The organism is Stenotrophomonas sp. CC22-02 (assembly GCF_004365115.1).
Taxonomy (GTDB): Bacteria; Pseudomonadota; Gammaproteobacteria; order Xanthomonadales; family Xanthomonadaceae; genus Stenotrophomonas; species Stenotrophomonas forensis.
In genome coordinates this window covers 2,026,802-2,082,965 of the sequence record NZ_SOCO01000001.1, presented here as the reverse complement: position 1 = coordinate 2,082,965, position 56,164 = coordinate 2,026,802, and the positions used below count along the sequence as shown (strand labels likewise).

Sequence of the window (56,164 nt, the reverse complement as noted above, 5' to 3'; positions counted from 1 at the left end):
CGGGCCAGCAGCTGCAGGGCCTGCAGGCTGTCCAGGCGTGGCAGTACCGCGGTGACGTTCAATGCGGCGAGCGCCGGATCACACCCCAGGTAACCGCGATGGTGGCGGGCCAGCTCGTCGATGACGCGGATCAGGGGCACGTCCTGGACCTGCAGTCGGCCGTCGTGCCAGTCGCCACGCAGCGGATCGGCATCGACCGCCGACAGTCCGCCCAGTGGACCGATCCGTACCGCCTCGCCTGCGGGTACGTCCTGCGCCGCGCCGAACAGCGGCAGGCAGCGCACCACGCCTTCGAACACATCCAGGCGACTGCCCTGCAGCTCACGGCCGACCGCGAAGCGGGTGCCGATCGGCTGCAGGCGCACGCCCGGCACATGCACCGACAGCGGCAGATGGGCAAATGCGGGCAGATGCCCGGTCTGCAGCAGCAGTTCGCCGCGCAGCAGGTGCACGTCGCGGCGGCCGTTGCCGATGTCGATCGACACTTCACTGTCGGCGTTGAGCCACAGCCGGCTGCCATCGGCCAGGGTCCAGTGGCCTGTGTGCCCGGCGGCCGTGCGCTGCGTCTGCAGGCCGCGCTGCAGCTGCACGGCGTGCAGGCCGAGCAACGAGAAGGCGCCAAGGCCGAGCGCGCCGCCGAGGCCGCGCAGTGCCTGCCGGCGGCGACGGCCAGCGGCATCCAGCGCCTTCGCTGCCGCCGGGGCCGACAATGGCGCGAACGATTGCCAGACCGACTCGACCCGTTGCCACGCATCGGCATGGCCGGCATCAGCCTGCAGCCAGGCCCGCCAGTGCTGCTGGTCGGCGTCGCTCCATCCCTGCTGGCGCAGCGCGAACCATTCCGCAGCCTGCTCCAGCGCCGGGCTGGCAAGTGCGGCACTCATGCCGTGGCATCGCCGGACAAGCGCAGGCAATGCAGCATCGCCTGCGCCATGTACTTCTTGACCATGCGCTCCGATACGCCCAGCTGCTGGCCGATCTCCGCATAGCCGAGTCCGGACAGCCGTGCCAGAAGGAAGGCACGCCGTGGTCGTTCGGCCAGGCCGGACAGCATGTCGGCGATGGCATGCAGCAGCTGCAATGCCTGCGTCCGTTCTTCCGCAGACGGGTGCACCGGCTCCGGTTGCGCGGCCAGCGCGGCCAGATAGGCGCGCTCCAGGTCGGCGCGCTGCCAGTGGTTGACCAGCAGGGCGTGCGCGATGGTGCTGAGGTAGGCACGCGGCAGGCGCAGCTCGGACGGATCGACGCGACGGCTGAGCAGGCGCAGGAAGGTGTCCTGGGTCAGGTCGGCCGCGCAGTCTGCGTTGTGGGTGCGGCGGCGCAGCCAGCCCAGCAGCCAACCATGGTGTTCGCGGTAGAACCCCGCCAGCGCAGTGCTGGAGGCGGCGGGCACGGCCATCGGCATCGGTCATTAATGAGAATGATTCCCATTATAGAATGATCGTGCGTCACTCGACAAACCTTGTGCAGCCAGGGCGCGAGGAGGGTGGATTTGCGATGCGCCCCTGCGCTCGCCGACACTGCGGCTTTCCACAAGGAGTGTCCGCATGTTCAGCCACATCACTGTTGGAACGAACGACATGAAGGTCGCGCACCGCTTCTATGAGGCCCTGTTCACCGCCCTCGGTGCGCGCCCGGGGGTGTTCGACGACAAGGGTCGACTGGTGTACTTCAAGGATGGCCGGATGTTCATCGTCACCGCCCCCATCGATGGTGAGCCGGCGTGCCATGCCAACGGCGGCACCATCGGCTTCACCCTGGACAGTGCCGAGGCCGTGCGCGGCTGGCAGGACGCCGGCGTGGCCCATGGCGGCACCGCCATCGAAGACCCGGCCGGCATCCGCAACATGGCCGGACGCCAGTTGTTCCTGGCCTACCTGCGCGATCCGGACGGCAACAAGCTGTGCGCGGTGCATGTGATGTCGTGATGCAGGGCAGGCACGGCGGCGCGCGCGTGATAGCACGAAAGCGCGCGCGCAGGCCGTGACCCGCGGCCGCGACTTCATGCTCTGTCCACTGCGGTTCAGCCAGAATCGGTCGGCTAATCCTTTGATCTGCCGGAGAACGCCGCCCCATGGAAGTCCTGGAGCCGCAACAATCCCCGGTGCGCACCCTTCGGCCTGTGTTCGCCTTCGCGGCGATCGTTGTCGTGGCGTTCGCGCTGTTTGTCAGCCTGTTCCCGCTCGGTGCGGGCCGCCTTCTGGTCAAGGCACAGGACTGGGCCGCACTCAATGTCGGCTGGTACTACCTGCTGGCGATGACCCTGTACCTGGTGTTCGTGGTCGGCGTGGCGCTGTCCAAGTACGGTGGCATCAAGCTCGGTGCCGACCATGACGAGCCGGAGTTCAGCTATCTGTCCTGGGCCGGCATGCTGTTCGCCGCCGGCATCAGCATCACCCTGTTCTTCTTCTGCGTATCCGAACCGCTGACCCACTACCTGCAACCGCCGCAGGGCGACCCGGCGGCGGGCGAGGCCGGCGCGCGCCAGGCCATGCAGTTGCTGTTCCTGCACTGGGGCCTGCATGGCTGGGGCGTGTTCGCACTCGCTGCGATGGCGATGGCCTACTTCGCCTACCGCCACAACCTGCCGCTGGCGCTGCGTTCGGCGCTGTACCCGCTGATCGGCAAGCGCATCAATGGCCCGATCGGCTACACCGTGGACGCGCTGGGCATTGTCGCCACCGTGTTCGGCATCGGCGCCGACATGGGCTTCGGCGTGCTGCACCTCAACGCTGGCCTGTCGCACCTGTTCAACATCCCGCATTCCAACCTGGTGCAGATCATCCTGGTCGTCAGCATGATGGGCGCGGCGGTGGCCGTGGCCGTCTCAGGCGTGGAGAAGGGCGTGCGCTGGATGGCCAACATCAACATGCTGCTGGCGATCGCGCTGGTGCTGTTCATGCTGTGTGCCGGACCCACGCAGTACCTGCTCAGCACGTTGATGCAGAACCTGGGCGACTACCTGGGCAGCGTGGTTGGCAAGAGCTTCGACGTGTATGCCTATGGCGGCCGCCCGGAGTGGCTGGGCGGCTGGACGGTGTTCTACTGGGCCTGGTGGATCGGCTGGGCGCCGTTCGTCGGCCTGTTCATCGCCCGCATCTCGCGTGGCCGCACCATCCGCGAATTCGTGTTTGGCGTGCTGCTGATACCGCTCGGTTTCACCCTGGCGTGGCTGTCGATCTTCGGCAACAGCGCGCTGGACCAGGTGCTGCACCATGGCCAGCAGCAACTGGCGCAACTGGCGGTGGATGATCCACCCACCGTGCTGTACGCGCTGCTGGACGGCTACCCGTGGAGCAAGGCAGTGATCGCGGTGACGGTGTTCGTCAGTTTCATTTTCTTCGTGACATCGGCTGACTCCGGCGCGGTGGTGCTGTCCACGTTGTCCTCGCATGGCGGGGCACCGGAGGATGATGGCCCGCGTTGGCTGCGTGTGTTCTGGGGCACGGTCATCGCGGTGCTGACCGCCGGGTTGTTGCTGGCCGGCAGCATCGATGCGCTGAAATCGGCGGTGGTGCTGGCGTCGCTGCCGTTCTCGGCGGTGTTGTTGCTGATGATGTGGGGCCTGACCCGCGCCTTCAGTGACGAATCGCACCGCAAGCGCGCGCTGCAGTACCGTCCCTCGCCGCTGATCGGTGACGACCGCCACCACCAGGGCTGGCGCCAGCGCCTGAGCCAGGCCATGCACTTCCCGGTGCGCGACCAGGTCTACCGCTTCATGGACGACACGGTGAAGCCAGCGATGGAGGCGGTGGCCGAGCAGTTGCGCGGGCAGGGCTGGGATGTGGCCACGCGATTCGAGGCCGGCGACATGGAGTTGACGGTGAATCACGGCGAGCAGCAGGACTTCCTGTACCGGGTGATCCTGAGTGGCTACCTGACGCCGTCGTTCGCTGCGCAGCAGCTGCGCAACCAGCGCTACTACCGCGCCGAGGTGCATCTGTTCGAGGGCAGCCAGGACTACGACCTGGTCGGCTACAGCCGCAAGCAGATCATCAACGACATCATCAGCCAGTACGAACGGCACCTGCAGTTCCTGCACCTGAGCCGTTGATGCACGAACGCTGTGGTGGGTGCGGACCGTTGGTCCGCACACCCTTGTAGAGCCGCATCAGAACCGGTAGCGTGCCCCCAGCGAGACGAACTGCCCGCGCAGGTTGTACTGGCTGATGTCGAAGCCGTTGGAGCCACCGGCCGGATCGAACGGCGGGTCCCTGTCGGTCAGGTTCAGCACCGACAGTGACAGCGTGGTGTTGGCAATGCCTTCGTACGCCACGTACAGATCCAATTGGTGATACGGCTTGACGCGGTCGCGCAGGCCCGGATTGCTGGTCGCCGTCGCCACGCGCTGGTCGTAGCCGCTCACGTACTGCAGGCTCAACGTGCTGCTCCAGTCACCCACCGCCCAGTTCAGCGAGGTCGTGCCGCGGGTGCGCGGCAGTGCGCCGTGGCGGTTGTTGCCGGCACCGTCATACGGGGCCTGGCCGGCCACCAGCGGCTGCTTGAAGCTGAGCAGGTGGCTCCAGCTGCCGGCCACGGTGAAGTTGCCCCAGCCGTCGGTGCGGAAGGTGCGGGTGGCGTCCAGGTCCAGCCCCGAGGTGGTCAGCTCGCCCTGGTTGGCGTACTGGTTGGTGATGAACTGGATGCGGCCTTGTGCATCACGCTGCACGCGTCCCGGGAACAGCGTCGGGTTGTCGACGATGAACTGTGCGCTGTCCGGCTTGACCAGGTTGTCCTGCTCGATGCGGTACCAGTCCAGGCCGATGCTGGTGTCGCCATCCGGCGACCACACCGCACCCACGTTGAAGTTGCGCGAGCGCTCGGCCTTCAGGTCCGGGTTGCCGGTACGGATGTTGGTCACGCCACGACTGCCACCGGGCTGCAGCGGATCCAGCGGATCGATCACCGAGCCGTAGCTGACGGTCTGGCCCGGCGCGATCTCCGGCAGCGAAGGTGCACGGAAGCCGCGCGAGAACGAACCGCGCAGCAGCAGGCTGTCCAGCGGCTGCCAGCGCAGCGCCACCTTCGGCGAGAACGCCTTGCCGAAGTCATCGTAGTGGTCGCCACGGCCGGCCACCTGCAATTCCAGCGTGCGATGCAGTGGCACGCTCAGTTCGGCGTAGGCGGCGCTGACCTGGCGCTCGCCGTTGACCACGTTGATCGCCGGGCGCAGTTCGGTACCGGACAGCACCTGCGCACTGGTGCGCGCGTCCAGTGATTCCTTGCGGAACTCGGCGCCCCAGGCGAAGCCGACCGCGCCGGCCGGCAGCTCCCACAGCGTGGTCGAGGCCTTCACGTTCAACGCGTGCAGCTTGTACCAGCCGGGGCGCTTGGTCTGCAGGCGCAGGGCATCGAGCGCGCCCGGCGTGCTGGACGGATTGAGGAAGTTGTAGCTGCCATCGCGCAGGATCTGCTCGAACGCGTAGCGGTTGACGAAGTTGTCGACGTATTCGCGCTGCGCGCTCTGCGAGGTCAGCGCCGCCACCTCCCAGTCCCAGCGTTCGCCACTACCACGCACGCCGGCCAGTGCACGGTAGAACACCTGGGTGTTGTCCTTCAGGCGCGGGCCGAGGTCGAAGAAGGTGTACTCGAATGGCAACGGCGAGTTGCCCGGGTTGTTCGGGTGGCCGACCGGCAGCGCTGCCGGCACGTCGATCAGGGTACCGGTGGCCGGGTTGTAGGCGCGCAGGCCGGGGCCGACGGTGAGCGGCGCACTGAAGATCTGGTCGGCCTTGTTGTGGCTGTACAGCACGTCGGCGAACGCTTCGACGCTGTCATTGAAGCGGTAGGTGGCACTCAACGACGCCTGCAGGCGCTCGGCGCCGGGCTGCAGGGTCTTGAACGGTTGCGCGTTGAAGGCGCAGGCCTGGCCGGGCAGGGTGCTGCCGAAATCGCTGTACGGACGCAGCTGGCTGCCATCGGGGCAGTTGGCGAACGGATGCGGCGCGCGTGGGCTGGACAGCCAGTTGCCGCCGGCAGTGGACCAGCCGGCCAGGCGGCCACCGGGCTTGTCGCGGAAATCGCCGCTGCGGGTGTAGGCGCGCTGATCGGCGTCGAGGCGATCTCGCTTGAGCAGGTCCAGCCCGAACAGCACGTTCCAGCCCTGCTGTTCGAGGTCACCGAAGCCAGCCAGCAGGTTGGCCTTGCGTTCGTCGAGGCCGCCCTGGGTAGCGGTGCCGAAACCGCCGCCGACCTCCACGCCCTGGAAGTTCTTTCGCAGGATGATGTTGATGACGCCGGCGATGGCATCGGAGCCATACACCGCCGAGGCACCGTCCTTCAGCACTTCGATGCGTTCGACCGCGCTGATCGGCAGTGCGTTGAGGTCGACGAAGGTGTCCTGCGTGTTGAGCGCGAAACCGAAGTTGGAGACGCGGTAGCCGTTGACCAGCACCAGCGTGTTCTTCGGCGACAGGCCACGCAGGCCGATCGAGGCCGAGCCGGCGGCGAAGCTGCCGGTGTACTGCTCATCGAAGCTGTTGCCGGCATTGGCCGACAGGTTGCGCAGCACGTCGGTGAGGGTGGAGCGGCCGGTCTGCTCGATCTGTTCGCGGCTGACGATCTGCACCGGGTTGGGCCCGGCGGTATCGCTGCGCTTGATGTTGGAGCCGGTCACCAGCACGGCGCCGAGGGTGGTGCTGTCCTTGCCGGTGTCGGCAGTTTCAGCGGCGCCGGCAGTCCCGGCGGAAAGGCCCAGCGCGATGGCGCCGGCAAGCAGGTTCAGGGTGGTGCGGTACATAGAAGCGACAACGCCGAACGGGGGAGGAGCTTCCAGTACCGCATGCAGTTACCTGCGCCTTCCAATGACGAAAGCGCATTCAGTTATACATCACAGGTTCTTAACGAAATGACTCGGTGGGTGCGGACCGTTGGTCCGCACGCTGCTGTAGAGCCGATCCTGCGCTCGGCTCCGCACACTTACCGGAAAGCAGCCGAGCATGGCTCGGCTCTACAGAAGGCAATGGCAGCCCATCAAGGCCGCAGCAGCACCTTGCCGTTGCGACCCGAGCCGCCCGCGGCCTTCGCTGCCTGGGCAATGTCATCCAATGCGAAGACCCGCTCCACCGGCAGGGTCAGTTCGCCGCCGATGGCGCGCTTCAGCAGTTCGCCGACCAGCCGCCGCTTGTCCTCCACCGCCATCGCCTGGCTGACCTTGCTGCCCCAGAAGCCCTTCACCGTGGCCTCCTTGTAGATCAGGCCACCGGCGGGGATGTGCATCGGCTGGCCGCTCATTACGCCGAACGAGACCAGGGTGCCGTGGTGGCCAAGCAGGTCGACCAGGTCGCCGCTGGCGTCGCCGCCGATGGAATCGACCGCCGCCGCTGCCTGTGCTTCGCCCGTTGCTGCGCGCACGCGATCCTTCCAGCCGTCCACCGAAGTATCGAATACGTGATCGATGCCGAGTGCCTGCAGCTGCGCGACCGCGTCGGCGTTGCGCACCAGGTTGGCCACGTGCACGCCGCGCGCCCGCGCCAGCATCGCCAGCGACTTGCCGACGGCCCCGTTGGCGGTGTTCTGCACGATCCACTGGCCCGCTTCGACGTGCAGGAATTCCAGCAGCATCAGCGCGCTCAGCGGCATCGCGATCAGCTGTGCGGCCATCTCGTCGGCGATGGCGTCCGGCATCGGAATCACCATGCGTGCCGGTGCGATGAAGGCTTCGGCCCAGGTGCCGTGCACCGAGGCGGCGGCCACCCGCTGGCCGATCTGCAGGCCGTCGACGCCTTCGCCGAGGGCATCGATCACGCCCAGGGCTTCGCTGCCAGCGATGGCCGGCAGCGTCGGCTTGTAGCCGTACAGGCCACGCACGGTCAGCAGGTCGTGGTTGTGGATCGAGGCCAGCACGGTACGGATGCGCACCTCGCCGGGGCCGGGTTCGGGCAGGGCCACATCGGCAACGGCAAGGACGTCGGCCGGGTCGGCGAAGGAAGCGTACTGGGCAGCGCGCATGGGCGGTGTTCCGGGGAAAGTGGAGGTTGTATCGAACTGGGGACGCGGGCGCGGTCGACAAGGCGCCGCCGCTGCAACACGGCATCCTGCGACGGATCGTCGCGTCATGTCGTGATTACCTCATCTTGTGTTGACGGCTAGGAATATCCCCACTATGTTGTGGCCGTCACTCCCGGTCAGCCGCCGCCGCCGGACATGCAGCAAACGTCCCGCGGCCCGCCCCTGAAGGCTTGCCGTGTCGACGCGGCCGCCATCGCGCGGACACAGGTCGCCCCCACGGCCCGGATACCGGCCGCAGGCGCAGGCTCTTGCCGACGACCTGATGATCCCGTGCGTTGGCATCCCACCCCGATCGCCCCGTGCGCCGGTATCGCGTGCAGGGCTGCCACGGCATCGACGCCGCTGTGCGTGCGAGCCTGGAGACGCAGGACCATGACCGACAACACCTACCGCGCGGCCGATCTGGCCGGCGCCGGCGACGCTTTGCGCGCCGGTGGCGAGCGCGTGCCGACCTGGATCACCAAGGAGGCCGGCAACCGCCGCCTGCCGTTCGACGCCGAGCGCCTGCAGCGCAGCATCGATACGGTGCACGCGGAGTTTCCGCAGCTGGATGTAAGCGACTATCGCCGCGTGGTGCAGGCGATGGTCGAGCGCAAGCCGAGCCTCAGTGCCGATGATCTGGTCGACCTGCTGATCCGCGAGGCCGAATCGCGCGTGGATCTGGTCGCGCCGGAGTGGGAGCAGTTCGCCGCACGCATCTACCTGCGGCGCCTGTACAAGCGCGCCAGCCGCAACCGCTTCTATGACGTCAGCCTGAAGTACGGCTCCTACGTGGGCCTGCAGGAAAGCCTGGCCGACCGTGGCATCTACAGCAACGACATCCTGCGCTGCTATTCCAAGGAAGAGCTGCAGCAGGCCGGCGAGATGATCGAGCCGGAGCGCGACCGCCTGTTCGCCTACAACGGCCTGTACCTGCTGGCCACGCGCTACCTGGCCAGCGACCGCAGCCGCGAGGTCTATGAACTGCCGCAGGAGCGCTGGCTGACCATCGCGCTGTACCTGATGCAGGAAGAAAAGCCGCGGGAGCGGCGCATGCAGCTGGTCGGCGAGGCGTACTGGGCGTTGTCCAACCTGTACATGACCGTGGCCACGCCGACCCTGGCCAACGCCGGCAAGGTCGGTGGCCAGCTGTCCAGCTGCTTCATCGACACGGTGGATGACAGCCTGCAGGGCATCTATGACTCCAATACCGATATCGCGCGCGTGTCCAAGCACGGTGGTGGTGTGGGCGCCTATCTGGGCTACGTGCGCAGCAGCGGCGCACCGATCCGTGGCGTGCCCAATTCCTCCGGCGGCGTGGTGCCGTGGATCAAGCAGCTCAACAACACGGCCGTGTCGGTCGACCAGCTCGGCCAGCGCAAGGGCGCGGTGGCGGTGTACCTGGATATCTGGCACCGCGACATTGAAGCCTTCCTGGATCTTCGCCTGAACAATGGTGACCAGCGCCTGCGCGCGCACGATGTGTTCACCTCGGTGTGCGTGCCGGACCTGTTCATGGAAGCGGTCGAGCGCCGCGCCGACTGGTACCTGTTCGACCCGCACGAAGTGAAGAGCGCCAAGGGCTGGTACCTGCAGGACTTCTACGATGAGAAGCGCGGCTCAGGCAGCTTCCGCGACCGCTATGCCGAACTGGTGGCCGATGAGCGCATCAGCCGCCGCACGGTGAAGGCGATCGACCTGTTCAAGCGGATCATGCTCAGCCAGCTGGAGACCGGCAACCCGTTCCTGTTCTACCGGGACGAGGTCAACCGCAAGAACCCGAACAAGCACGCGGGCATGGTCTATTCCAGCAACCTGTGCACCGAGATCCTGCAGAACATGAGCCCGACGCGGATGATCCAGGAGATCGTCAGCGGCGACCAGATCGTCACCACCCGCCGCGCGGGTGACTTCGTGGTCTGCAACCTGTCCTCGATCAACCTCGGCCGTGCGATCAGTGCGCCGGATGACCTGCTGGCCACCGACGTGCTGGAGCGCCTGATCCCGATCCAGGTGCGCATGCTCGACAACGTGATCGACCTCAACGCGTTGCCGGTACCGCAGGCCACGATCACCAACCGCAAGTACCGCGCCATCGGCCTGGGCACCTTCGGCTGGCACCACCTGTTGGCGCAGCAGGCGATCCAGTGGGAATCGCCGGATGCCGAACAGCTCGCCGACCGCCTGTACGAGCGCATCAACTTCCTGACCATCCAGGCCAGCGCGCAGCTGGCCAAGGAGAAGGGCAGCTACCCGATGTTTGCCGGCAGCGACTGGCACAACGGCCGCTACTTCAGTGACCGTGGCTACAGTGGCGCGGCCTGGGACAGCCTGGCCCGCGAGGTCGCCACGCATGGCCTGCGCAACGGCTGGCTGCTGGCGGTGGCGCCGAACATGAGCACCGCGCAGATTGCCGGTTCCACCGCATCGATCGATCCGATCTACAGCGCGTTCTACTACGAGGAAAAGAAGGACTTCCGGCGGCCGGTGGCCGCTCCGGGCCTGTCGCTGGAGACCTGGTCGTACTACGAGAAGGGCGCCTACAAGGTCGACCAGTTCGCCAGCGTGCGCCAGAACGCGCGCCGCCAGCGCCACGTCGACCAGTCGATCAGTTTCAACCTGTACGTGCCCAGCACGATCCGCGCCAGCACGCTGCTGGAGCTGCACCTGAGCGCGTGGCGCGAAGGCTTGAAGACCACCTACTACGTGCGCTCCAACGACATCGACATCAGCGAATGCGAGTGGTGCTCCAGCTGATTGCTTCGACTCCTGTAGAGCCGAGCCTATGCTCGGCTCAGGCGCAAGGCAGCCGAGCGTGGGCTCGGCTCTACAACGGCAACGTAAGCAATACGAAGGCAGAAAACCATGGCAACCCCCCTCGACCGCATCAAGATCCTCGAACCGCGCCATCCCAACCGCAGCACCGGCATCATCAACGGACGCACCAGCGGCATCCTGAACTGGAACGACATTCCGTATCCGTCGTTCTATCGGGCCTACAAGGAACTGTCGACCAACTTCTGGATCCCCGACGAAGTCGACATGAAGGCCGACGCGCGCCAGTACGGCGAGCTGTCCGGGCGCGAGAAGAATGCCTACGACTCGATCATCGGCCTGCTCGCCACGCTGGATTCGCCGCAGACCCGCTTCATCTACAACGTGGCCGAGTACATCACCGATCCGGCCGCGCATGCCAACGCGGCGATCATCGGCCAGCAGGAGGTGATCCACAACGAGAGCTACAGCTATGTGCTGGCCTCGATCACCGACCTGCCGAACCAGAACCGCGTGTTCGAGCTGGCGCGCACCCATCCGACCATCATCAAGCGCAACGCGCCGATCATGGGCGCGTATGACGACTTCATGCGCGAGAAGACCGCCGAGACGCTGCTGAAGTCGCTGATCCAGTCCTCGATCCTGGAAGGCATCAACTTCTATTCCGGTTTCGCGTACTTCTACAACATGGTGCGGCAGAACCGCATGACCGGTACCGGCAAGATCATCAGCTTCATCAACCGCGACGAGCTGGCCCACACCAAGTTCATCAGTGAGTTGATCCGCGCCATCATCGGCGAGAACCCGGAGCTGCAGACCAACGAGCTGACCGCGTATGTGCACCAGGCGTTCGAGCATGCCATCGAGCTGGAGACCGAGTGGTCCTCGGAAGTGCTGGATGGCATCGACGGCATCGATGTGGAGGAGATGACGCGCTACGTGAAGTACCGGGCCAACAAGATGGCCGGCATGCTCGGCATCGAGCGCCTGTACAGCGACACCACCGACAACGTGATGCCGTGGATCAAGGCCTACGCCGACAACTTCACCGAGACCAAGACCGACTTCTTCGAGATGCGCAATGCAAGTTACAAGAAGACCAACGTCGACAACGGCTTCGACGACCTCTGAGCCCGGCGCGGCGCTGAGGATCCTGGTGGTGGTGGCCTCGCTGAGCGGCAACACCCGCGAGCTTGGCCGGCAGATTGCCGGGCGCTGCCGCGCTGCGGGCCACGCGGTGCACTGGCAGGAGGCGGATGACCTGCGCCAGGCGCCGCCCTTGGCGGCCGACGAGGCCGACCTGGTGCTGCTGGGCTGCTGGACCGACAACGCCGGCCGCACGCCTGCGGAAATGAAGGCGTGGGTGGCCGGCATCGCCGAGCGCGGCGAGCGGCCGCGCCAGCTGGCGGTGTTCGGAACCGGCGAGACACAGTGGGGGCAGGAGTACTACTGCGGCGCCGTGCACCGCTTGATCCGTTACTTCCGCAGCGACTACCCGCCGCTGGAGATCGAACAGATGCCGCATGGCGAGCGCCATGCCGCGGCCATCGAGGCCTGGACCGATGCGGTCCTGGCCCATTACTGGAGCAACATCGATGCAGATCATCGACGCCACCACGCCTGAGCAGTTCCAGCAGCTGCTGGCCGAACACCCGCGGGTGCTGGTGGATTTCCACAAGGACCAGTGCCCGGGATGCCGGATGCTGGAAATGTCGCTGCATCGGGTGGCGAACAGTGTGGCGGGGCAGGGCACGACCCTGTTGCGGGTGCAGCTGGAGGTGCTGGGCGAGGCGTTCTTCAGGGAACTGGGGCTGCGGCAGACGCCGACGTTGTCGCTGTTCCGTGACGGAGACGAGCGGCAGCGCCTGCCTGGATTCCAATCGCCGCAGCAGATCGAGGCGGCCATCGCGTTGTATCTGTAGGCCGCGATCCCGGCTTATGTAGAGTCGAGCCATGCTCGACTGCCTTTCGCGCGACGCGCGATGAGTCGAGCATGGCTCGACTCTACAACGGGCTATGCGCCGGCGAAGGTATCCACCAGCAGCTTCACGTTCAACACCACGATCACCAAGGCGATTACCCACGCGATGCTGCCCAGCCAGCGCGGTGCCACCAGTGCGCCCATGGTCATCTTGTCGGTCACGATCCGCACCAGCGGAATGATCGCGAACGGCAGCTGCATCGACAGCACCACCTGGCTCAGCACCAGCAGCTTTACCGCGCCCTGGTCGCCGAACAGCACGATCACCACAACCACCGGAATGATCGCAAGCGCCCGGGTGATCAAGCGCCGCAGCCACGGCGGCAGGCGCAGGTGCAGGAAGCCTTCCATCACGATCTGTCCGGCCAGCGTGGCGGTCACCGTGGAGTTCAGCCCCGAGGCCAGCAGGGCGATCGCAAACAGGGTGGCCGCCGCGCCCACGCCCAGCATCGGTGCCAGCAACTGGTGCGCCTGCTCGATGTCTTCCACATCAAAGCGGCCGTTGGCGTGGAACACCGCCGCGGCCAGGATGAGGATGCTGGCGTTGATGAACAACGCGAGGGTCAGCGCGAGGGTGCTGTCGGTGACCGCCCAGCGCAGCGCGCTGCGACGCCCTTCATCGGTACGCGGGTAGGCGCGGGTCTGCACGATGGACGAATGCAGGTACAGGTTGTGCGGCATCACCGTGGCGCCGATGATGCCGATGGCGATATACAGCGCATGCGGATCGGTCACCACCTGCGCACGCGGGATGAAGCCGCCGAGTACCGCCATCACCGGTGGCGCAGCCATTGCGATCTGCACCACGAAGCAGGCGAAGATCACCATCAGCAGCGCGATCACGAAGGCTTCCAGTGCGCGGAAGCCGCGGTTCATCAGCAGCAGCACCAGCAGCGTATCCAGCGCGGTGATCACCGCACCCCAGAGCAGCGGCAGGTCGAACAGCAGCTTCAGTGCGATCGCCGTGCCGATGACCTCGGCCAGGTCGCAGGCGATGATCGCCGCCTCGCACAGCGCCCACAGCGCCAGGTTCACCGGCTTCGGGTAGCGCGCGCGGCAGGCTTGGGCCAGGTCCATGCCGGTGGCGATGCCCAGCCGCGCCGACAGCGCCTGCAGGATCACCGCCATCAGGTTGGATATGAGGATGACCGACAGCAGCAGGTAGCCGAAGCGGGAACCGCCGGCCAGGTCGGTGGCCCAGTTGCCCGGGTCCATGTAGCCGACCGAGATCATGTAGCCCGGGCCGAGGAAGGCCAGCAGGCGGAACCACCAATGGCCCTTGTCAGGCACTGCCACCGACGCGTTGAGCGCGCCCAGGCTGGCCGGAGTGGAGGCCGAAGGGTCGCGGGGCGCCAAGGTGTTCATGGGTCCGAATATAGCTCCTGCTATAGTCATTAGCAATGTGAAACAATCGTCTTTATCGCGTTACTGGTCCAGAATTCAGGTTCAACACCGGAGTACACCGGAAGGACAGGCGCAGGCGTGGGCAAGACCGACGATTCGACATCGCTGAAGAGCACCCCCTTGATCGAGGCCGAGCGCCAGGTCGAGAGCTTCCGGCAAGTGCGCGAGGCGCACCGGATGGAGCTGGTGGAGGACTATGTCGAGCTGATCTCGGACCTGCTGGCCGACGGCGGCGAGGCCCGCCAGGTCGACATCGCCACCCGCCTGGGCGTGGCCCAGCCGACGGTGGCGAAGATGCTGCGGCGCCTGGCCCGCGACGGCTGGGTGGTGCAGCGGCCGTACCGTGGCGTGTTCCTGACCCCGGAAGGCGAGGCGCTGGCGCATGCCAGCCGCCAGCGCCATCAGACCGTGGAGCGTTTCCTGCTGGCGCTGGGCGTGGACGCGGATACCGCGCGCCGCGATGCCGAGGGCATCGAGCACCATGTCAGCGAACAGACGCTGGCGTTGTTCGAGGCGTTCGTGCGCAAGGCCGAGGGCGGGGCGCCGTAGTGGACGCGCCGGGCCATGCCCGGCGGGTGTCCGTGTGGTGGCGGAATCAGGTGTTCTGTAGAGCCGAGCCATGCTCGGCTGCCGTTGGCGCGGTGATGGAATCAGTCGAGCATGGCTCGACTCTACAAATGCATCCACGCAGGGCGTGGATCTACTTGCGGAATCTGCTTTTGTTCGCGCGACCCTACAATCCAGGCGGACATCGCGCCTGTTGCTGCGCGCACGCCTGCTTCGTCCATGCCTTCAACACCGGCTGCAGTCCTTCGTAGCGCCGGCCTTGCCAGCCATTGGCAAGCACATTGCCATCGGCGTCGATCAGCACAAGATTGGGCGGGCCCAGCCCCGCCAGGGCCTGCAGCGCGGGCATCCGCCTGGCGCGGCGCGGGTCGAGCACCGGCCACGGCATGTCCTGCGCGTGCATGTAGCGCCGCAACGCGGCCTCGCTTTCGTCCAGGCTGACGTACACCACTTCGGTATTGGCGCCGGCCTCGCGCAGGGCATTACGTACGCTGCGCAGGGTCGGCACGAAGGCGTGGCAGGGCGCGCACCAGTCGGCACCGAAGTACAGCGCAATCAGCTTCGGTGGCGGAGACCAGTGCGTGGGCTGCAGCGATCGCTGCTCGGGCCGCATCAACGAGGCCGAAACCTGCGCGTGCAGGTCGGTCGCCATCGCCGGCGCGGGGAGCAGCAGCGCGCCGGCCAGCAACAGTGTTCGCAGTGTGTCAGAACGCATAGCGCAGGTTGACGTACCACGAGCGCGCAAAGCGCGGCCCGTAGACGTAGTCGCTGTCGCGCAGTGCACCGGTTTCCAGGTCCTTCTGGCGCTGGTCGAACACATTCTTGACGCCTGCCGCCACCGACACTTCCTGCTGCGCCTGTGCGCCCAGATGCCGGTGCCAGCGCGCACCGAGATCGGTGACCAGGAATGCACGGGTGCGATGCAGTTCGCCCAGCCGGTTGTTCAGCACCGACATCGGGCCGGTATGGCGCAGCGCGACGAAGGTTTCCCACGGCTCGGCCGGCATCCAGCTGAGCTGGGCCAGCCCGGTCCAGCGCGGTGTCTTCAGGTAATCGCGGCTCTCGATGACGGTGTCGCCGCCCTCGCCGGTGTCGTCGAAGATGCGCTGCGGTTCGCGGAAGCGCGAGCGGTACCACGAGGCGCCGGCGGTCAGCCGCCACTGCGGCGAAGGTTGCCAGCCGAGATTGGTTTCCGCGCCCAGCACGTTGGAGCCGGAGGCGTTGTAACGCAGCTGGCTCAGCTGGCCGTCATCAGCGCGCTGGATCTCGCCCAGCGCGAAGGTGTCGCGGATGCGCGCATACGAGGCGGTGGCATCCCAGCTCCAGACCGGGTTGGCCGGGTCCGAACGCCAGTCGAAGCCGAACAGCGTGGTCAATGCGCGTTCTTCCTTCAGCCCGTCGGTGTTGCGCACGCGCACCTGTTCGCCGCCGAGGGTATCCACATGCACGTCCTCGACGAAGATTTCCGGTGCACGGAAACCGGTGGCGATGCCGGCGCGCCATTTCAGGTTCGGCGTGGCCTGCCAGGCCATCGCGATGCGCGGCGAGAACACCGCATTGTCCAGTTCGGAGCTCTTGTCCACGCGCGCGCCGAGTACAAGGTCGATGTTGTCACGCAGGCTCCACTCGTCCTGGATGAAGGCGCCCAGGTTGTGGAAGGTTGCATCCTCCAGTACGGCAAGGCGCTGCCCGGCGCCGTCGCGGTTGTCGTCACGCAGCGCCTCATGCTTGTACTGCACACCGAAGGCCAGCGCGTGCGCGCCCAGTCGCCAGTTCAACTGGCTGTCGATGTAGTGCAGCGGGTTGTGGGTGCGGCCGTACTGGCGCCACGAACGCGAGGCGGCACTGCCGGCCACGTTCGGGTCCAGCTGCGACGGGTCATAGCCCGGCGCCGATGGATCGGTGACCACGTCGCCGAGGCCGCCATAGAAGCTGTCGCGATCAATGTCGGCGAACGCATAGGCCAAACGGAAATCGACGTCGGCGTTGATTTCCTGGTCCCAGGAAATGCTGCCACGGCGATACTTCGTATCCAGCGATTCGGCGATGTTGGCCAGGTACTCGGGCTGGTCCAGGCGGTTGCCGCCGCGGCGGGTTTCATCAGTTACCTGCAGGTCCAGGCGCAGCCGCGTGCCCGGCGTGGGTGAGTACCAGGCCTGCAGCCCGCCGACCTTGAGGTTCTTGCGGGTGATCTCGGTATAGCCGTCGCCGTTGTAGTCGATGCCGCTGTTCCAGTTGCGCTGTGCAATCACCGACAGCCCGGCATCGGCGTCCTTGGCGACCAGGTCCAGGCGCACGTCGGCGTTCTTCTGCGGCGTGCCCTTCAATACGTCCACGCCGGCCTGCACGTGGCCGCCGCTGCGTGCCGGCAGCGGCGGGATCAGGTTGATCACCCCGGCCACCGCGCCCGGGCCGTACAGCGCCGAGCCACCGCCCTTGACCACTTCGATGCGGTCGACGAAGCCGGCCGGAATCTGTTCCAGCCCGTACACGCTGCCGAGTGTGGACAGCAGCGGAATGCCATCGAACAGCAGCTGGTTGTAGGCGCCGGGCAGGCCCAGCAGCTGTACTTCGCTGGTGTTGCAGTTCTGGCAGTTGCTCTCCACGCGCAGGCCGTTGATCAGTTCGGCGGCGCGCGAGAAGTCGGTGGCCGCACGCAGTGCGATGTCCTCTTTGCGCAGGACCTCGGTGCGGATCGGCACGTCCGACAGCAGGCGTTCGCTGCGGGTGGCGGTACTGACCTTGACCTGCACGCGGTCCAGTTCGGTCGGCTTCGGCGAGGCAGCCAGCGCAGGCAGCGGCAGGACCAGGGCGATGGCGGCGGCCAGAGGCAGCCGATGGAAGAGCGGGGCGGCAACGTGCATGAGGGTGTCGTCCTTGGGGGAGGAAAGGCGGCGAGGGCGACCTGGCTGGGGCATATGAAAGCAGTGGCTCATAGATATAGCAAGTGCTATATAACGAAGCCGCAGCAATTCTGGGCGCGCCAAGTGTCCGGGCAGATCATGCAAGTGTTATAACATTACATATCGAAGCCGCGACCCTGCCGGTGGTCATGTGCCGCGATGCACGCTTCGCGTTTTGTCAGCCGCGGCGGAAGGCGGCGGGGGTGCGGGCGCCGACGATGATCATGCGGATCATCGTGGAGATCTGCTCGACCAGTTCCGGGTCGTTCTCCGGAGGTTGGTCCATGGCCGACGCGCCCATCGCGAACACCAGGCGCGTGATTGCCATCGAGACCAGTTCCGGCTTGTGCAGGACCGCGCCATCGAGGGCGGCCAGGCGCACCAGGTCGTGCTGCAGCTCTTCCTCGAAATAGTGCAGCTCGCGTTCGACCGCGTGCTTGAAATCGTCCGAGCCGACCGCGCCTTCGCGCAGCAGCACGTGCAGCAGCTTGTCGTCGGCACGCAGCTGCTCCATGAAGGTCTCCACCGACACGCGTACCACGCTGGTGGCGCTGGAGGTGGCGCGCTGGCGGGCTTCGCCGATGATGGTGCGCAGCGAGCGGCCGGCCACGTCGATCAGGGCCACGGCCAGTTCGTCCATGTCGCGGAACTGCCGATAGAAGCTGTTCGGCGCGATGCCCGCCTCGCGGGCCACCTCACGCAGGCTCAGCGTGGACAGGCTGCGGTGCGGCCCGATCAGCTTCAGCGCGGCAGCCAGCAGATCCTCGCGGCTCACCGTTCGGCGGGTCGGGCTGTTGGCATCTTCGTTCGGCGTCAGGGCGGTGGCGGCGGCCATGGGTGTTCCGGTGGGTCAAGGCTGAATCATACCCAATCCGGTTCAATATACACATGTATACACAGGTGTATGTGCGCCCGTATAGTGCGCCCATGAGCGCTGTCGTCCGTCCTTCCCTGTTTTCCCCGCACCGCTGGGTGTCGCCGACGCTGTTCGATTTCTGGGCAGGTCAGCTGAATCCGTTGTGGACCCTGCGTGAGCCGATGGCCCGTCTGGTACGGCGTGAGCCGGCCGGCGAGGGCGCGGTAACCCTGGTGCTGCGCACCAACCGGCACTGGGCCGGCATGCGCGCCGGCCAGCACGTGACCCTGAGCGTGGAAATTGAAGGACGTGTGTGGCAGCGCAGCTACAGCCCCACCGTGTTGGGGCGGCGCGAACTGGCGATTACCGTCAAGGCGGTCGAGGGCGGCCGGGTCAGCCAGCATCTGGTCAACCACGCACGGCCGGGCGAGCTGTTCCGTGTCGATGCCGCGTTCGGCGAGTTCCATATGCCCGCCGCCGCGCCGGTGCTGCTGCTGGCTGCCGGCAGCGGCATCACGCCGATGCGCAGCCTGCTGCGCGAAGCCTGCCAGCGCCCATTGGCGGCGCCGGTCGACCTGTTCTACTGGGAGCGCACTGCCGCCCATGTGCAGTTCCGTGATGAACTGCAGGCGCTGGCGGCGGCGCAGCCGAATCTGCGCGTGCATCTGCTGGCCACCCGCGAAGGCGATACCCCGGCCGCGCGCATCGACAGCCACGACCTGCAGGTGCCCGGCGATGACACGCCGCTGGCACAGCGCCATGTGCTGGCCTGCGGCCCGGATGGGTTCGTCGCCGCCGCACGCGAACGCCTGGCGCATCAGGTGGCGGGCTTCCAGGCCGAGGCCTTCACCCCGCCGGCACCGTTGCTCGACGCCAGCAGCGAAGGCGAAGTGTCGTTGACACTCGCGCGCAGTGGTCGCCAGCTGAGCGTGCCGCGCGGCCGCTCGCTGCTGGAAAGCCTCGAAGCCCATGGCATCAAGCCCAAGCATGGCTGCCGCATGGGCATCTGCAACACCTGCACCTGTGATCGCGTCAGTGGCGCGACCCGCCACCTGCGCACCGGCGACCTGCAGACCGAATCGGCGCAGCCGGTGCGGATCTGCGTGAGCGCGCCGACCACCGACCTGACCCTGGATCTCTGAGGACGCCTGCCATGACCCGCGCTACCGACCGTGCCCTGAGTACTGCCGAGATGCATGCCTTCGGCGAGGAACTCGACGCGATCCGCGAACGTGTGATCGGCAGCCTGGGCGCTTCCGATACCCGCTATATCCGTCGGGTGGCTGCTGCGGTGCGCTGGTTCGGCGTGGGTGGCCGTGGCCTGCTGTTCCTGGCGGCCTTCTCGCCGCTGTTCTGGATGCCGCTGCTGTGGCCGGCCGCGATCACCGGCACGCTGCTGCTGGCGCTGTCGAAGATCCTGGAAAACATGGAGCTCGGCCACAACGTCATGCACGGCCAGTTCGACTGGACCGGCGACCCCAAGCTCAATGGCAACACCTACGAGTGGGACATCGTCGCCACCGCCGACAACTGGCGCAAGACCCACAATTTCCGCCATCACACCTACACCAACGTGCGTGGCATGGACGATGACATCGGCTATGGCCTGCTGCGCATCTTCCCGGAACAGCGCTGGAAGCCGTTCTACCTGCTGCAGCCGATCATCGCACCGATCTTCGCGCTGCTGTTCCAGTGGGGCGTGGCCGCGCAGGACCTGCGCCTGGGCCGCTGGCTGAAGGGCCGCATGAGCGCCCGTGCGATGTGGCTGCAGACCCGCCCGGTGGCGCGCAAGATGGCCCGCCAGGTGCTGAAGGACTACGTGTTCTTCCCGCTGCTGGCCGGCCCGTTCTTCCTCACCGTGATGCTGGGCAACATGGTGGCCAACGGCCTGCGCAACATCTGGACCTACGTGATCATCTTCTGCGGCCACTTCACCGCCGAATCGGAAACCTTCCCGAAGGAATGCCTGCGCAATGAATCGCGTGGCCACTGGTACCTGCGCCAGCTGCGTGGTTCGTCCAACATCAGCGGTGGTTTCCTGATCAACGTGCTGTCGGGCAACCTCAGCCACCAGATCGAGCATCACTTCTACCCGGACCTGCCGGCCAACCGCTATGCGGCCATCGCCAAGGAAGTGAAGGACATCTGCCGCCGCTACGGCCAGCACTACAACAACGGCTCGCTGCCGCGCCAGTTCGGCCAGGTGGTCTGGCGCATCCTGCGCCACGCGTTCCCGAGCAAGCCGCGCCGCCTGCCGATGGCGGACATCATGTCCGCACCGGCATCGGCCAACGCGGGCTGATCCACTCAGCCCGCCTTCGCCAGGGCCGCCTGTTCGCGGTCCAGGCGACGCAGGAACACCTGCATTTCCTTGCGCGCCTGCTGGTCGCCCTTGCTGCCGGCCACGCTCAGCCCGCGCTGCCACGCTTCGCGCGCCGCCTGTGGCTGGCCGCTGGCCAGCCAGGCCTTGCCCAGCAGTTTCCACGCTGCCGAATACTGCGGATCGAGCACCACGCAGCGGCCCAGATGGGTCGCCGCGCGCACCGGGTTGCCGGCATCCAGCCAGCCCTTGCCCAGGCCGAAGCGCAGCAGCGCGCCGTCCTTGCCGCTGGCCAGCATGCATTCCAGGGCCTCGATGTTCATCAGCGCACCTCCTGCAGCAGTTCCTGCGGTCCCGGCTGGAAACGGCCGCGATGGAACAGCAGGGGCGCGCCCCCGTTCTCGTGGACATCGATGATGCGGCCGGCCAGCAGCAGGTGATCACCCACCGGCCATTGCGCGTGGCGGGTACAGGTGAGGTGGGCCACCGCACCGGCAATGCGCGGCGGGGCGTCTTCGTCATCCTCCAGCAGTGACAGGCCGTCGAAACGGTCGCGCACCTGTGGATCGGCGAAGCGCCGTGCCAATGCTTCCTGGTCGGATGCCAGCACGCTGATCGCAAAGCGGGTGGCGCGCTGGAAGGTGGACAGGCTCTGCGCATGCAGCGCCAGGTTCCACAGCACCAGCGGTGGCTGCAGCGATACCGGCACGAACGAGTTGATGGTCAGGCCGACCGGCTTGCCCTGCGCGTCGCGCGCGCAGACGATGGCCACGCCCGTCGGGAAATGGCCGAGCAGCCGCCGCAGTGCACGCGGCGGCATCCCGACCGACGGCACCGGGGCCGGGGCGGGGAACACCCCCGCCCACGGCCCGGCGTACGGCAGTGTCTCGCCGCTCATGAGGCCCGGGCCTGGCGGTAGCGCCGGCCGACCTCGGCCCAGTTGATGATGTTGAAGAACGCACCGATGTAGTCGGGGCGGCGGTTCTGGTAGTGCAGGTAGTAGGCGTGCTCCCAGACATCCAGCGCCAGGATCGGCGTGTTGCCGGACAGGCCGACCGCTGCGCCCATCAGCGGGCTGTCCTGGTTGGCGCTGCTTTCAACCTGCAGACGACCGTCGCGATCAGTGGTCAGCCACGCCCAGCCGCTGCCGAAGCGGGTCTGCGCGGCCTTGCTGAAGGCCTCCTTGAACGCATCGAAGCCGCCGAGATCGCGATCGATCACCGCGGCGAGTTCGTCATCAGGGGTGCCGCCGCTGGCGCTGAGCACGGTCCAGAACAGGCTGTGGTTGGCGTGGCCACCGCCATTGTTGCGGACCGCGCCGCGCTGCGCTTCGGGCACCGCATCAAGGTTGGCGATCAGCGCCTCGACCGGTTGCGCAGCGACGCCGGCCTGCTCGAGGGCGGCATTGAGGTTGTTGACATAGGTCTGGTGGTGCTTGCCGTGGTGGATCTCCATCGTGCGCGCATCGAAGTGCGGCTCGAGGGCGGCATAGGCGTAGGGGAGCGGGGGAAGCGAGTACGACATCGAAACGATCTCCGTGGGGAAGGCCAGGAAGCTGGCCATGGGGAGATCGTTATCGCACCTAAACATTGGTTGAGGTCAAGCGCGGCGTGGAGGCGTGGTAGTGCCGGCCGCTGGCCGGCAATCAGGCAACATCGGGATGCCGGCCAGCGGCCGGCACTACCGCAATCAGCTCAGCCAGTCCCTGCAAGCGCTGTCGACCTGCTCGCCACACGCCTGCTGCATCCGCTGCTGCAACCGCGCCAGGGTCTCTGCGCCCTGGTGCTTGCCACTCCACGCCTTCAGCTGCCCGGCCAGGCGCTCGAAACGCTGGCGCGTGCGCTGGTGGTAGCCGGACGGCCGTGCGTCCAGTTCGACGATCAGCGAGGTGGTGGCCTGCTCGATGCGCGGTGCATCGTCCGGCGCCAGCTTCAGCAAGCCTTCCACGTACAGCACGCCCCATTGCACGCGGGTGGCCGGGCCCTGCGCACCGTCGTAGGCACGCTTCAGCCACTCCAGCGCACCGGCGGTGTCGCCGCGCTGCTCGGCCAGCTCGGCCAACTCGGGCATGTAGTAGTACGGCTGCTCGCTGCGCTTCAGTTCCGCCAGCAACAGCGCCTCCGCACCTGCGTCGTCACCCACCTCGCGCAGGGCGTACACCGCGCTGCTGATCGTGGCCTGGCGCGCATGGGCATCGGTGGCGGCAGCATCGGCCGCCGCCACGCGTTGCTTGACCCGCGCCACCAGCGCCACCGGCAGCGCGCCTTTCGGTTGCTGCTGGCGGGCCAGCGACACCTCTGTCAGGGCCCGCGACAGCGCGTCGTCGGCGCGGTCGCCGCGATCTGCGTCGGCGCGCTCCAGCGCGACCAGCAGCTGCTGGCCCAGCGTAGTGCGGGTGGCCGGGCCGGCACTGGCCTGCTTGACCAGCGTGGCGCCGGCATAGCCCAGCAGCTCGCGGTTGCGGCGTACCTCGGCCGGTTGTGCCAATACCGCCTGCAGCAGTTCGCGTACTTCGGTGGGTGAAGCGCTCGGTTTCTCCGCGGTGGCCAGCGCCAGCAGCGCGAAACGACGTTGCAGGGCCGCTTCCGGCGCCGTCTTGGACAGCTGCCGGAGCACGTCTTCGCCCCTGCGTTCGCCGGCCAGGCGGTTGGCATCCACTTCCCAGCCGTAGTCGCCCAGCACCTGCCAATCCTCGGCGGCCAGCCTGTCCGGCGTCGCCAGCGCGGTGGCCAGTGTGGCAGCGACCGCGCTGCGACGGCCAGCGGCGACGGTCAGTGCGCGGGTCAGTTCGGCCGCGTCGTTGCCACCGGCCACGCGGGTGATTTCGTTGCGCTGCGGGTCGAGCACGATCAGGGTCGGGTAGCCGCGCACGCCGAAGCGCTCGCCCCACGCCTGCGCCCCTTCCTCGTCGCCATCCAGGTAGACCGGCACGAACGTGCGGGTCAGCGCGATGAAGGCCGGGTCCTTGAACAGGCCGGCCTTGAGCTGGTTGCAGGGCGGGCACCAGACCGCGCCCCAGTACAGCAGCACCGGCTTACCGCTGTCGGCGGCCTCGGCGAACGCATCGTCGACGTCGCCCTGGCGCCAGGCGATGGCGGTGGCCGGCGCCGGGGCTTCGGCAGAGTTGGCGGTGGACACCGGGGCCGGGGTGCAGGCGCTCAGCGCCGAAGCCAGCAGCAACACGGAAAGCGCGACGCGCATCGGCAGCATCTCGAAGGGCAGGGTGACAGGCCATTGTAGGAAGGGCCGGGGAACGTGCTGATTCAGTTTGCTTATGACGGGCATGCTGCAGGGCATGACGCCCGTCGGGCCTTGCCGGTCGATGCCGGGAGGATGCCTTCAGGCCGCTGCCCGCACCATCTGCTGATACACCAACCCATTGAACTCGCCGACGTCACCGTCCAGCACGAAGCCATAGCGCAGGTAGGTCGGCACTGCATTGAGCGAGGCGCGCACGGTCAGCATCGGCCCGCGCACCTGCGGCAGCACCGCTTCGAACAAGGCATGGCCGATGCCCTGGCCCTGGCAGGCAGGATCGACGAACAGCATCGCCAGGTGCCGTCCCTCCTTCAGTTCGACCACGCCGACCACGCGTGCGTCCTGCTCGGCGACCAGGATGAGGTTGTCGCCCTGCAGGCGTGCGCCGAACGCATCGGCGGCCGCAACGCTACCGAAGGTGGCGATGCCGGTCGCGCTGAGCGACGGCGCCACGGCCTCGTTGAACGCGGCCAGGCACACCCCGCTGATCGCAGGCAGGTCATCGGCATGGGCGGGGCGGATCTTCGGCATGCAGCGTTCTTCCCGTGGTGTGTGGCGCGTCAGCGTCGCCGGGTACCTGCACGCTAAGCTGGCGGCATGAGTGAATTCAATCCCGCCTACGCTTCGTTGTTTCCGCAGCAAGGGCTGAGCCTGGGCCTGATGACGCCCGTTGCGGCGCACGGGCTGGCCGATCCGCACGCGGCGCGGCGCATCGCGCGGCTGGCCGACGATCTGGGCTTCGCCGCACTGTGGACGCGCGACGTGCCGCTGATGGTGCCGCAGGGGCCGGATGCCACGGCCAGCGCGTTGGACGATCCGTTCCTGTGGCTGGGCATGCTGGCTGCCGCGACCGAGCGCATCGCGGTCGGCAGTGCGGCCATCGTGCTGCCGCTGCGGCAACCGCTGCAGGTGGCGAAGTCGGCATTGAGCCTGGACCGAATCAGCGATGGACGTTTCGTGCTGGGGCTGGGATCGGGTGATCGCCCGGAGGAGTTCGCCGCGTTCGGTGAGGACCTGGAGGGCAGGGCAGCGACCTTCCGTGAGCGCTGGTCGCTGCTGCGCGCGGCGCTGTCACCTGATGCCGATGAGCGTGCCGCGGTGCTGCGGGCGACCGGCGGCTTCGATGTGCTGCCGGCGCCGGCGACGCGCATCCCGATGCTGGTGGTGGGCACGGCGCGGCAGAGCCTGCAGTGGATCGCGCGCGAGGCCGAAGGCTGGGCCACCTATCACCGCGAGGAGGCTGCATAGGAAGGGCGCATCGGCTTGTGGCAGCAGGCGCTCGTGCAACGCGGCGGGGCAGGCAAGCCGTTCGTGCAGTCGATGCTGCTGGACCTGCAGGCAGACCCGCAGGCACCGCCCGAGCCGCTGCCGCTGGGCCTGAAGGTCGGCCGCGGCGGTCTGCGCGACTACCTGCTGCGCGTGCATGCGCAGGGCGTGGCGCACGTGATGTTCAACCTGGTCGATAACGGGCGGCCGATGGATGAAGTGCTGCGCGAGATCGGCGAGCACATCCTGCCAGTGGTATCCGCGCGCCGACTGTAGCGTCGAGCCATGCTCGACTGCTTCTGCTGGATACGCCGAATCAACGGCAGTCGAGCATGGCTCGACTCTACAGGGAGCGTGCATCTGCGTATCATTCGCATTTGATTTTCCGATGCCGGAGCCCCGCGTGACCCAACATTCCCCCATGCACCCCACCGGACGCCTGTTCGCAGTGGTCGCCTTCATCGAGGCCGTGACCTGGGCCGGCCTGCTCATCGGCATGTGGATGAAGTACGGCCCGATGGCCAACGTGGCACTGGTGAAACTGTTCGGCCCGCTGCATGGCGTGGCGTTCCTGGTCTACGTGGCGGTCACCCTGTTCGCGGCCGTGCGCCTGCGCTGGCCGTGGTGGGCCAGTGCCCTGGCGCTGCTGGCGGCCATCCCACCGCTGGTGACGTTGCCACTGGAATGGTGGTTCAAGCGGCGTGGTTTGCTGGGCCTGCGCGCAATGCGCTGAATCCACTGTTGCATGCCCGTTCAAGAGAATGGGTATCAAATGCAAATACGAGCCGTTATCATTTGAGGATGGTGTCCGCCCCTGAACGGGATGGATGCCGGGCGGGGCGCACAGGCGTACCCGGCGATCCTTCTCTGTTACGGCTGGTGTTCCATGCACGCACGTCCCGTCGTCCCCGGCTTGCCGGCGCTGGTCCTGGCAGCCCTGATCGGCACCATGGCGATGATGTCCTTCGTCGCTGTGATCGGTCCGGTGGTCCGCATGCTCGGCCTGTCCGAGTGGCACGCTGGACTGTCGGTCACGGCGGCGGGCGTGTTGTGGATGCTGGCCGCGCGCCCATGGGGGCAGCTCAGCGACCGCATTGGCCGCAAGCGCGTGCTGATGCTGGCGATGAGTGCCTACACCGTGGTCTACATCGCGCTGGCGGTGTTCATCGACGTGGCCCTGCAGGCGGTGCCGCCGGTACTGGTGTCGGTGCTGGTGCTGGTGGGTGCGCGCGGCCTGATCGGGCTGTTCTATGCGGCCGTCCCGCCCACGGCCGCCGCGCTGATTGCTGACAAGGCCCCGGCCGGGCAGCGCGCCAGCTTCCTGGCCCGGCTCGGCAGTGCCAACGCATTGGGCATGGTGCTGGGTCCGGCGGCCGCGGGCTGGCTGGCCTACACGAATCTGTCGCTGGCGCTGTATGTGGCCGCCGTGCTGCCGCTGCTGGCGCTGGCATTGCTGGCCTGGCGGCTGCCGGCCACGCCAGCGGTGGCGGGAAGCGGCGCGCAGCGCCGCGCGCCGATGCGCAGGCTCGACCCGCGTCTGCGCCTGCCGCAGTTGGCGGCGTTCATCGCGATGGTGTCGGTCACTATTGCGCAGGTCACGGTCGGCTTCTTCGCGATCGATCGATTGGGTCTGGATGCTGCAGCGGGCGCGCGCATGGCCGGCATAGCGCTCACCGCGGTCGGCGTCGGTCTGATCCTGGCGCAGGCGTTGGTGATGAAGCTGGACGTGCACCCGCGGCGCTGGATCATCCTCGGTGCACTGATCTCCGGTATTGGTTTCGCCTCCGTGGCGGGCGTACAGCAGGCCTGGCAGTTGCCGGCGGCCTACGCACTGGCGGCGTTCGGCATGGGCTTCGTGTTTCCCTCGTTCCAGGCGCTGGCCGCCGATTCAGTGGAAGCGCACGAGCAGGGCGCCGCCGCCGGCACCGTGGCGGCCGCGCAGGGCCTGGGCATGGTGGCCGGGCCGATGCTCGGCACGCTGTTGTATCGCGGCGGGCCGAGCCTGCCTTACCTGCTGGTCGGCGCGCTGCTGCTGCTGCTGTGCGCGCTGGCCGCAGCGCACCGGATGAAGGAGACCCCATGAACGACTCCCTGATGCAGGGCGCGTGGCCAGAGGCTGCGCCGGCGCTGCTGGAGAACACCGACGACGCGTCGCTGTTCCTGCTGCAGCATGCTGGCCAGCACGTGCACGCACGTGGCTGCCGGGCGACGCTGCCGAATGGCGCGCTGGCCAGCCTGGCCGGGCGTGTTGCCGAGTTCTTCGCGCAGCAGCGCGGTGGGCCGGGCCTGCTGGTCGGGGCGGTGCCGTTCGAGCCACGTGCCGACGACGCGCTGTACCAGCCCGAGCGCCTGCTGCCGGCGTTGCCGCTGCAGCCACAGGCGGCACCCGCGCTGCAGGGCGCACTGCAGGCGGAGCCCGCAGCGCAGGACTATGCAGCTGCCGTTGCCGCTGCGGTGCAGGCGCTGCGCGCACCCGAGCAGGACCTGCACAAGGTGGTGCTGGCGCGCAGCCTGTTGGCGCGTACCCGCAACGCGCTGTCACCGGAAGTGCTGCTGGCACGCCTGGGCGCCGATCCTTCGGTGGCCACCTACGCGGTTCCGCTTCCGGTCGAACTGGGGCAGGCGCCCGCCTGGCTGGTCGGCGCAACGCCCGAGTTGCTGCTGCGCAAGCGTGGCGCGCAGCTGTTGTCGCATCCCTTGGCCGGATCGGCACGCCGCAGTGCCGATGCCGCCGAAGACGAGCGCGCCGCGCAGGCATTGCTGGCCTCGACCAAGGACCATGATGAGCACCGTCATGTGGTGGACGCGATCGTCGATGGCCTGTCGCCTTACTGCAGCCATATCGATGCGCAGCCGCGTCCGGCGCTGCATGCCACCGCCAGCATGTGGCACCTCGGCACGCGTATCCATGCCACCCTGAAGGACCCGCAGACTCCCGCAGCCGAGCTGCTCGCGCAACTGCATCCGACACCGGCGGTCTGTGGCACGCCGCGCCTGGCGGCGCTGCAGCGCATCCGCGAGCTGGAGCCGGTGCCGCGCGGCTTCTATGCGGGCGCGGTCGGCTGGCTGGACGCCCAGGGCGACGGCGACTGGTACGTGGCGATCCGCTGCGCGCGACTGCAGGGCACGCAGCTGCGACTGTACGCAGGTGCCGGCATCGTCGCCGAGTCGCAGCCCGAAGCCGAAGTGGCCGAGACCGCAGCGAAGTTTGCTGCCCTGTTGAATGCGCTGGGCGTCCACGACGCCGCGCCCGCGATCGAGCCTGCTGCATGAACACTTCCGACACTTCTTCCCGCATGCCACTCCAGCAGGTATGGCCGGACGATCTGGTGGCGCGCTATCGCGAGGCCGGTCACTGGCGTGGCGAAACCTTCCCGGCCTTCCTGCGCGAGCGCGCGGAATGCTATGCCGATGACATTGCCGTGGTCGCTGGCGACGTGCGCCTGAGCTATGCGCAGCTGTGGCACGAAGCCGGCCGCATCGGTGCCGGGCTGCTGGCACGGGGCCTGCAGCCGGGCGAGCGGGTGCTGGTGCAGCTGGGCAACACGGCCGGTTTCATCACCACGGTCTGTGGCCTGTTCCGCGCCGGCCTGGTGCCGGTGTATGCGTTGCCGGCGCATCGCATCACCGAGCTGGTGCACTTCGCCAACAAGGCCGAAGCCAGTGCCTACATCACCACCGATCTGCACGACGGCTTCGATCATCACGGGCTGGCGCGGGCATTGCAGGCCGACGTGCCGGCGATACGCACGGTGGTGATCGACGGCGATGCGCAGGAATTCATCGCGTTGGACGGGCTGCAGGGCGACCGCGCCCGGCTGCCGGCCGATCCGGACCCGCAGTCGGTGGCGTTCCTGCAGATCTCCGGTGGCAGCACCGGCCTGTCCAAGCTGATTCCGCGTACGCACGACGACTACATCTATTCGTTCCGTGCCAGCAACGCGATCTGCGGCATCGACCGCGACAGCGTGTACCTGGTCGCGCTGCCGGCCGCACACAACTTCCCGATGAGCTCGCCGGGGTTCTTCGGCGCGTTGTATGCCGGTGCCCGCGTGGTGCTCAGCCCCGGCCCCGGCCCGGATGCGGCGTTTCCGCTGATCGCCCGCGAACAGGTGACCTGCTGTGGCCTGGTGCCGCCGCTGGCGTTGCTGTGGGCGCAGGCGGCGGCGACCACCGCGCATGACCTGTCCAGCCTGCAGGTGCTGCAGGTGGGGGGCGCCAAGCTGGTGCCCGAGGCGGCGCGGCGGGTGATCGACGGCCTGGGCTGCACGCTGCAGCAGGTGTTCGGCATGGCCGAAGGCCTGGTCAATTACACCCGGTTGGATGATCCGGAAGACCTGATCGTCGCCTGCCAGGGGCGGCCGATCAGTGCGGACGACGAAGTGCGCGTGGTCGACGACCACGACCAGCCGGTGGCCGAAGGCGAAGTCGGGCACCTGCTGACCCGCGGCCCGTACACCATTCGCGGTTACCACAACGATGCGGTGGCCAATGCACGCTCGTTCACCGACGATGGCTTCTACCGCACCGGCGACCGCGTGCAGCAGCTGCCAGGGGGCTACCTGGTGGTGCAGGGGCGCGCAGGTGACCACATCAACCGGGCCGGCGAGAAAATCTCCGCCGAAGAGATCGAAGATCATCTGCTGGCCCACCCAGGCGTGTTCGACGCCGCCGTGGTCTCCATTCCCGACGACTATCTCGGTGAGCGCAGCTGCGCGTTCGTGATCCAGCAGGGTGAGCCGATCAAGGCGCCCGCGCTGAAAGCCTGGATGCGCACGCGCGGCCTGGCCGCGTTCAAGGTGCCGGACCAGGTCGTGTTCGTCGACAGTTTCGATACCACCGCGGTCGGCAAGATCAGCCGCCGCGAACTGCGTGCGCAGCTGCGCGCGCGTCATCTGCAACAGACAGGAGAAACGCGCTGATGGCGCTGCCCCGCATCACCCACTATCCCTTGCCGACCGCCGCCGAACTGCCGCAGGCGCGCGGACCGTGGCGCCCGCAGCGTGATCGCATCGCGCTGCTGGTACACGACATGCAGCGCTACTTCCTGGCCGCGTTCGATGCCGGCAACGCGCCGCTGCGGCCGGCCGTGGACAACATTGCGCGGCTGCTGGCACATTGCCGCGCCCATGGCATTCCGGTGTTCTACACCGCCCAGCACGGTGACCAGGACCGTCGTGATCGTGGCCTGCAGGCCGACCTGTGGGGGCCGGGCATGCGCCGCAGTGCCGACCATGAGCCGATCATCGAAGCCATCGCACCCCAGCCGGGCGAGCATGTGCTGGTGAAGCACCGCTACAGCGCCTTCCAGCGCAGCAATCTGGAAACGCTGATGCGGGTGCGCGGACGCGACCAGCTGCTGGTGACCGGTGTGTATGCGCATATCGGTTGCATGGCGACGGTGGTGGAAGCGTTCCAGCGCGATATCGAAGCCTTCATCGCCGCCGATGCCGTGGCGGACTTTTCGCGCGCCGACCACGATCAGGCGCTGCACTGGATCGCGCGCACCAGCGGTGTGCCGATGACGACCGACCAGCTGCTGGAGGCGCTGTAATGACTGCTGCGGGTGAGGTGCTGGACCTGGAACGCATGCGTGCCGATGTGGCGCGGGTGCTGGACTGTGCGCCGGCCGAGATCGGTGACGACGACAACCTGATCGACCTGGATCTGGATTCGATGCGCATGCTCGGCCTGGTGCTGGCCTGGGGCAACACCGGGTTGCCGCTGGAGTTCTCGCAGCTGGCCGAGCACACCACGCTGCGCCAGTGGTGGGGCGTGGTGCAGACGCTGCAGGCTGCGCAGCGCGCATGAACGCCGCTGCGTTGGCCACACCGCTGGCTTTGACCGAGGCCCAGGCCGGGCTGTGGTTCGCACAGCGGCTGGCACCGGACAATCCGTCGTTCAATACCGCCCATGCGGTGTGGATCGACGGCCAGCTGGATGTGCCCGCATTCGTGGCGGCGGCCAACCAGGCGGCGGTTGAATCCGAGGCCTTCGCGCTGCGCTTTGCCGAAGGCACCGACGGGCAGCCAGTGCAGTGGCATGACCCGGCGCATGTGCCGCTGCTGTCGGTGCGTGATCTGTCCGGCGAGGCCGACCCGGTGTCGGAGGCGCGTGCGCTGATGCAGGCCGACCGGCTCAGCGCGGTCGATCCGACCCGCGACCGGATCAGCCAGCAGGTGCTGTTCGACCTGGGCGGGCAGCGCTGGGCGTGGTACCTGCGTGTGCATCACCTGGCCGCCGATGGCTATGGGATGGCGCTGTTCAGCGACCGTGTCTGCGCGCTGTATTGCGGCCGCGCAGGTGAGCCCTTGCCGGGATTGGTTGGGGTGCTGGCCGACGACGCGGCCTATCGCGCAGATGCGCGCCGTGGACTGGCCGGGCAGTGGTGGCGCGAGCAGCTGCAGGGGGCGCCTGCGGGCGTGGGCCTGGCGGGTAGCGAGCCGGCCAGCGATGATGCGCTGCGCTGGGTGCAGCCGCTCGATGCCGCGTTCCGCGAGCAGCTGCTGCAGGCTTCGGCGCGCTGGCTGCAACCCTGGCCGGATGTGCTGGCCGCGTTGTCGGCCGAGTACCTGCGACGGATGAGCCCGGCCGACGAAGTGGTGGTGGGCGTGCCCTTCATGGGGCGGCTCGGCAACGCATCGGCGCGCGTTCCGGCCATGGTGATGAACGTGCTGCCGCTGCGTGTCGCGGCGGGCGAGGGCAGTGTCGAGGCGTTTACCCGGGCACTGGGCCGGCAACTCAGCCAGGGCCGCAAGCACGGCCGCTATCGTGGCGAGCAGTTACGCCGCGACCTGGGCCTGGTCGGCGCGCAGCAGCGTCTGCACGGCCCGCTGGTAAATGTGCAGCCGTTCTACGCGCCGCTGGCACTGCCCGGCGTGCAGGCGACGCTGGAGGTGCTGTGCACCGGGCCGGTGGACGACCTGACGCTGGGCTTCCGTGGCGATGGCCAGCGTGTTCTGGATCTGGAGATCGAGGCCAATCCCGCGCTGTACCGCCGCGAGGAAGTGCAGGCGCATGCCACGCGCCTGCTGCATTTCGTGTCGGCGGCGCTGGACGCTGACGACATTGCGACGGTGCCACTGGCCACGGGCGAGGAAGCCCAGCAGGTGGTGCACGGCTTCAATGCCACTGGACATGCGCTGCCGCAGACCACGCTGGTCGAACTGCTACAGCAGGGCATGGACCGCGATCCGCAGGCGACCGCGTTGGTCCTCGGTGATACCGGGCTGGACCACGCCACGCTGGAGGCGCGCAGCTTTGCGCTGGCCGCCCAGCTGCGCGCGATGGGCGTCGGCCCAGGCAGCGTGGTGGCAGTGGCGTTGCCACGCTCGCTGGAACTGGTGATTGCGCTGGTGGCGGTGCTGCGTGCGGGAGCCGCATACCTGCCGCTGGACCTGGCCCATCCTGACGAACGCCTGGCGCGCATCCTGGCCTCGGCGCAGCCGGCCTGCGTGCTGGCCGCGGCGGATGTGTCGGCGCGGATGCCCGGGGTGCCGGTGCTCGCGCCGGAACAGTGGACCGCGCTGAGCTTCGCCGCGCCATGGGCCGATCCGGCGCCCGACGATGCCGCCTATGTGATCTACACCTCCGGTTCCACCGGCGAGCCCAAGGGCGTGGTCATCGAGCACCGCGCCATCGTCAACCGCCTGCTGTGGATGCGCGAGCACTACGGCATCCATGCCGACGACCGCGTGCTGCAGAAGACCCCGGCCACCTTTGATGTCTCAGTCTGGGAGTTCTTCCTGCCGCTGCTGTGCGGAGCCAGGCTGGTGCTGGCCGGGCCGGACGCGCATCGTGATCCGACCGAGCTGGCGCGGCTGATCCGCGCGCATGGCATCACGACGGCGCATTTCGTGCCGTCGATGCTCGATGCCTTCCTTGCCGCACCGGCCTCCGAAGGCCTGCAGCTGCGTCGCGTGTTCACCAGCGGCGAGGCGCTGGACGCCTCACTGCGCGACCGCTTCCATGCGCGCGTGCGCGCCGAACTGCACAACCTGTATGGCCCAACCGAAGCGGCAGTAGACGTGAGCTACTGGCCTGCGTCGGCGCAGGACCGTTCACGACCGGTGCCGATCGGTTTCCCGGTCTGGAACACCCGCCTGTATGTGCTGGACGCGCGGATGCAGCCGCTGCCGGTTGGCGTGTCCGGTGATCTCTACCTCGGTGGCGTGCAGCTGGCCCGCGGCTACCTTGGCCGCGATGACCTGACCGCCGAGCGCTTCCTTGCTGATCCATTCCTCCTGGGCGAACGCATCTATCGCACCGGCGATGTGGCGCGCTGGCGCGACGATGGTGCGGTCGAGTACCTCGGCCGCAGCGACCACCAGGTGAAGCTGCGCGGCCTGCGCATCGAGCTGGGCGAGATCGAGGCGGTGCTGCGCGAGCTGCCGGGCATCGAGCGCGTGGAAGTGCTGCTGCGCCAGGACGGGCCCGGCGATGCCCGGCTGGTGGCCTACGTGCCGTCCGTTCTGGCAGACGCAACCGCACTGCGCAGCCATCTGGCCACGCGCGTGCCGGACTACATGGTGCCCTCGGCGTTCGTTGGCGTCGATCACTGGCCGGTGACCGCCAACGGCAAGCTGGACCGCAATGCGTTGCCGAAGCCGCCGCAGCAGGACGTGGGCGGGTTGGCGCCGCGCACGCCACTGGAGCAGGAACTGGCCGGCCTGTTCGCGCAGGCGCTGGGCCGCGAGGCGCCGGTGGCAGTGGATGCGGACTTCTTCAGCCTCGGCGGCGACTCGCTGTCGGCGGTGCACCTGCTGCTGGCCATCGAACAGCGCTGGCGCTGCGATCTTGGGCTGGGTGCCTTGTTCGCCCAGCCAACCGTGGCCGCTTTGGCGACGCGCATTGCTGAACCCCCGGCACTGGCCGACCATGCGCTGGGGCCGGTCATCGCCTTGGCCGCCACCGATGCCACCGGTCCTGCACCGTTGTTCGTGCTGCATCCGGCCGGTGGCATTGCATGGAACTATCGGGCCCTGGCCAGGGCGCTGCAGCCAGCACGTGCGGTGTACGGCCTGCAGTCTCCCGCGCTGGATGCACGCGAACCGATGCCGTCCAGCATCGAAGCGATGGCCAACGACTACGTGCGGCGCATCGTGACGCTGCAGCCGCAGGGGCCGGTGCACCTGCTGGGCTGGTCGGTGGGCGGCATCCTCGCCCAGGCGATGGCGGTGCGCCTGCATGAGATCGGCCGTGAGGTGGGTGAGCTGGTACTGCTGGATGCCTATCCCAGTGAGTGCTGGCGCGCCGAACCGGAGCCCGACCCGATTGCCGCGCTGCGCGCACTGCTGGCCATTGCCGGGCATGACCCGGAAGCACATCCGGAGCTGGACAGTCGCGAGCGCATTCTCGGCTTCCTCCGCCGTGGTGGCAGCGCGCTGGGCAGCCTGCCGGACGTGGTGCTGGACGGTGTGGTACGCGCGGTGACCGGTACCAATCGATTGATCCGCGAACACATCCACCGGCCGTTCGACGGCACCCTGGTGCATGTGCGCGCCGGTCGTGACCATCAGGCACGCCCGCAGCTGCAGTCGGCGCTGTGGCGGGCACACGCGCGCAAGGTGCAGGCGCTGGAACTGCCGTTCCTGCACGCCGAACTGACCGGCCGCGACGCGGTGGCGCGGCTGGCACCGTGGTTGTCGGCGCGGCTGCGCCACTGGGATGAGCAACAGGAGATTGCAGCATGCAGTTGACCGGCTTTGAAGGCCGCGTGGCGCTGGTGACCGGCGCCGCCGGTGGCATCGGCGAAGCGCTGGTGCGTCTGCTGGCCGAGGCCGGTTGCGCGGTGGTGGCCACCGATCGCGAGGCGCCCCGCGTGGATGACGCGCGCGTGCACGCGTTTTCGCTCGATGTGGCCGACAGTGTGGCGGTGGACGCACTGGTGGATCGGGTGGAAGCCAGTCTCGGGCCGATTTGCCTGGCCGCAAGCGTGGCCGGGGTGCTGCACGTGGGCGACGTCGCTGGGACCACCGATGCCGACTGGCGCCGGGTATTCTCGGTGAACGCCGATGGCGTGTTCCATGTCGGGCGTGCACTGGCACGGGTGATGTCGCCGCGCCGGCAGGGCGCGATTGTCACCGTCAGCTCGAATGCGGCCGGGGTGCCACGGCACGGCATGGCCGCCTATGCGGCGTCCAAGGCTGCCGCCACGATGTTCACCCGTTGCCTCGGGTTGGAGTTGGCGCCGCTCGGCATCCGCTGCAACATCGTTGCCCCCGGTTCAACACTGACCCCGATGCAGACCGGCATGTGGCAGGACGAGCTCGGTGCCGAGCGGGTGATCGCCGGCAGCCTGGAGACCTACAAGGCCGGTATTCCACTGCGCAAGCTGGCCACGCCCGAAGACATCGCCCATGCAGTGATGTTCCTGCTGTCCGAACAGGCCGGCCACGTGGCGATGAGCGACCTGTACGTGGACGGCGGCGCCACCCTGCGCGGGTGAGCCCTGGTGGCCGCTTGCCGGCAACCGAAGACCCCCGGTAGTGCCGGCCGCTGGCCGGCAACCTCATTCAATTTCAGACATCTCCCAACATCCGTCGAGGCGAGATCTGACGTTCAACACCCACTGATCGCTCCACCATGGCGTATGAGCAGCCATCGCCTCCGCCTGGGCCGTCGCTCGATCATCGGCCAGGTCTACGTTCTGACAACTACCACGCATCAGCGCTGCCGGCTCTTTGAAAGCGAAGCTGCAGCAGCATGTGTAATCGACCAGTTCCATTACATCGAACAGCGTGGACTTGTGCAGTCACTCGCATGGGTCGTCATGCCGGATCACGTCCACTGGATGTTCGAGCTGCGCGCAGCTCACCTCCCAGACATTGCACGCCGAATGAAGTCGTCGAGTGCGCTTGCGCTGAATCGCCTGGCGGGTCGTCGAAGTACGGTGTGGCAGCCTGGCTACTTCGATCATGCAGTGAGGGCTGAGGAGTCGCTCGCGCGGCAGGCTTTGTACATCCTGGGGAATCCGGTACGCGCTGGCCTTGCTGGGCAGGTCGGCGCGTATCCCTATACGTGGTCGGTCTGGTCGTGATGCCGGCCAGCGGCCGGCACTACCAGGATTTCGCACATGGCACCTGCTGTCAGGGTAGGGTCAGGCAATAGACCAGCACGCGGTTGTCGTTGTCGTAGGGGCTGTCACAGGCCTCGCCCTGCATGCGGCAGTGGCGGGCGATGAAGTCGTTGTCGTTGCCGATCAACAGCAGCACGTCGTTCGGGTGCTGCGGGTCCAGTGCCGGCAGTACGTCCATGGCCTCCCACTTCTCCGACAGCAGGCCGGCATGCGGGCCGCGCTTCGTGTCCAGGTCCAGGCCGGCGCGCGCAAGCTGCGGGCGGTCGAGCAGGTTCAGCAGCTCGTCGCTGCGCGCGGGCACGATGCCGGCCTTCAACACGGTGTCCGCCGCTTCGGCCAGTACCGAGGTGGTGCCGGTTTCGTAGGTGCTGCCGGCCAGGTTGCTGGCAGCGGACACATCCACCAGCAGCACCGACTTGTAGACGATGGGGTCGTCACCGTCCTTGCCGAGGCCATTGCCATCACGGGCCAGTAGCAGGAAGCGGTTGGCATCCAGTGCGCGCAGTTCGCTCTGCGCGGCGGTACGGTCCAGCTTGCCCTTGCCGTCGTGCGCGTACGCGGGCAAAGCCATCACGTAATGGCCGATCGGCTGCTGTGGCGTCGGTGAGGTCGTCACGTCATAGACCAGCACGCGGGTAGTGATGCGTCCGGCCGCATTGCCCTGCGCGCTGTCCTGCAGCGTCGCGCTCTGCAGCGCCACGAACAGGCGGCTGCCATCGGGTGACAGGCCCATGCCTTCCACGCCCTGGTTGTTGCGCCGACCGGTCTGTGGCGGCACCAATGAACCAAAGGCCGGCTTGCCCTCGCGCTGCGGGCGGATCGCGGGCGGCGCCACGATCACACCCTGCAACTGGCCCTGCGCATCGAAATAGTAGACATTGGCGGTGTACTCGTCGCCGATGTAGAAATGACCGTCGGCGCTGAACTGCAGCGATTCCGCATCCAGCGAGACCTTGCCCGCACCGGCGCCGCTGGCAGGCGAGGGCAGCACCACGTCGCGCTGGATGATGGTGTGGTCGCCCGGGTCGGCACCGGTGAAGGGTTGCCCGTTGAAGTCCTTCAGCACGACGCCCTTGTCGGGCACCATGCTCAGCGTGCCCAGCGCACCGGGCTTGCCCGGCGTGGTGTCGATGCGCAGCTGCATGCGCTCCACGCGGCCGGCGTAGTCGTAGAACAGGCCGGCCTCGGGGTCGTTGCGGCCACGGTCGGGCAGGGTCCACAGCACGCCTTGATAGCCGTTGGTGGTGCGCTTCCAGGTGCCGGGCTGCACCGCCAGCGACGAGAACGAGCCCAGCGTGTCGCCGAGGAAGTCCACCGTGCCCGCCGGCAGTCGCCCGGCGGCGACCAGGCCCTTGTCCACGTAGGTGCGGCCGCCCAGTTCAAGGGTGCGTGGCGGTGCGCCACTGGCCTCGTGCGGGGCGGAGTATCCGCTGGCGGAGAGGGTGGCCAGCAGCAGGGCGGTCGCGAGCATCGGTGGACTCCGGGCGGTCGATCAGAAGCGAAGGTCGATCGTACCGAACACCTGGCGTGGTGCCGAGGCATGGAACACGTACAGCTTGCCGGCCGGATCGCTGGGCGCGAACACGCTCGAATCCAGGTTGCTGGCGTAACGCTTGTTGGTCAGGTTGGTCACGTTGAACGACAGGCGCATGCCCTTGGCGAAACCGACCTGGCCGAAGTCATAGCCACCGGCCAGGTCGAACACGGTGAAGCCACCGAAGCCCTGGTCGTTGGTGTAGGTGTAGAAGCGCTCGCCGGTGTACTTGCCACGCAGGCTGGCAAACCAGCCGTTGTCACGCCAGGTGATCTCGGTGGCCAGCAGCTGCTTCGGCGTATCGGTCTGGATCTTGCCCTTGATCTGCTGCTCGACGCCGGCCTGCACGTAGTTGGAGGCATAGGTCGAGCGGTTCAGCGACGCCGAGGTGTACCAGCTGAAATGCGCGTTCGGGGTCCACAGCACGGTCAGCTCGGCGCCGCGACTGTCGACGCCGCCGACGTTGTAGAAGCGGTTGCCGCAGGTCGGGCCGACCGGCTGCCGCGAGTCACAAGGGTTGTACTGCAGCAGGCGGTTGTCGAAGCGCACATCGTAGGCAGCGATCGAGGCCTGCAGGGTGTCGGTGACGAAGCGGTAGCCGGCTTCCACTGAGCGCGACTCTTCCGGCTTCAGGTTGCCCTGTGCGTTCCAGGTCGCCTGGCTGACCGCCTGCGGACCGAGCTTGAAGCCACCCTGGAACATGGCGATGTTCTCGGCAAAGCTGGCGAAGACTTCGTGGTGCTCGGCCAGGCGGAAGTTGGCACCAACGCTGGGCAGGAAATTCTTGCTGGCCTTCAACGAACCGGTGGCGAACTGGTTATTGGAGGTCGGCGAGATCGGCGTCTTCGCGTCGCCCGGCAGTGCCTGTGCATCGGAGGTGGCGTGTGGGCTCTTGGCGCCGAACTCCAAGGTCAGGCGGTCATCAAGCAGGCGCCAGGTGTCCTTCAGGAAGAACTGATGGGTCTTCCAGCGGGTGCGCTGGGCGAACACGCCGACATCGGAGGGCAGGGTGTTCATGCCGCTCAGGTCACGCGGGCCATCCACGGCGGTCTGGTAGCGCTCGGCGCTGCTGGTGTTGCGCTCGTACCAGACGCCACCTTCGATGCGGTGCGCACCCAGCTCCCAATCGAACGACAGCGTGCCGCCATCGCGGTCGATGGTGTAGATGGTGTTGCGGAAGATGATCGGGATTTCCTGTGCGGTGCCCTTGTTCGACCAGGCGCCACTGTTCCAGTTGTGGCCTTCGCCGCGGTCATCATGGTGGTAGGCCAGCGCGCGCAGGCTGAAGCCATCGGCCAGGAAGAAGTCACCGGCCAGGTAGTACAGGTTGTCGTCACGCAGGATCTGCCCGGCGGTGAAGGCGCCATCGGCGTCCTTGTCCGGGCCGCTGCTGTCGCACTTCTTCGCATTGAAGCTGGCGGTGTTGCAGTAGGCCTTGGCCACCGCCTTGTTCCAGTCCGGCGCGTAGCCGCCCCAGTCCCAGCCCAGGCCGCGCGACATCTCGTCCTTGGACAGGTAGAAGTAGTCGGCCTGGGTGGTGCGCGAGGTATCGACGAAACCGGTGATCTGGCCGCGGCCAAAGTTCCACACGCCCTTGGCGTTGAACTGCTTGGTGGTGGATTTGTTGTACGCGGTCTGGTCGTTCCACAGATCGGAGACGGCATTCATGCCGGAAACGTAGCCGGAGAAACCGTTGTACTCGCCGCTGTCCACGCGCACGAAGGTGCGGCGGTTGGCGTCGCTGCCGAAGGTCTGCACCACGCGGCCGCCGAGTTCCTGCGCCGGGCGGTCGGAGGTATAGGAAATGGTGCCGCCGAGGTTGCTGGTGGACGGCGTACCGAGGCTGCCGATGCCCACCGCCAGCTCGGCGCCGGCCATGTTCTCGCTGATCAGTGCGCGGTTGATGGTCAGGCCGTTGTAGTTGTTGTAGGCGCCATCGCCCAACGGCACGCCATCGAGCGTGTAGCCGAGGCGGGTGGAGTTGAAGCCGCGCAGGCTCAGCGTCATCGACTGTTCGTTGGTGCCCAGCGCATCGGCCGACTGCGCGTTGACGCCCGGCAGTAGATTGAGCGTCTTCTGCAGGCTGGTTCCCGGCGGCAGGATGTCGAGGTTCTCGCGGGTGATGCGCTGCACCTGGCGCGCTTCACCGCTGCCGATCACCGAAACCGCATCGAGGTCGGTGGCGGACGTGCCGTGGGAGGTCGGGGCAGCATCCTGCGCCCAGGCCGCGGGAGCGAGCGCGATCGACAGCGCAGCGGCCAACAAAGTCTTCGTCATGTTACGGACACTCAGGCAGGCACGAGCCGCCGCGTCGGTGCGGAGCTCATGGAATTCAAAAGGGGAGACGGCCGATGCGACCGGCGGGCGCTGCAGGCGCCGTGGGTCAACGTGAAAATGGTGCGCTAGACAGATGACTGTCTGGTGACATGTTCAGGTGTTGTGAGGCGCTCTGCGGGGTGGGTAGTGCCGGCCGCTGGCCGGCAGCCACATGGACCCATCGGGCAATGTGCAGTTGCCGGCCAGCGGCCGGCACTACCAATCGGTGTTCAACGATGCTTGCGCGTGCGCTTCGGCTTCGCGGTATCGCCGCCGCTGGCGGTGCCGTCCTGCAGCGCCTGCAGCCACGACAACGTATCCACATAGTCGATGAAGTGGCGCAGGTAGCCGGGGCTGGTCGCCTGCATCGTGTCCAGCATGCGCTGCACCAGCACCGCCGAATTCAGCGGGCCGCCGTCGGCCGGGGCTTCGGTGCGCAGCGAGCGGCGCACCTGCAGTTCGCTGCGTAGTTCCGACCACTCGCGCTGCACCTGCTGCAGCATCGGCAGCTGCGGGTAGTGCGGCAGCGAGCGTGACCCCGCATCGAGGTCGCGCACCAGCGCACGCAGGCTGTCTTGTGCGGGTGGCTTACTTGGCATCCGGCGCCTTGGGCTTGGGAATCGGCGCGATTTCCACGCGACGATTGCGCGCGCGGCCGTCCTCGCTGGCATTGGAGCTGACCGGCTGCTCGCTGCCGAATGCGGCGGCGAACACGGCATCGGCGGGCACGCCGTCGGCGATCAGGGTGCGGGTCACGGTCAGCGAACGTTGCGCGGACAGCTCCCAGTTGTCGGCGAAACGACGGTTGCCTTCGCGCACCGGCGCGTCGTCGGTGAAGCCGCTGACCATCAGGATTTCTTCGCGGCTGCCCAGATAGGCGGCCAGCGGCGCAGCGAGGCTGCGCAGCAGCTCCTGGCCTTCTGGCTGCAACTGGTCCGAGTTCAGTGCGAACAGCACGCTGCCACTGATGCCGATGCGGCCATCGACCAGAGTCACGCGGCCGGCCGCCAACGGGCCGGCCAGCGCCTGTTCCAGCGTCTGCAGGCGCTTGGCTTCGGCCTGGCGCTGCTTCACTTCCTGGTCCAGCCGTTGCGACAGCTCCAACTGCACCGCCACCACGCCGACCAGGATCAGCACGAACGCGCCCAGCAGCACCGACATCAGGTCACCGAAGGCGGCCCAGATCGGGGCGTGCGAGCTGCCATCGACCTCCAGTTCGTCACTCATGCGCTGCCGGCCTTGCTGCGGCGCGCGGCCAGCTGCTGCAGTTCTTCCATCACCTGCTTCTGCGACAGCAGGCTGAGATCAACCACCTCGCGTGCCTGCGCCACGTAGTAGGCCAGCTGCTCGTCGCTGCGGGCCAGCGAGGCATCCAGCGCGCCGCCAATCTGCTCCAGGCGGCCGGACAGTTCGGTGGAAACGCTGCCGAACTGTGCGACCGCCTCGCCGAAGGTGCCGGCCAACTGGCCAACGTCACTGGCGCTGCCGCTGAGGGCTGCTGCAATGCCATCCAGCTTGCCGGTCTCCGCGGCGATATGGTCGGTGAAGCGGTTGCCGACGCGTTCCAGCAGCTCGGCCGAGCCGCCCACCAGTGCGTCCACCGCGGTGCGCTGTTCGTGCGAGGCGTGGTTGATCGCATCCAGCAGGGTCTGCACGGTGGCCAGCAGGCGGCCGCGCTCTTCCAGCATCGCGTTGTCGCGCACCAGGCTCTCGGAGAGCGTGCTGCGCAGCTCGTTGATGACATCTGCCGCGGCCTTGGGCGCGGCGGCGGCGGTCTGCAGCAGGGTGGAGACTTCCGCCAGCGTGGCGCTGGCCTGGGCACGGCCGTTTTCGCCGATCTGCTGCGCGGTTGCCGCCAGCGTGTCGCAGACCTGCTGCTGCTGCGCGGCCAGGTGTTCGCCGTTGGCCTGCAGGCGCTGGGCCAGATCGGTGGAAACGTGCTGCAGGGCATCGCTCCAGCGCTGCAGGCGCTGTTCGTCACCGGCCTGCAATTGCGCCTGCAGCGTGGCGTGCGCCTGCTGCAGTTCGGCACTGACCGCATCCCAGCGCGCTTGGCGCTGCTGCTCGCGGCTGTCCAGGCTGGCCTGCAGTTCGGCGTGCGCGCTGGCGGCGGCGGCCTGTGCAGACTGCCATTGCTGCGAACGCTGCTGTTCGTGATCCTGCAGGAGCGCCTGGCTGGCAGCATGACGCTGGTCCAGTGCCTGCAGCAGTGCTTCGGCGCGCGCATCCAGATGCTCGCTGGTGGCCAGCAACGCCTGCTGCTGGCGTTCGACCAGCGCGGTATTCAGTGCCTGCTGCTGTTCGGCGGCGGCGCGCCAGGCGTCGGCATTGCTGCTGGCATCGGCCTGCAGGCGCTCGCCGATGCGTGTCACCAGCGCTTCGGCGTGCGTGCCCTGGCCATCGCTGAACGCCTGCAGGTGCTGGCGCAGATCGCTCACCAGCGCCTGTTGTGCCTGGGTCTGCTCGCTCACCACCTTGGCCCAGCTGGCTTCGGTAGCGACGCGGCTGCGCTCGAAACCGTCGCTCAGGCCGGACAGCTGCTGCTGCACCGCCTGCTCGACACGGGCGTGCAGCGCCTGGCCATGCTGGGCCAGGCCGGCCAGGGTGGTCTCGGCCATCGGCTGCAGCGCGCCACCGATGGCGGCGGCGCTGGCTTCTGCACCTTCGCGCAGCGACTGTTGCAGCGACACGGCCAGGCGCTCCTGCAGGGCCTGGCTCTGGGTCAGGAACTCGGCCTGGCCGGCCAGCAGGCGCTCGCTGGCGGCGGCGCTGTGCTGTTCAAAGCTGCTGGTCATCGCCTGCAGGCGATCGACCAGTGCCGGCAGGGCGGCGGACTGCGCCTGCAACAGGCGCAGCGACTCGGCGCGCTGCCAGGCCTGCGAGTACGGGTGCAGGTCGCCGGCAATGGCGCGGTCCAGCTGCTGCACGGCCTGCAGGCGGTCGCGTCGCAGCAGGGCAGCCAGCAGGCCCAGCATCGCCGAGCTGGCCACGCCGGCGATCGAGGTGCCGAACGCCACCGCCAGGCCCTGCACCGGCGAAGCCAGCGAGCCACGGATGGCGGCCATGTCGGTCGCGCTCTGCAGCGCAAGGCCGGTGCCGCGCAGGGTATCCATCATGCCCAGCAGGGTGCCGAGCATGCCCAGCAGCACCAGCAGGCCGACCAGGTAAGGAGTGAGTACCGGCGCAGGCAGGGCGGTGCGCTCGCCTTCCACGCGCAGGCGCACGGCGTTGCGCAGGCCCACCGGCACGCGCTCCAGCCAGGGGGACAGGCTTTCCGTCGCGCTGGACAGGTCGTTCAGCGCAGTGCGCAGGCCGTTGCTGGCCTGGCGGTAGCGGTACAGCTCCACGCCACCGGCGAGGTAGCAGGCGGCGATGATCGCAGCCACCGCTGCCCCCAACGGATGCACCGAAACGTAGCCAATGCCGATCCAGCACACGGCCAGCAGGCCGACAAGGAAAACAACGACATGGAAAGCAGTTCTGGACATGGTATTCCGGTCAGTGGGAGCGCAGGGCGTCTTGCAGCCCGTCGATCGGGTGGAAGCGCAGCTGCAGCTCGGCGAGCAGCAGGGTGCGCATGTCATGGCGGAAGGCCGCGCGCCAGCCGGGCTGGCCGTGCACGCGTTCAAAACGGGCGCCGAGCACCCCTGGCGCGGTGGCCAGCAGGCTGTGCTCGCGCGGAGTGAGCGTCTGTTCCATCACCGCATCGACCTCGGCCAGCCGTGCCAGTGCCGGCGAAACCTGTACCAGCTGGTCGCGCAGGCGGCCGCGCAGGCGCCCGGTGGCGGTCTGGATGGCCTGCTGCAGCACCCGGTAACGCTGGCGCAGCGAGGCGAAGTTGGGCGCGGCGGCGGCTTCGGCCAGGTCGAGCAGGCGCTCGGCCTCGGCATCCTCGCTGATCGAGGCCAGCAGGCTGGCATGGGCCTGGGCGCAGTCGGCCAGCACATCCTCGACCGCTTCGGCGGCCTCGCCCGGCTCGGGCAGGCGCCCGCCAAGGGCTCCGGACAGGGCCACGGCACGGCTCCAGTCCACCCACTGGCCGAGCCGATCGGTCAGGGCGGGACTGCTGGCCGGCATCGCGCCGTCGCTGAGACGGGCGAGCAGGCGGAGGAATTCCGGTCCACCCAGGACCGGCTGCGCTGCGTTCGCCATCAAGGGGTGAGGGGCCAAAAACCGTTGATTTTACAACCAGATGACCCCGGCTGGATGAAGGCGGGGCCGGGGGAGGGGGCCCGCAGGCGCGACAAGGCTTAGAATGTCCGGCTGCACCCACCCGTTCGACCCTGGAGTTCCCCAATGACTGTTGCGCAGTTCTACCCGATCGGCACCCCCGGACAGCCCTGGGGCGACGCCGAACGCGCACAGTGGCGGGCCCGCCAGCAGCGCCAGCGCAGCTACCACGACGACGTGGTGGCCGCCCTCGAGCGCCTGGATGACAGCATCTTCGATGTGATCCAGTACGGCCAGCTGAACTACGCTCCGGACCACTATCCGCTGTTCGCCGTGGTCAACCACAACTGGAACCCGGCACTGCCGACCGCGCTGATCACCGGCGGCGTGCATGGCTACGAGACCAGCGGCGTGCATGGTGCCCTGCAGTTCCTGGAGCAGCAGGCCGAGCGTTACCTGGGCCGGCTGAACCTGATCGTGGCGCCGTGCGTCAGCCCGTGGGGCTACGAGCGCATCCAGCGCTGGAACCCGGATGCCATCGACCCGAACCGCAGCTTCCGTGACGGCGGCCAGATCGAGGAAGCCGCCGCGCTGATGCGCTGGGTGGCCGAGCGCAAGCCGAACCTGCTGGTGCACCTGGACCTGCACGAGACCACCGACAGCGACCTGCACGAGTTCGATCCGGCCCGCTGCGCCCGCGACGGCAAGCCGTTCGAGCGCGACACCATTCCGGACGGCTTCTACGTGATCGGCAACAGCGAAGATCCGCAGGCCGAATTCCAGAAGGCGCTGATCGCCGCGGTTGCGCCGGTCACCCACATTGCCCCGGCCGATGCCGAGGGCAATCTGGTCGGCCTGCCGTTGCAGTCGCCGGGCGTGGTCTGGGGTGAATCGCGTTCGATCGGCGCTTGCGCCGGCTTCACCGACGCGCGATTTGCCACCACCACCGAGGTCTACCCGGACAGCCCGCGCACCAACCCGCAGGAATGCAACGACGCGCAGGTGGCGGCGGTGTGTGCGGGCCTGGATTTCGCCCTCGCGGCGCAGTAACGCATCAGCACAGCGTAGCGCCGGGTCATGCCCGGCGGGTCAGGCGTGACCTAGCCCAGCAGGATCACGCCCCACACCGTGCCGACCATCAGCAGCGCAGTGGTCTGGGCAGCGCTGCCCATGTCCTTGGCGTTCTTGGACAGCGGGTGGTGGTCAAGCGAGATGCGGTCGACCACCGCTTCGATGGCCGAGTTGAGCAGCTCCACCAGCAGGCTGATGAAGCAGACGGCCAGCACCACGGCCCGTTCGATCGTGCTGATGTCCAGCACGAACGCTGCGACCATCAGCAGTGCGTGCAGCAGCAACAGCTGCCGGAAGGCCGCTTCGCCCCGGAAGGTGGCGATGAAGCCGTCGCGTGAATGGATCAGCGTGTGGAAGATGCGGCGAAGGCCGGTCTTGCCATGTGGATACTTGCCGCTGTTCGCGGGATGAGGTGGCTGCATGCCGGTCCTGCCATGAATTGACCTCGCGACAGGATGTGAAGACGGGCGTCGGGAAAGCGTCGGACACCCGTTAGCATTGCGCTCAACCGGCGTAGTACTGTGAAGGGCCGAGCCACCCTGCGACGCAGGAACTGCCGGGCGCGGCCGCCGGCGATTCACTCCACCGGGCTGCGTGAATCGCGGATCGAATAGATCACCGAGAAGATCTTCCAGCCCTGTTCGGTGCGGATCAGCTGCCACATCTCCTTGCCCCAGTTGGTCTTCACCCCATCGTCGTGGAAGCTGTAGTCAAACGACACCGAAGCCACATCGCCATCGGCCTCGATCTTCGTGTTGGAGAATTCTTCCTCCCTCGGTTTCGGCGACGCTACGGCACCATCGATCAGCGCGATGAAATTATTGGCGGGAATCTTCCGCGCCTTGATCGCATCGGGCTTGGCCTTGCGGATGTCCTGCAGGCGCACATCCTCCGAAACGTACTGCCAGCCGATGTCTTCTGCCTTGTCCGAAAAGAACAGGCCCATGTAGGTCGGCTTGTCCTTGTTGATCAGCGAGGTGCGGAACGATTCGACCACCTGTTCGATGGCCTTGATGTCGGCGGGCGCGTTCTGCACGGCGTAGGCCGGCAGGCAGGCGGAGAAGCAGAGGGCGAAGACGGCCGTTCTGGCGGTTGACACGTGAAGTTCCTTCCTGGGTGACAGAGATGAGCGCGGGAGTTGATCGGCGTATCCGGTTTCGAAAGCACGCTGCCTTTACGACGCCAGCATGAGGGGCGGCGTTGTGCAGGGTAGTGCTCTCCCGTGCTGCCGGGCCATGCCAGCCATCACCCTTCCGCCCCCATCTTGACGTTCCCAGCCACCAAGCGCAGGCTGGCCCGGCACGTTTCCTAACCAGAAGGAGACTTATGACCGCCACCGCTTCCCTGCACCCGGCGCCCGACACCCCGGGCCGTTCCCGCCTCTGGACTGTGTTCTGGCTGCAGGGCGTCATCCCCAGCAATATCCTGTGGGCGGTGGCCCTCTGGGCGCTGGCCAACCAGCGCACCCCGTTGCTGCTGGGAGTATTTGCCGTGCTGCTGCTCTATACCGGCTGGATCATTCCGGCGGTCTGGCGGGCGGCGCCCAGCGCACACAATCCCAACCTGGGCGTGGCCGCGCGCGGGCTGACCGTGGCCTGGGGCCTGAACACCGTGCTGGTGATCTTCTTCCTGACCCTGCAGTTGGTGGGTCAATAGAACTGAACAGGCTCGCCGCCCCGGTCGAAGGCGGCGAAGCGGCCGATCTGACCGTCATGGATGGCGTTGACCATCAGTTTCAGCGGGCGCGCGGCCTCATCACTGTTGGGGGCGAACCCGGCGCGGCCGTCCAGCGCGGCCACGAACACCAGGTCCCAGTCGATGCCGGTGGTGGTCGATTCAGCCGCCAGCGCCTGGAAGCTGGGCACTTCGGCGGGCAGCTTGTCCACGCACAGCACCGGCGACAGGGTGCCGCCCTCGCGGCGGTCATGCCGGTCGCGCTGGTCGTCGGTGGGCGACTCGGGCAGCTCGGCGCGCACGAATACAAACAGCAAGCGTTGCGGTTCAGCCTGCTGGCCTGCGGCGTGCAGCAGCTGCTGGAAATCGTTCATCATCATGAGGGTTGTCACACGCCCGCTGCACGGAAAGCCGCATGCTGCCACAACGCCTGCCGCGCGGGGCCGAAGACGATTGATTTAAGTCATGCCCATGGAACTGATGGCCGCGTACTCTGGCAATCGTTCCAGCAGACGAGGGTTTCCGGGCCGTTCCGGGCACAGGCAAGACGGTGGAGCAACAAGGTGGACCAGCCATGAGCCAACTCACCGACGGTTTCGGACGCAGCTTTCCGTACCTGCGCCTGTCGTTGACCGAAGCCTGCAACTTCCGTTGCAGCTACTGCCTGCCCGATGGCTACCAGGCCGATGGCCGCCCGCGCTTCCTGCAGGTGGATGAAATCGCGCGGCTGGTGCGCGCGTTCGCCGCGCTGGGCATGAGCAAGATCCGCCTGACCGGCGGCGAACCCAGCCTGCGCAAGGACCTGGATGAAATCATCGCCACCGTGGCGGCGGTGCCGGGTATCCGCAAGGTGGCCATCACCACCAACGGCACACTGCTGCCGCGGCGCCTGCCTGGCTGGCACCGGGCGGGGCTGACCGCGCTGAACGTAAGCATGGACAGCCTGCAGCGCGAGCGCTTCAAGGCCATTACCGGGCACGACCGCCTGCCGGAGATCGAGCAGGGCCTGGCCCTGGCGCAGGCACTGGGCCTGCCGGCGATCAAGCTCAATGCGGTGCTGCTGCGCGGCCTGAACGACGACGAGCTGCCGCAGTGGATGGACTACCTGCGCGACCGCCCCTTCAGCGTGCGCTTCATCGAATTGATGCGCACCGGCGACAACGAAGCCTATTTCCAGCGCCACCACCTGCGTGCCGACGTGGTGATCGAGCAGCTGCTGGCCGCTGGCTGGCACGAGCGCCCGCGGGCCGCCGATGCCGGTCCGGCGCGCGAGTTCGGCCACCCCGGCCATCGCGGCAGCATCGGCATCATCGCGCCGTATTCGCGTGACTTCTGCAAGGGCTGCAACCGCCTGCGGGTGACCGCCAAGGGCGACCTGCGGCTGTGCCTGTTCGGCGAGTTCGGCGTGCCGCTGCGGCCGCTGCTGCAGAGCGACGATGACCATGACGCGCTGCTGGCGCGCATCACCACCCAGCTTGGCCTTAAAGCGGCCGGGCATGGCCTGCACCAGGGCCAGACCGGGCTGACCCCGCACCTGGCCTCCATCGGAGGATGAGCAACACGATGAGTGGGGAATTGAATGCGGCCTTCCATATGGCCGATGTCCGCGACAAGCGCATCACCCGCCGCCGTGCGGTGGCGGTGGGCGAACTGCATGCCGGCCCGGTGGCCTATCCGCTGATTGTCGAGCGCCGCCTGCCCAAGGGCGATGCGCTGGTGATGGCCGAGATTGCCGGCCTGCAGGGCGCCAAGATGGCCTCGATGCTGATGCCGCTGTGCCACCCGCTGCCGCTGGAGCTGGTGCAGGTGTTCTGCGCGCCGGTACCGGAACGGCAGGCGATCCGCGTGTGGTGCGAGTGCGCCAGCGAGGCGCGCACCGGCGTGGAGATGGAGGCGCTGGCCGGCGTCAACGCGGCGCTGCTGACCCTGTACGACCTGAGCAAGCCGGTGGAACCGGCGCTGCGCATCGAAGGCATCCGCCTGCTGTTCAAGGAAGGCGGCAAGCGCGGTGTGTGGCTGCACCCCGATGGCATGGACGAGGCCGAGCGCGCGCGCTTCAAGCCGCGTGCGCCGAAGGGTCTGGAGGGCGCGACCTGCGCGGTGATCACGCTGAGCGACCGTGCCAGCGAGGGCACCTATGAAGATATCTCTGGCCCGACCCTGGTGACCGGCGTGAAAAAGCTGGGCGGTGAGGTTGTGGCGGCCGAGGTGCTGCCCGATGGCATCGAGCCGTTGGCCGGCCGGCTGCAGGTGCTGGCCGCCGACGGTGTGCGCCTGTGCCTGTGCACCGGTGGTACCGGCCTGGGCCCGAGTGACCTGACCCCGGAGGCGCTGCGTTCCTTGAACGCGCGGCCGGTGCACGGCCTGGCGCAGATGGTGCGGGCGCTGAGCGCGCAGCACACGCCGATGGCGTGGCTGAGCCGCGCCGAGGTGGTGCAGCTGGGCGGCATGCTGGTGTTCGCGCTGCCGGGCAGCCCGAAGGCATCAGCGCAGTGCCTCGATATTCTGGCGCCGGTGCTGGGCCACGCCTTGGCGATGATCGACGGCGGTGGCCACTGATGATTGCCTATAGCGAAGCTCTGCAGCACCTGCTGGATGCGGCCACGCCGCTGCCGGCCGAGCGCCTGCCGCTGCATGAGGCCGGCGGGCGCACCCTGGCCAGCGATATCCACAGCGCGCAGTCGTTGCCGCCGTTCGACAACTCGGCGATGGATGGCTTTGCGCTGCGTGCCAACGGTGCTGCGTTCGATAGCGGTACCGAATTCGCGGTGCAGGGCTGGCAGGCCGCCGGCGATGCCGGTGCCGAGGGCGGCGAGGGCGCCTGGGAAATCATGACCGGCGCGCGCATGCCGTCTGGACTGGATACCGTGGTGCCGGTCGAGAATGTGGAGATCCTCGCCAGCGAGGACGGCCGCCCGACCCGCATCGCCCTCAAGGCGCCAGTGAAGCCGGGCCAGCACGTGCGCCTGCGCGGGCAGGACGTGAGCGACGGCGAGCGTGTGCTGCAGGCCGGGCAGGTGCTGGATATCAACGCCCGCACCCTGCTGCACGCCATCGGCGTGGGCGAAGTGGCGGTGATGGCACGACCGAAGGCCGCTGTGATCGCCACCGGCAAGGAGCTGGTGACCGAGGCCGTGCAGACGCTGGAATCGGGCCAGATCCGTGACAGCAACCGGCCGTACCTGGTGGGTCGCCTGCAGGCGGCCGGCGCCGAGGTGGTCTGGCAGGGCACGGTGGGCGATGACGTGGCCGCGTTCAACGCGGTGCTGGACCAAGCGCTTGCTGCAGGTGCGCAGCTGCTGATCAGTACCGGCGCGGTGTCGGCCGGCCGCTACGATTTCGTTCCCGATGCGCTGCGTGGCCGCGGTGCGCGCATCGTGTTCCACAAGGTGGCGATCCGCCCGGGCAAACCGCTGCTGTTTGCGGTGCTGCCCAATGGTGCGCTGTACTTCGGCCTGCCCGGCAACCCGGTTTCGGCCGCCGTCGGCCAGCGCTTCTTCGTGGAGCCGGTGCTGCGCCGTCTGCTGGGGCTGGCGCCGGAAACCGTGTTGCAGCTGCCGCTGCAGGCCGACGTGCGCAAGCCGCCGGGCCTGCGCTTCCACGCGCGTGCGCGGGTGGAAATGGACGGGCAGGGGCGCCTGAGTGCGCGCGTGCTGTCCGGGCAGGAATCGTTCCGTTTGATGTCGATGCTGCAGGCCAATGCCTGGGTGGTGCTGGAGGCCGAGGGAGACCTGGCCAACGCTGGCACCTACGTGCGCGTGCAGGGCTGGGGTCACCACGAACCGGTGCAGCTGGTGAGCCAGGAGTGATGATGAAACAGGTGAATCTGCAGTTGTTCGGTGCCTTTTCCGATCTGGATGCCAGCCGCGAAATCGCGGTCGACGTGGCCGGTGGCACCGTGGCCGACCTGCGCCAGGCGCTGCGCGAACTGTTGCCGGTGCGTTGGCCGGGCTTCCGCGCCGGCCTGCTGGATTACTCGGCATTCGCCGACCAGCAACGCGTGCTGCGCGACCACGAGGCACTGCCCGACGATGGCCGGGTGGCGATCCTGCCGCCGGTAAGCGGGGGCTGAGCCATGAGCGAGAAGATCATCGCGAAGGTGGTGGACCGCGCGCAGGCGGCGATCGATCCGGCCGAGGGCATCGCTGCGGTATCCGATCCAGGTTTTGGCGGCATCGATGTGTTCATCGGCAAGGTGCGCGACGTCAATATCGGCCGGCCGGTGACCGGAATCACCTACGACCTGTTCGAGCCGCTGGTGCTGAACGAGTTCAAGCGCCTGGCCGCGGAAGTGGAGGCGGCGTTCGGGCCGAAACTGAAGCTGTACGTGGCCCATGCCAGGGGCCGCCTGGGTATCGGCGATGTGGCGGTGGTGGTGGCTGCCGGCAGCCCGCACCGTGACGAGGCCTTCCGTGCCTGCCGGCAGCTGATCGAAGCGGTCAAGCACCAGTGCCCGATCTGGAAGCAGGAGCATTACGAGGACGGCGACAGCGAATGGAGCGAGGGGTGCAGCCTCTGCCATGCGGACAGCGAGTCCGCGCACGCCCATGACCACGCGCACGACCACCCGCATTGACGGCATCGTGCTGGCCGGCGGGCTGTCCAGCCGCATGGGCCGCGACAAGGCGCTGCTGCCCTGGCAGGGGCGCACGCTGCTGGAGCACATGCGTGGCCTGTTGTTGCAGGCCGGTGCCCAGCGGGTCTGGGTGAGCGGCAACTATCCGGCTTTCGGCGGCATCCCCGACCAGGTGGCGCGCTGTGGCCCGTTGGGCGGGCTCCATGGTGTGGCCATGCGCATGCCCGATGGCCCGGCCTGGGTGGTGCCGGTGGATACGCCGCTGTTGCCCCCGCGCCTGTTACATCAATTGCGTGACGGCCATCGCAGTCCGTGTACGATCTTTGCGGGCCACCCCCTGCCCATGCTGCTGAATATGGACGATGCTTGCCGGGCCGCGCTGGCATCGATGCTGGATGACCCCGACGGCCCGCGCTCGCTGCAGGCGCTGCAGCGCCGCCTGGGCGTGAACACCGTCGCCCTGGCCCCGGTTGACGAGGCCGGACTGGTCAACTGCAATACCCCCGAACAATGGGAGGATGTTGCGTCATGAAAGTGCAGTTGCAGGACCAGTCGGTACGGCTTCGCCTGGACGAGGCCGAGCTGGCGCGCCTGCTGGCCGGTGAATCGGTCGAGAACATGACCCGCTTTGGCGGCATCGAAGGCTGGGGCATGGCGGTCTCGCTGCATGCCGGTGAGCAGCCCGTGCTGCTGGACGGCGGCACCTTCTGCCGCCTGGTGCTGCCGCGCTCGGCAGTTGAGGCATTGGCTGACCGGCTGCCGTGCCGGGATGGCCTGCCATTCGACATCGCCCTGGAAGATGGCAGCCAGCTTCAGCTGCAGTTCGATGTGGATGTACGTGACAGCGTGCGCCAGCGCGGGGTAACCCGGCGCAGCACGGCTTCATCGGTTTGACATTTGTCAGGGGCAGGGTGGAAACCCGTTCCTGATTGATCCAGATCAACCCCGTCGTCCGTGCTGCACGGCCTAATGGCTGCATGACGACGGGTTACAACTTGAAACGCAGTACCCACGTCATTCCACAGCCTTGGAGCCATGTATGACCGTCGGTAGCGATCCTGTTGTCCGCAGCACCTCCCGTCCGGGTCGCGTCATCAGCGACTGGACGCCGGAAGACCCCGGCTACTGGGAGCGCACCGGCAAGCGGGTCGCTACCCGCAACCTGGTCATCTCGATTCCCTCGCTGCTGCTGGCCTTCTCGGTCTGGGTGCTGTTCTCGGCGGTGTCGATCAGCCTGCCGAAGATCGGCTTCAATTTCAGCACTGACCAGCTGTTCTGGCTGGTGGCACTGCCCAGCCTGTCCGGCGCGACCCTGCGCATCTTCTATTCGTTCGTGATTCCGATCTTCGGTGGCCGCCGCTGGACCGCGCTGTCCACCGCCTCGCTGCTGGCGCCGACGATCTGGCTGGGCTTTGCGGTGCAGGACCCGGCCACCCCGTACTGGGTGTTCGTGGTCATCGCCATCCTGTGCGGATTTGGCGGTGCGAACTTCTCGTCGTCGATGTCCAATATTTCCTTCTTCTACCCCAAGCAGAAGCAGGGCCTGGCGCTGGGCCTGAATGCCGGCCTGGGCAATGTGGGCGTGTCGGTGGCGCAGGCGGTGATTCCGCTGGTGATCACCGTGGGCGTGTTCGGTGCGCTGGGTGGTGCGCCGCAGCCCACGGTGGAGGGCGGGGCGTCGCTGTTCGTGCAGAACGCAGGTTTCATCTGGGTGCCGGCGATTGCGATCTGTGCGGTTGCGGCCTGGTTCGGCATGAATGACCTGACCAGTGCGCGTTCCTCGTTCTCCGAGCAGGCGGTGATCTTCCGCCGCAAGCACAACTGGCTGATGTGCTGGCTGTACATCGGCACCTTCGGTTCCTACATCGGCTTCTCGGCCGGCTTCCCGATGCTGGTGAAGAGCCAGTTCCCGGACGTGAATCCGCTGGCCTACGCCTTCATCGGCCCGCTGCTGGGCGCGTTGATGCGCTCGGTGGGCGGCAGCCTGGCCGACCGCTGGGGCGGCGCACGCCTGACCTTCTGGGTGTTCGCGCTGATGATCGCCGCCGTGTTCGGGGTGCTGCACTTCCTGCCCAGCCACGGCCAGGGCGGCAACTTCCATGGCTTCCTGCTCAGCTTCATGGCGCTGTTCGTGCTCAGTGGCATCGGCAACGGCACCACCTTCCGCATGATCCCGGTGATCTTCCGCACCCTGCACGAGCGCTGGTCGGCCAACGACAGCGCCGAAGGCAAGGCGGCGGCCGCGCACCAGGCCAGCATCGAGTCGGCCGCGGTGGTCGGCTTCTCCGGTGCGATCGGCGCCTATGGCGGCTTCTTCATCCCCAAGAGCTACGGCTCGTCCATCACCTTGACCGGCAGCCCCGACATGGCGCTGTACGGATTCGTTGTTTTCTACATCACCTGCCTGGCCGTGACCTGGTGGTGGTACTACCGGCGCGGTGCCGAGACACCCTGCTGACAACATGAAAACGCACCGCAGCCAATGAACACCACAGCCACGTTGCAGATGTCCGCAAAGGGAGACCCCCGATGAGTTATTTCCTTGATCGCTTGCAGTTCTTCAAGCGTGACCCCCAGTCTTTTGCCGATGGCCATGGATTTGCCAAGAGCGAGGGCCGCGACTGGGAAAACAGTTACCGCGCCCGCTGGCAGTACGACAAGGTCGTGCGCTCCACCCACGGCGTGAACTGCACCGGCTCGTGCAGCTGGAAGATCTACGTCAAGAACGGCCTGGTCACCTGGGAAACCCAGCAGACCGATTACCCGCGCACGCGGCCGGACCTGCCCAACCATGAACCGCGTGGCTGCCCGCGTGGCGCCAGCTATTCCTGGTACCTGTACAGCGCCAACCGCCTGAAGTACCCGCTGATCCGCGGCACGCTGCTGCGCCTGTGGCGCGAAGCACGCAAGAGCAAGGCGCCGGTTGATGCCTGGGCCAGCATTGTCGAGGACAAGGAAAAGGCGCGTTCGTACAAGAGCCGCCGCGGCATGGGCGGCTTCGTGCGGCTGCAGTGGGAAGAGGCCAACGAGATCATTGCGGCCTCCAACCTGTACACGGTGAAGCAGTACGGCCCGGACCGCGTGGTCGGCTTCTCGCCGATTCCGGCGATGTCGATGGTGTCCTACGCGGCCGGCGCACGCTACCTGTCGTTGCTGGGCGGCGCCTGCCTGTCCTTCTACGACTGGTACTGCGACCTGCCGCCGGCCTCGCCGCAGATCTGGGGCGAGCAGACCGACGTGCCCGAATCCGCGGACTGGTACAACAGCCGCTACATCATCGCCTGGGGCTCGAACGTGCCGCAGACGCGCACGCCCGACGCGCATTTCTTCACCGAGGCGCGCTACAACGGCACCAAGACGGTGGCGATCTGCCCGGACTATTCCGAGCTGGCCAAGCTGACCGACCACTGGCTGCACCCCAAGCAGGGTACCGACGCGGCGCTGGCCTTCGCCTTCGGCCACGTGATCCTGCGCGAGTTCCACGTCGATTCGCCTTCGCAGTACTTCCAGGACTACTGCCGCCAGTACTCGGACATGCCGATGCTGGTGCGCCTGGAGCGTCGCGACGATGGCCGGCTGGTGCCGGGCCGCTTCCTGCGCGCCAGTGAACTGGGCGGGCTGGGCGAAGCCAACAACCCCGACTGGAAGACCCTGGCCTATGACGAAACCAGTGGCCAGATCGTGGTGCCGAACGGCTCGATCGGCTTCCGCTGGGGCGAGAAGGGCAAGTGGAACATCGAGGAGAAGGCCAGCAACGGCGCCGATACGCGCCTGCAGCTGAGCCTGGCCGAGGGCCATGAAGGCATCGAAGCGGTCAGCTTCCCATACTTCGGTGGCATCGAGACCGACGGCTGGACCGCGGCGCCGGCCGATGACGTGCTCGACCGGAACATCCCGGTGCGTCGCCTGGCCCTGGCCGACGGCGGCGAAACTCTGGTGGCCACGGTCTACGACCTGCTGCTGGCCCAGTACGGCGTGGACCGTGGCTTTGGCGGCGGCAACGTCGCGCGCAGCTTCGACGACATGGTGCCGGGCACTCCGGCCTGGCAGGAACGCATCACCGGCGTGTCGCGTGCGGAAGTGATCGAGATCGCCCGCGAGTTCGCCCGTACCGCCGACAAGACCCACGGCCGTTCGATGATCATCGTCGGCGCGGGCATGAACCACTGGTTCCACAACGACATGAACTACCGCGGCCTGATCAACATGCTGATCATGTGCGGCTGTGTGGGCCAGACCGGTGGCGGCTGGGCGCATTACGTGGGGCAGGAAAAGCTGCGCCCGCAGACCGGCTGGCAACCGCTGGCGTTCGGCCTGGACTGGAGCCGCCCGCCGCGGCACATGAATGGCACCTCGTTCTTCTACTTCAACACCGGGCAGTGGCGTTACGAGAAGCTGCAGGTGGACGAGCTGCTCTCGCCGCTGGC

The 56,164-nt window shown here is 67.5% G+C and carries 51 protein-coding genes and 1 pseudogene (2 of these 52 cut by a window edge); 30 read left to right on the top strand and 22 right to left on the bottom strand.

The features are described from left to right. A protein-coding gene (locus N440_RS09585; protein ID WP_133934905.1) for a FecR domain-containing protein crosses the window boundary here: on the bottom strand, positions 1-884 show its 5' portion. Its footprint begins 61 nt before the window's first position; only the first 884 of its 945 coding nucleotides appear in the window; its start codon is at positions 882-884; its stop codon lies off the left edge, out of view. Further along, positions 881-1,399, bottom strand: a complete 519-nt coding sequence (locus N440_RS09580; RefSeq protein WP_101765637.1) for a sigma-70 family RNA polymerase sigma factor — start codon at positions 1,397-1,399, stop codon at positions 881-883. The genes N440_RS09585 and N440_RS09580 overlap by 4 nt, the downstream gene beginning before the upstream one ends. 148 nt (positions 1,400-1,547) lie before the next feature. Between N440_RS09580 and N440_RS09575 the strand changes: the two genes are divergently transcribed. After that, on the top strand, positions 1,548-1,928 hold the full coding sequence (locus tag N440_RS09575; protein WP_008267426.1) for a VOC family protein: 381 nt from the start codon (positions 1,548-1,550) through the stop codon (positions 1,926-1,928). Positions 1,929-2,074: 146 nt separating this feature from the next. Further along, the gene (gene betT / locus N440_RS09570; protein ID WP_049400600.1) at positions 2,075-4,054 is read left to right on the top strand and encodes a choline BCCT transporter BetT; all 1,980 of its coding nucleotides are present in this window, start codon (positions 2,075-2,077) and stop codon (positions 4,052-4,054) included. Between the two features lie 57 nt (positions 4,055-4,111). On the opposite strand, the gene N440_RS09565 is transcribed toward betT, so the two are convergent. Both N440_RS09565 and N440_RS09560 read right to left on the bottom strand, forming a co-directional pair. After that, positions 4,112-6,739: a TonB-dependent receptor gene (locus tag N440_RS09565; protein WP_133934904.1), complete on the bottom strand. Its 2,628-nt coding sequence runs from the start codon at positions 6,737-6,739 to the stop codon at positions 4,112-4,114. A gap of 233 nt (positions 6,740-6,972) precedes the next feature. Next, positions 6,973-7,950 (bottom strand): zinc-binding dehydrogenase, encoded by a 978-nt coding sequence (locus N440_RS09560; RefSeq protein ID WP_133934903.1) that lies wholly within the window; start codon positions 7,948-7,950, stop codon positions 6,973-6,975. Positions 7,951-8,382: 432 nt separating this feature from the next. On the opposite strand from N440_RS09560, the gene N440_RS09555 reads away from it, so the two are divergent. From N440_RS09555 to N440_RS09540, 4 genes are all read left to right on the top strand, one after another. Further along, positions 8,383-10,746: a ribonucleoside-diphosphate reductase subunit alpha gene (locus tag N440_RS09555; protein WP_133934902.1), complete on the top strand. Its 2,364-nt coding sequence runs from the start codon at positions 8,383-8,385 to the stop codon at positions 10,744-10,746. 108 nt (positions 10,747-10,854) lie between these two features. Next, positions 10,855-11,895, top strand: coding sequence for a ribonucleotide-diphosphate reductase subunit beta (locus N440_RS09550; protein WP_049457400.1), 1,041 nt, complete (start codon positions 10,855-10,857; stop codon positions 11,893-11,895). Positions 11,896-11,920: 25 nt separating this feature from the next. After that, positions 11,921-12,388, top strand: coding sequence for a flavodoxin (locus tag N440_RS09545; RefSeq protein WP_133934901.1), 468 nt, complete (start codon positions 11,921-11,923; stop codon positions 12,386-12,388). Then, entirely contained in the window at positions 12,360-12,686 is a 327-nt protein-coding gene (locus N440_RS09540; RefSeq protein ID WP_006450185.1) for a thioredoxin family protein, read from the top strand. Before N440_RS09545 ends, N440_RS09540 begins: the two co-directional genes overlap by 29 nt. 92 nt (positions 12,687-12,778) lie before the next feature. Here the strand turns inward: N440_RS09540 and N440_RS09535 are convergent, their stop codons facing one another. Continuing rightward, complete coding sequence (locus N440_RS09535; RefSeq protein WP_133934900.1) at positions 12,779-14,110, bottom strand: Nramp family divalent metal transporter; 1,332 nt, start codon at positions 14,108-14,110, stop codon at positions 12,779-12,781. 117 nt (positions 14,111-14,227) lie between these two features. Here N440_RS09535 and mntR point away from each other — a divergent pair, with 117 nt between their 5' ends. Further along, positions 14,228-14,698: a manganese-binding transcriptional regulator MntR gene (gene mntR / locus N440_RS09530; RefSeq protein ID WP_005413716.1), complete on the top strand. Its 471-nt coding sequence runs from the start codon at positions 14,228-14,230 to the stop codon at positions 14,696-14,698. 184 nt (positions 14,699-14,882) lie between these two features. Here the strand turns inward: mntR and N440_RS09525 are convergent, their stop codons facing one another. The 3 genes from N440_RS09525 to fabR form a co-directional block, all read right to left on the bottom strand. Then, positions 14,883-15,431 carry a thioredoxin-like domain-containing protein gene (locus N440_RS09525; RefSeq protein WP_133934899.1) on the bottom strand — a complete coding sequence of 183 codons (549 nt, stop codon included), beginning with the start codon at positions 15,429-15,431 and terminating at the stop codon, positions 14,883-14,885. After that, positions 15,421-17,580: a TonB-dependent receptor gene (locus tag N440_RS09520; protein ID WP_133934898.1), complete on the bottom strand. Its 2,160-nt coding sequence runs from the start codon at positions 17,578-17,580 to the stop codon at positions 15,421-15,423. Before N440_RS09520 ends, N440_RS09525 begins: the two co-directional genes overlap by 11 nt. Before the next feature lie 217 nt (positions 17,581-17,797). Then, the gene (gene fabR / locus N440_RS09515) at positions 17,798-18,454 is read right to left on the bottom strand and encodes an HTH-type transcriptional repressor FabR (protein ID WP_008267228.1); all 657 of its coding nucleotides are present in this window, start codon (positions 18,452-18,454) and stop codon (positions 17,798-17,800) included. A gap of 92 nt (positions 18,455-18,546) precedes the next feature. On the opposite strand from fabR, the gene N440_RS09510 reads away from it, so the two are divergent. Beyond that, a complete protein-coding gene (locus N440_RS09510; protein WP_166671551.1) occupies positions 18,547-19,617 on the top strand; it encodes a ferredoxin reductase in 1,071 nt (356 codons plus the stop codon). 11 nt (positions 19,618-19,628) lie between these two features. Further along, the gene (locus N440_RS09505) at positions 19,629-20,777 is read left to right on the top strand and encodes an acyl-CoA desaturase (RefSeq protein ID WP_133934896.1); all 1,149 of its coding nucleotides are present in this window, start codon (positions 19,629-19,631) and stop codon (positions 20,775-20,777) included. Positions 20,778-20,782: 5 nt separating this feature from the next. Here N440_RS09505 and N440_RS09500 read toward each other — a convergent pair whose 3' ends face one another. The 5 genes from N440_RS09500 to N440_RS09480 all read right to left on the bottom strand — a co-directional run bounded on the left by N440_RS09500 (position 20,783) and on the right by N440_RS09480 (position 24,584). Beyond that, positions 20,783-21,118 (bottom strand): tetratricopeptide repeat protein, encoded by a 336-nt coding sequence (locus N440_RS09500; protein WP_008267331.1) that lies wholly within the window; start codon positions 21,116-21,118, stop codon positions 20,783-20,785. Beyond that, positions 21,118-21,693: a flavin reductase family protein gene (locus tag N440_RS09495; protein ID WP_133934895.1), complete on the bottom strand. Its 576-nt coding sequence runs from the start codon at positions 21,691-21,693 to the stop codon at positions 21,118-21,120. The genes N440_RS09500 and N440_RS09495 overlap by 1 nt, the downstream gene beginning before the upstream one ends. Continuing rightward, positions 21,690-22,319, bottom strand: a complete 630-nt coding sequence (locus N440_RS09490) for a superoxide dismutase (protein ID WP_133936012.1) — start codon at positions 22,317-22,319, stop codon at positions 21,690-21,692. Before N440_RS09490 ends, N440_RS09495 begins: the two co-directional genes overlap by 4 nt. Before the next feature lie 165 nt (positions 22,320-22,484). Continuing rightward, on the bottom strand, positions 22,485-24,005 hold the full coding sequence (locus N440_RS09485) for a thioredoxin family protein (protein ID WP_133934894.1): 1,521 nt from the start codon (positions 24,003-24,005) through the stop codon (positions 22,485-22,487). A 129-nt stretch (positions 24,006-24,134) separates the two neighbouring features. After that, a complete protein-coding gene (locus tag N440_RS09480) occupies positions 24,135-24,584 on the bottom strand; it encodes a GNAT family N-acetyltransferase (RefSeq protein ID WP_133934893.1) in 450 nt (149 codons plus the stop codon). 66 nt (positions 24,585-24,650) lie between these two features. On the opposite strand from N440_RS09480, the pseudogene N440_RS09475 reads away from it, so the two are divergent. The 10 genes and pseudogenes from N440_RS09475 to N440_RS09430 all read left to right on the top strand — a co-directional run bounded on the left by N440_RS09475 (position 24,651) and on the right by N440_RS09430 (position 36,357). Continuing rightward, positions 24,651-25,595 (top strand): annotated as a pseudogene (locus tag N440_RS09475) (TIGR03571 family LLM class oxidoreductase). Between the two features lie 145 nt (positions 25,596-25,740). Further along, positions 25,741-26,052: a DUF3817 domain-containing protein gene (locus tag N440_RS09470; protein ID WP_049401317.1), complete on the top strand. Its 312-nt coding sequence runs from the start codon at positions 25,741-25,743 to the stop codon at positions 26,050-26,052. Positions 26,053-26,205: 153 nt separating this feature from the next. Next, the gene (locus N440_RS09465; RefSeq protein WP_133934892.1) at positions 26,206-27,402 is read left to right on the top strand and encodes an MFS transporter; all 1,197 of its coding nucleotides are present in this window, start codon (positions 26,206-26,208) and stop codon (positions 27,400-27,402) included. Next, positions 27,399-28,592 (top strand): isochorismate synthase, encoded by a 1,194-nt coding sequence (locus tag N440_RS09460; protein WP_133934891.1) that lies wholly within the window; start codon positions 27,399-27,401, stop codon positions 28,590-28,592. Before N440_RS09465 ends, N440_RS09460 begins: the two co-directional genes overlap by 4 nt. After that, a complete protein-coding gene (locus N440_RS09455; RefSeq protein WP_133934890.1) occupies positions 28,589-30,241 on the top strand; it encodes an AMP-binding protein in 1,653 nt (550 codons plus the stop codon). Before N440_RS09460 ends, N440_RS09455 begins: the two co-directional genes overlap by 4 nt. Then, a complete protein-coding gene (locus tag N440_RS09450) occupies positions 30,241-30,873 on the top strand; it encodes an isochorismatase family protein (protein ID WP_133934889.1) in 633 nt (210 codons plus the stop codon). Before N440_RS09455 ends, N440_RS09450 begins: the two co-directional genes overlap by 1 nt. Continuing rightward, positions 30,873-31,130, top strand: a complete 258-nt coding sequence (locus N440_RS09445; protein ID WP_133934888.1) for a phosphopantetheine-binding protein — start codon at positions 30,873-30,875, stop codon at positions 31,128-31,130. The genes N440_RS09450 and N440_RS09445 overlap by 1 nt, the downstream gene beginning before the upstream one ends. Continuing rightward, positions 31,127-35,017: a non-ribosomal peptide synthetase gene (locus tag N440_RS09440; RefSeq protein WP_133934887.1), complete on the top strand. Its 3,891-nt coding sequence runs from the start codon at positions 31,127-31,129 to the stop codon at positions 35,015-35,017. The genes N440_RS09445 and N440_RS09440 overlap by 4 nt, the downstream gene beginning before the upstream one ends. After that, positions 35,008-35,766, top strand: coding sequence for a 2,3-dihydro-2,3-dihydroxybenzoate dehydrogenase (locus tag N440_RS09435; RefSeq protein WP_133934886.1), 759 nt, complete (start codon positions 35,008-35,010; stop codon positions 35,764-35,766). Before N440_RS09440 ends, N440_RS09435 begins: the two co-directional genes overlap by 10 nt. 144 nt (positions 35,767-35,910) lie before the next feature. Then, entirely contained in the window at positions 35,911-36,357 is a 447-nt protein-coding gene (locus N440_RS09430) for a transposase (protein WP_133934885.1), read from the top strand. 49 nt (positions 36,358-36,406) lie between these two features. Here N440_RS09430 and N440_RS09425 read toward each other — a convergent pair whose 3' ends face one another. The 6 genes from N440_RS09425 to N440_RS09400 all read right to left on the bottom strand — a co-directional run bounded on the left by N440_RS09425 (position 36,407) and on the right by N440_RS09400 (position 44,398). Continuing rightward, on the bottom strand, positions 36,407-37,867 hold the full coding sequence (locus N440_RS09425) for an esterase-like activity of phytase family protein (protein WP_133934884.1): 1,461 nt from the start codon (positions 37,865-37,867) through the stop codon (positions 36,407-36,409). Positions 37,868-37,888: 21 nt separating this feature from the next. Then, a complete protein-coding gene (locus N440_RS09420) occupies positions 37,889-40,207 on the bottom strand; it encodes a TonB-dependent receptor (RefSeq protein ID WP_133934883.1) in 2,319 nt (772 codons plus the stop codon). Positions 40,208-40,476: 269 nt separating this feature from the next. Continuing rightward, positions 40,477-40,845 (bottom strand): DUF2894 domain-containing protein, encoded by a 369-nt coding sequence (locus N440_RS09415; RefSeq protein ID WP_133934882.1) that lies wholly within the window; start codon positions 40,843-40,845, stop codon positions 40,477-40,479. Beyond that, the gene (locus N440_RS09410; RefSeq protein ID WP_133934881.1) at positions 40,835-41,473 is read right to left on the bottom strand and encodes an OmpA family protein; all 639 of its coding nucleotides are present in this window, start codon (positions 41,471-41,473) and stop codon (positions 40,835-40,837) included. The genes N440_RS09415 and N440_RS09410 overlap by 11 nt, the downstream gene beginning before the upstream one ends. Continuing rightward, complete coding sequence (locus tag N440_RS09405; RefSeq protein WP_133934880.1) at positions 41,470-43,734, bottom strand: DUF802 domain-containing protein; 2,265 nt, start codon at positions 43,732-43,734, stop codon at positions 41,470-41,472. The genes N440_RS09410 and N440_RS09405 overlap by 4 nt, the downstream gene beginning before the upstream one ends. 10 nt (positions 43,735-43,744) lie before the next feature. Then, positions 43,745-44,398, bottom strand: a complete 654-nt coding sequence (locus N440_RS09400) for a DUF3348 family protein (protein ID WP_133934879.1) — start codon at positions 44,396-44,398, stop codon at positions 43,745-43,747. Between the two features lie 144 nt (positions 44,399-44,542). On the opposite strand from N440_RS09400, the gene N440_RS09395 reads away from it, so the two are divergent. Next, positions 44,543-45,466, top strand: a complete 924-nt coding sequence (locus tag N440_RS09395; protein WP_133934878.1) for a M14 family metallocarboxypeptidase — start codon at positions 44,543-44,545, stop codon at positions 45,464-45,466. A 50-nt stretch (positions 45,467-45,516) separates the two neighbouring features. On the opposite strand, the gene N440_RS09390 is transcribed toward N440_RS09395, so the two are convergent. Together N440_RS09390 and N440_RS09385 are read right to left on the bottom strand one after the other, a co-directional pair. Then, positions 45,517-45,909: a diacylglycerol kinase gene (locus tag N440_RS09390; protein WP_133934877.1), complete on the bottom strand. Its 393-nt coding sequence runs from the start codon at positions 45,907-45,909 to the stop codon at positions 45,517-45,519. 155 nt (positions 45,910-46,064) lie between these two features. Then, positions 46,065-46,586, bottom strand: a complete 522-nt coding sequence (locus N440_RS09385) for a nuclear transport factor 2 family protein (protein ID WP_133934876.1) — start codon at positions 46,584-46,586, stop codon at positions 46,065-46,067. Positions 46,587-46,813: 227 nt separating this feature from the next. On the opposite strand from N440_RS09385, the gene N440_RS09380 reads away from it, so the two are divergent. After that, positions 46,814-47,143, top strand: a complete 330-nt coding sequence (locus N440_RS09380) for a hypothetical protein (protein WP_133934875.1) — start codon at positions 46,814-46,816, stop codon at positions 47,141-47,143. Here N440_RS09380 and N440_RS09375 read toward each other — a convergent pair. Continuing rightward, positions 47,137-47,541, bottom strand: a complete 405-nt coding sequence (locus tag N440_RS09375; RefSeq protein WP_053449950.1) for a hypothetical protein — start codon at positions 47,539-47,541, stop codon at positions 47,137-47,139. The two genes, N440_RS09380 and N440_RS09375, sit on opposite strands and share 7 nt — an antisense overlap. A gap of 194 nt (positions 47,542-47,735) precedes the next feature. On the opposite strand from N440_RS09375, the gene moaA reads away from it, so the two are divergent. From moaA to N440_RS09330, 9 genes are all read left to right on the top strand, one after another. Next, entirely contained in the window at positions 47,736-48,716 is a 981-nt protein-coding gene (gene moaA, locus N440_RS09370) for a GTP 3',8-cyclase MoaA (protein WP_133934874.1), read from the top strand. Between the two features lie 8 nt (positions 48,717-48,724). Then, positions 48,725-49,720 carry a bifunctional molybdenum cofactor biosynthesis protein MoaC/MoaB gene (moaCB, locus tag N440_RS09365; protein ID WP_133934873.1) on the top strand — a complete coding sequence of 332 codons (996 nt, stop codon included), beginning with the start codon at positions 48,725-48,727 and terminating at the stop codon, positions 49,718-49,720. Beyond that, the gene (gene glp, locus N440_RS09360) at positions 49,720-50,970 is read left to right on the top strand and encodes a gephyrin-like molybdotransferase Glp (protein ID WP_133934872.1); all 1,251 of its coding nucleotides are present in this window, start codon (positions 49,720-49,722) and stop codon (positions 50,968-50,970) included. Before moaCB ends, glp begins: the two co-directional genes overlap by 1 nt. Before the next feature lie 2 nt (positions 50,971-50,972). Then, positions 50,973-51,233, top strand: a complete 261-nt coding sequence (locus N440_RS09355; RefSeq protein ID WP_017354494.1) for a MoaD/ThiS family protein — start codon at positions 50,973-50,975, stop codon at positions 51,231-51,233. A 3-nt stretch (positions 51,234-51,236) separates the two neighbouring features. Continuing rightward, positions 51,237-51,737, top strand: a complete 501-nt coding sequence (locus N440_RS09350) for a molybdenum cofactor biosynthesis protein MoaE (RefSeq protein ID WP_133934871.1) — start codon at positions 51,237-51,239, stop codon at positions 51,735-51,737. Continuing rightward, complete coding sequence (locus tag N440_RS09345; RefSeq protein WP_133934870.1) at positions 51,709-52,269, top strand: molybdenum cofactor guanylyltransferase; 561 nt, start codon at positions 51,709-51,711, stop codon at positions 52,267-52,269. Before N440_RS09350 ends, N440_RS09345 begins: the two co-directional genes overlap by 29 nt. Continuing rightward, positions 52,266-52,631 (top strand): hypothetical protein, encoded by a 366-nt coding sequence (locus tag N440_RS09340; protein ID WP_133934869.1) that lies wholly within the window; start codon positions 52,266-52,268, stop codon positions 52,629-52,631. The genes N440_RS09345 and N440_RS09340 overlap by 4 nt, the downstream gene beginning before the upstream one ends. 145 nt (positions 52,632-52,776) lie before the next feature. Then, entirely contained in the window at positions 52,777-54,195 is a 1,419-nt protein-coding gene (locus N440_RS09335; protein ID WP_008267010.1) for a NarK family nitrate/nitrite MFS transporter, read from the top strand. A gap of 71 nt (positions 54,196-54,266) precedes the next feature. Beyond that, a protein-coding gene (locus tag N440_RS09330; RefSeq protein ID WP_133934868.1) for a nitrate reductase subunit alpha crosses the window boundary here: on the top strand, positions 54,267-56,164 show its 5' portion. 1,846 nt of this gene lie beyond the right edge of the window; only the first 1,898 of its 3,744 coding nucleotides appear in the window; the start codon lies at positions 54,267-54,269; the stop codon falls past the right edge of the window.

What these genes read in the sequence shown, in the direction of transcription:
- N440_RS09580 (WP_101765637.1), bottom strand. Translation starts at nt 1,399, where the DNA reads ATGGCCGTGCCCGCCGCCTCCAGCACTGCGCTGGCGGGGTTCTACCGC.
- N440_RS09575 (WP_008267426.1), top strand. Translation starts at nt 1,548, where the DNA reads ATGTTCAGCCACATCACTGTTGGAACGAACGACATGAAGGTCGCGCAC.
- betT (WP_049400600.1), top strand. Translation starts at nt 2,075, where the DNA reads ATGGAAGTCCTGGAGCCGCAACAATCCCCGGTGCGCACCCTTCGGCCT.
- N440_RS09565 (WP_133934904.1), bottom strand. Translation starts at nt 6,739, where the DNA reads ATGTACCGCACCACCCTGAACCTGCTTGCCGGCGCCATCGCGCTGGGC.
- N440_RS09560 (WP_133934903.1), bottom strand. Translation starts at nt 7,950, where the DNA reads ATGCGCGCTGCCCAGTACGCTTCCTTCGCCGACCCGGCCGACGTCCTT.
- N440_RS09555 (WP_133934902.1), top strand. Translation starts at nt 8,383, where the DNA reads ATGACCGACAACACCTACCGCGCGGCCGATCTGGCCGGCGCCGGCGAC.
- N440_RS09550 (WP_049457400.1), top strand. Translation starts at nt 10,855, where the DNA reads ATGGCAACCCCCCTCGACCGCATCAAGATCCTCGAACCGCGCCATCCC.
- N440_RS09540 (WP_006450185.1), top strand. Translation starts at nt 12,360, where the DNA reads ATGCAGATCATCGACGCCACCACGCCTGAGCAGTTCCAGCAGCTGCTG.
- N440_RS09535 (WP_133934900.1), bottom strand. Translation starts at nt 14,110, where the DNA reads ATGAACACCTTGGCGCCCCGCGACCCTTCGGCCTCCACTCCGGCCAGC.
- N440_RS09525 (WP_133934899.1), bottom strand. Translation starts at nt 15,431, where the DNA reads ATGCGTTCTGACACACTGCGAACACTGTTGCTGGCCGGCGCGCTGCTG.
- N440_RS09520 (WP_133934898.1), bottom strand. Translation starts at nt 17,580, where the DNA reads ATGCACGTTGCCGCCCCGCTCTTCCATCGGCTGCCTCTGGCCGCCGCC.
- fabR (WP_008267228.1), bottom strand. Translation starts at nt 18,454, where the DNA reads ATGGCCGCCGCCACCGCCCTGACGCCGAACGAAGATGCCAACAGCCCG.
- N440_RS09510 (WP_166671551.1), top strand. Translation starts at nt 18,547, where the DNA reads ATGAGCGCTGTCGTCCGTCCTTCCCTGTTTTCCCCGCACCGCTGGGTG.
- N440_RS09505 (WP_133934896.1), top strand. Translation starts at nt 19,629, where the DNA reads ATGACCCGCGCTACCGACCGTGCCCTGAGTACTGCCGAGATGCATGCC.
- N440_RS09500 (WP_008267331.1), bottom strand. Translation starts at nt 21,118, where the DNA reads ATGAACATCGAGGCCCTGGAATGCATGCTGGCCAGCGGCAAGGACGGC.
- N440_RS09495 (WP_133934895.1), bottom strand. Translation starts at nt 21,693, where the DNA reads ATGAGCGGCGAGACACTGCCGTACGCCGGGCCGTGGGCGGGGGTGTTC.
- N440_RS09490 (WP_133936012.1), bottom strand. Translation starts at nt 22,319, where the DNA reads ATGTCGTACTCGCTTCCCCCGCTCCCCTACGCCTATGCCGCCCTCGAG.
- N440_RS09485 (WP_133934894.1), bottom strand. Translation starts at nt 24,005, where the DNA reads ATGCTGCCGATGCGCGTCGCGCTTTCCGTGTTGCTGCTGGCTTCGGCG.
- N440_RS09480 (WP_133934893.1), bottom strand. Translation starts at nt 24,584, where the DNA reads ATGCCGAAGATCCGCCCCGCCCATGCCGATGACCTGCCTGCGATCAGC.
- N440_RS09470 (WP_049401317.1), top strand. Translation starts at nt 25,741, where the DNA reads ATGCACCCCACCGGACGCCTGTTCGCAGTGGTCGCCTTCATCGAGGCC.
- N440_RS09465 (WP_133934892.1), top strand. Translation starts at nt 26,206, where the DNA reads ATGCACGCACGTCCCGTCGTCCCCGGCTTGCCGGCGCTGGTCCTGGCA.
- N440_RS09460 (WP_133934891.1), top strand. Translation starts at nt 27,399, where the DNA reads ATGAACGACTCCCTGATGCAGGGCGCGTGGCCAGAGGCTGCGCCGGCG.
- N440_RS09455 (WP_133934890.1), top strand. Translation starts at nt 28,589, where the DNA reads ATGAACACTTCCGACACTTCTTCCCGCATGCCACTCCAGCAGGTATGG.
- N440_RS09450 (WP_133934889.1), top strand. Translation starts at nt 30,241, where the DNA reads ATGGCGCTGCCCCGCATCACCCACTATCCCTTGCCGACCGCCGCCGAA.
- N440_RS09445 (WP_133934888.1), top strand. Translation starts at nt 30,873, where the DNA reads ATGACTGCTGCGGGTGAGGTGCTGGACCTGGAACGCATGCGTGCCGAT.
- N440_RS09440 (WP_133934887.1), top strand. Translation starts at nt 31,127, where the DNA reads ATGAACGCCGCTGCGTTGGCCACACCGCTGGCTTTGACCGAGGCCCAG.
- N440_RS09435 (WP_133934886.1), top strand. Translation starts at nt 35,008, where the DNA reads ATGCAGTTGACCGGCTTTGAAGGCCGCGTGGCGCTGGTGACCGGCGCC.
- N440_RS09430 (WP_133934885.1), top strand. Translation starts at nt 35,911, where the DNA reads ATGAGCAGCCATCGCCTCCGCCTGGGCCGTCGCTCGATCATCGGCCAG.
- N440_RS09425 (WP_133934884.1), bottom strand. Translation starts at nt 37,867, where the DNA reads ATGCTCGCGACCGCCCTGCTGCTGGCCACCCTCTCCGCCAGCGGATAC.
- N440_RS09420 (WP_133934883.1), bottom strand. Translation starts at nt 40,207, where the DNA reads ATGACGAAGACTTTGTTGGCCGCTGCGCTGTCGATCGCGCTCGCTCCC.
- N440_RS09415 (WP_133934882.1), bottom strand. Translation starts at nt 40,845, where the DNA reads ATGCCAAGTAAGCCACCCGCACAAGACAGCCTGCGTGCGCTGGTGCGC.
- N440_RS09410 (WP_133934881.1), bottom strand. Translation starts at nt 41,473, where the DNA reads ATGAGTGACGAACTGGAGGTCGATGGCAGCTCGCACGCCCCGATCTGG.
- N440_RS09405 (WP_133934880.1), bottom strand. Translation starts at nt 43,734, where the DNA reads ATGTCCAGAACTGCTTTCCATGTCGTTGTTTTCCTTGTCGGCCTGCTG.
- N440_RS09400 (WP_133934879.1), bottom strand. Translation starts at nt 44,398, where the DNA reads ATGGCGAACGCAGCGCAGCCGGTCCTGGGTGGACCGGAATTCCTCCGC.
- N440_RS09395 (WP_133934878.1), top strand. Translation starts at nt 44,543, where the DNA reads ATGACTGTTGCGCAGTTCTACCCGATCGGCACCCCCGGACAGCCCTGG.
- N440_RS09390 (WP_133934877.1), bottom strand. Translation starts at nt 45,909, where the DNA reads ATGCAGCCACCTCATCCCGCGAACAGCGGCAAGTATCCACATGGCAAG.
- N440_RS09380 (WP_133934875.1), top strand. Translation starts at nt 46,814, where the DNA reads ATGACCGCCACCGCTTCCCTGCACCCGGCGCCCGACACCCCGGGCCGT.
- N440_RS09375 (WP_053449950.1), bottom strand. Translation starts at nt 47,541, where the DNA reads ATGATGATGAACGATTTCCAGCAGCTGCTGCACGCCGCAGGCCAGCAG.
- moaA (WP_133934874.1), top strand. Translation starts at nt 47,736, where the DNA reads ATGAGCCAACTCACCGACGGTTTCGGACGCAGCTTTCCGTACCTGCGC.
- moaCB (WP_133934873.1), top strand. Translation starts at nt 48,725, where the DNA reads ATGAGTGGGGAATTGAATGCGGCCTTCCATATGGCCGATGTCCGCGAC.
- glp (WP_133934872.1), top strand. Translation starts at nt 49,720, where the DNA reads ATGATTGCCTATAGCGAAGCTCTGCAGCACCTGCTGGATGCGGCCACG.
- N440_RS09355 (WP_017354494.1), top strand. Translation starts at nt 50,973, where the DNA reads ATGAAACAGGTGAATCTGCAGTTGTTCGGTGCCTTTTCCGATCTGGAT.
- N440_RS09350 (WP_133934871.1), top strand. Translation starts at nt 51,237, where the DNA reads ATGAGCGAGAAGATCATCGCGAAGGTGGTGGACCGCGCGCAGGCGGCG.
- N440_RS09345 (WP_133934870.1), top strand. Translation starts at nt 51,709, where the DNA reads ATGACCACGCGCACGACCACCCGCATTGACGGCATCGTGCTGGCCGGC.
- N440_RS09340 (WP_133934869.1), top strand. Translation starts at nt 52,266, where the DNA reads ATGAAAGTGCAGTTGCAGGACCAGTCGGTACGGCTTCGCCTGGACGAG.
- N440_RS09335 (WP_008267010.1), top strand. Translation starts at nt 52,777, where the DNA reads ATGACCGTCGGTAGCGATCCTGTTGTCCGCAGCACCTCCCGTCCGGGT.